This window comes from Catenulispora sp. GP43 (genome assembly GCF_041260665.1).
GTDB lineage: Bacteria > Actinomycetota > Actinomycetes > Streptomycetales > Catenulisporaceae > Catenulispora.
The window spans coordinates 281,125-338,192 of sequence record NZ_JBGCCT010000006.1 but is presented as its reverse complement, the minus strand read 5'-3'; the positions used below and the strand labels follow the sequence as shown (position 1 = coordinate 338,192).

Annotated in this window: 52 protein-coding genes (1 of these 52 running past the window's edge); 14 read left to right on the top strand and 38 right to left on the bottom strand. The window is 72.4% G+C overall.

Annotation, left to right across the window (positions count from 1 at the left end; translation table 11 throughout):
* Positions 1-75 precede the first annotated feature (75 nt).
* The 5 genes from ABH926_RS15640 to ABH926_RS15620 all read right to left on the bottom strand — a co-directional run bounded on the left by ABH926_RS15640 (position 76) and on the right by ABH926_RS15620 (position 5,181).
* Positions 76-1,152 (bottom strand): DUF3068 domain-containing protein, encoded by a 1,077-nt coding sequence (locus tag ABH926_RS15640; protein ID WP_370366275.1) that lies wholly within the window; start codon positions 1,150-1,152, stop codon positions 76-78.
* Between the two features lie 64 nt (positions 1,153-1,216).
* Entirely contained in the window at positions 1,217-1,873 is a 657-nt protein-coding gene (locus tag ABH926_RS15635; protein ID WP_370366274.1) for an ABC transporter ATP-binding protein, read from the bottom strand.
* A 19-nt stretch (positions 1,874-1,892) separates the two neighbouring features.
* Positions 1,893-2,645, bottom strand: coding sequence for an ABC transporter ATP-binding protein (locus ABH926_RS15630; protein ID WP_370366273.1), 753 nt, complete (start codon positions 2,643-2,645; stop codon positions 1,893-1,895).
* On the bottom strand, positions 2,642-4,699 hold the full coding sequence (locus ABH926_RS15625; RefSeq protein WP_370366272.1) for an ABC transporter permease: 2,058 nt from the start codon (positions 4,697-4,699) through the stop codon (positions 2,642-2,644). Before ABH926_RS15625 ends, ABH926_RS15630 begins: the two co-directional genes overlap by 4 nt.
* A complete protein-coding gene (locus ABH926_RS15620) occupies positions 4,699-5,181 on the bottom strand; it encodes a hypothetical protein (RefSeq protein WP_370366339.1) in 483 nt (160 codons plus the stop codon). The genes ABH926_RS15625 and ABH926_RS15620 overlap by 1 nt, the downstream gene beginning before the upstream one ends.
* 188 nt (positions 5,182-5,369) lie before the next feature.
* Here ABH926_RS15620 and ABH926_RS15615 point away from each other — a divergent pair, with 188 nt between their 5' ends.
* Positions 5,370-5,984 (top strand): hypothetical protein, encoded by a 615-nt coding sequence (locus ABH926_RS15615; RefSeq protein WP_370366270.1) that lies wholly within the window; start codon positions 5,370-5,372, stop codon positions 5,982-5,984.
* Positions 5,975-7,459, top strand: coding sequence for an ABC transporter substrate-binding protein (locus tag ABH926_RS15610; protein ID WP_370366269.1), 1,485 nt, complete (start codon positions 5,975-5,977; stop codon positions 7,457-7,459). The genes ABH926_RS15615 and ABH926_RS15610 overlap by 10 nt, the downstream gene beginning before the upstream one ends.
* 31 nt (positions 7,460-7,490) lie before the next feature.
* Here ABH926_RS15610 and ABH926_RS15605 read toward each other — a convergent pair whose 3' ends face one another.
* The 3 genes from ABH926_RS15605 to ABH926_RS15595 form a co-directional block, all read right to left on the bottom strand.
* A complete protein-coding gene (locus ABH926_RS15605; protein WP_370366267.1) occupies positions 7,491-7,922 on the bottom strand; it encodes a nucleoside deaminase in 432 nt (143 codons plus the stop codon).
* An 88-nt stretch (positions 7,923-8,010) separates the two neighbouring features.
* Positions 8,011-8,934, bottom strand: a complete 924-nt coding sequence (locus ABH926_RS15600) for a hypothetical protein (RefSeq protein ID WP_370366266.1) — start codon at positions 8,932-8,934, stop codon at positions 8,011-8,013.
* A 15-nt stretch (positions 8,935-8,949) separates the two neighbouring features.
* On the bottom strand, positions 8,950-9,456 hold the full coding sequence (locus ABH926_RS15595) for a SigE family RNA polymerase sigma factor (protein WP_370366265.1): 507 nt from the start codon (positions 9,454-9,456) through the stop codon (positions 8,950-8,952).
* 125 nt (positions 9,457-9,581) lie between these two features.
* On the opposite strand from ABH926_RS15595, the gene ABH926_RS15590 reads away from it, so the two are divergent.
* The 3 genes from ABH926_RS15590 to ABH926_RS15580 all read left to right on the top strand — a co-directional run bounded on the left by ABH926_RS15590 (position 9,582) and on the right by ABH926_RS15580 (position 14,008).
* Positions 9,582-11,096, top strand: coding sequence for an FAD-dependent monooxygenase (locus tag ABH926_RS15590; RefSeq protein WP_370366264.1), 1,515 nt, complete (start codon positions 9,582-9,584; stop codon positions 11,094-11,096).
* A gap of 72 nt (positions 11,097-11,168) precedes the next feature.
* Positions 11,169-13,547, top strand: coding sequence for a putative bifunctional diguanylate cyclase/phosphodiesterase (locus tag ABH926_RS15585; protein WP_370366263.1), 2,379 nt, complete (start codon positions 11,169-11,171; stop codon positions 13,545-13,547).
* A 59-nt stretch (positions 13,548-13,606) separates the two neighbouring features.
* Positions 13,607-14,008 (top strand): pyridoxamine 5'-phosphate oxidase family protein, encoded by a 402-nt coding sequence (locus ABH926_RS15580; RefSeq protein ID WP_370366262.1) that lies wholly within the window; start codon positions 13,607-13,609, stop codon positions 14,006-14,008.
* Positions 14,009-14,088: 80 nt separating this feature from the next.
* Here the strand turns inward: ABH926_RS15580 and ABH926_RS15575 are convergent, their stop codons facing one another.
* Both ABH926_RS15575 and ABH926_RS15570 read right to left on the bottom strand, forming a co-directional pair.
* Positions 14,089-15,585 carry an MFS transporter gene (locus tag ABH926_RS15575; protein WP_370366261.1) on the bottom strand — a complete coding sequence of 499 codons (1,497 nt, stop codon included), beginning with the start codon at positions 15,583-15,585 and terminating at the stop codon, positions 14,089-14,091.
* The gene (locus ABH926_RS15570; protein WP_370366260.1) at positions 15,582-15,881 is read right to left on the bottom strand and encodes a hypothetical protein; all 300 of its coding nucleotides are present in this window, start codon (positions 15,879-15,881) and stop codon (positions 15,582-15,584) included. The genes ABH926_RS15575 and ABH926_RS15570 overlap by 4 nt, the downstream gene beginning before the upstream one ends.
* Positions 15,882-16,059: 178 nt before the next feature.
* Here ABH926_RS15570 and ABH926_RS15565 point away from each other — a divergent pair, with 178 nt between their 5' ends.
* The 4 genes from ABH926_RS15565 (at position 16,060) to ABH926_RS15550 (ending at position 20,284) form a co-directional block, all read left to right on the top strand.
* Entirely contained in the window at positions 16,060-17,133 is a 1,074-nt protein-coding gene (locus ABH926_RS15565) for an RNA polymerase subunit sigma-70 (RefSeq protein WP_370366258.1), read from the top strand.
* 267 nt (positions 17,134-17,400) lie between these two features.
* Entirely contained in the window at positions 17,401-18,273 is an 873-nt protein-coding gene (locus ABH926_RS15560; RefSeq protein WP_370366257.1) for a hypothetical protein, read from the top strand.
* Between the two features lie 167 nt (positions 18,274-18,440).
* Positions 18,441-19,406: a prolipoprotein diacylglyceryl transferase gene (gene lgt, locus ABH926_RS15555; protein ID WP_370366256.1), complete on the top strand. Its 966-nt coding sequence runs from the start codon at positions 18,441-18,443 to the stop codon at positions 19,404-19,406.
* Positions 19,403-20,284, top strand: coding sequence for a phosphatase PAP2 family protein (locus tag ABH926_RS15550; RefSeq protein ID WP_370366255.1), 882 nt, complete (start codon positions 19,403-19,405; stop codon positions 20,282-20,284). Before lgt ends, ABH926_RS15550 begins: the two co-directional genes overlap by 4 nt.
* Here ABH926_RS15550 and ABH926_RS15545 read toward each other — a convergent pair.
* The 5 genes from ABH926_RS15545 to ABH926_RS15525 form a co-directional block, all read right to left on the bottom strand.
* On the bottom strand, positions 20,177-20,785 hold the full coding sequence (locus ABH926_RS15545; RefSeq protein ID WP_370366253.1) for a class I SAM-dependent methyltransferase: 609 nt from the start codon (positions 20,783-20,785) through the stop codon (positions 20,177-20,179). The two genes, ABH926_RS15550 and ABH926_RS15545, sit on opposite strands and share 108 nt — an antisense overlap.
* Positions 20,786-20,934: 149 nt before the next feature.
* Positions 20,935-21,978 (bottom strand): ABC transporter ATP-binding protein, encoded by a 1,044-nt coding sequence (locus ABH926_RS15540; RefSeq protein WP_370366252.1) that lies wholly within the window; start codon positions 21,976-21,978, stop codon positions 20,935-20,937.
* On the bottom strand, positions 21,975-22,835 hold the full coding sequence (locus ABH926_RS15535) for an ABC transporter permease (RefSeq protein WP_370366251.1): 861 nt from the start codon (positions 22,833-22,835) through the stop codon (positions 21,975-21,977). The genes ABH926_RS15540 and ABH926_RS15535 overlap by 4 nt, the downstream gene beginning before the upstream one ends.
* Positions 22,832-23,827: an ABC transporter permease gene (locus ABH926_RS15530; RefSeq protein WP_370366250.1), complete on the bottom strand. Its 996-nt coding sequence runs from the start codon at positions 23,825-23,827 to the stop codon at positions 22,832-22,834. Before ABH926_RS15530 ends, ABH926_RS15535 begins: the two co-directional genes overlap by 4 nt.
* Position 23,828: 1 nt before the next feature.
* Positions 23,829-24,986: an ABC transporter substrate-binding protein gene (locus tag ABH926_RS15525; RefSeq protein ID WP_370366249.1), complete on the bottom strand. Its 1,158-nt coding sequence runs from the start codon at positions 24,984-24,986 to the stop codon at positions 23,829-23,831.
* A 184-nt stretch (positions 24,987-25,170) separates the two neighbouring features.
* On the opposite strand from ABH926_RS15525, the gene ABH926_RS15520 reads away from it, so the two are divergent.
* On the top strand, positions 25,171-25,953 hold the full coding sequence (locus tag ABH926_RS15520) for a GntR family transcriptional regulator (protein ID WP_370366248.1): 783 nt from the start codon (positions 25,171-25,173) through the stop codon (positions 25,951-25,953).
* Between the two features lie 7 nt (positions 25,954-25,960).
* Here the strand turns inward: ABH926_RS15520 and ABH926_RS15515 are convergent, their stop codons facing one another.
* From ABH926_RS15515 to ABH926_RS15485, 7 genes are all read right to left on the bottom strand, one after another.
* Positions 25,961-27,565, bottom strand: a complete 1,605-nt coding sequence (locus ABH926_RS15515) for an FAD-dependent monooxygenase (protein WP_370366247.1) — start codon at positions 27,563-27,565, stop codon at positions 25,961-25,963.
* Between the two features lie 97 nt (positions 27,566-27,662).
* Complete coding sequence (locus ABH926_RS15510) at positions 27,663-28,367, bottom strand: PRC-barrel domain-containing protein (RefSeq protein ID WP_370366246.1); 705 nt, start codon at positions 28,365-28,367, stop codon at positions 27,663-27,665.
* Between the two features lie 103 nt (positions 28,368-28,470).
* Positions 28,471-28,899: an ATP-binding protein gene (locus tag ABH926_RS15505; RefSeq protein ID WP_370366245.1), complete on the bottom strand. Its 429-nt coding sequence runs from the start codon at positions 28,897-28,899 to the stop codon at positions 28,471-28,473.
* A gap of 149 nt (positions 28,900-29,048) precedes the next feature.
* Positions 29,049-31,430 carry a SpoIIE family protein phosphatase gene (locus ABH926_RS15500; protein ID WP_370366244.1) on the bottom strand — a complete coding sequence of 794 codons (2,382 nt, stop codon included), beginning with the start codon at positions 31,428-31,430 and terminating at the stop codon, positions 29,049-29,051.
* A gap of 215 nt (positions 31,431-31,645) precedes the next feature.
* A complete protein-coding gene (locus tag ABH926_RS15495) occupies positions 31,646-36,100 on the bottom strand; it encodes a HAMP domain-containing protein (RefSeq protein WP_370366243.1) in 4,455 nt (1,484 codons plus the stop codon).
* 128 nt (positions 36,101-36,228) lie between these two features.
* Complete coding sequence (locus ABH926_RS15490) at positions 36,229-36,885, bottom strand: hypothetical protein (RefSeq protein ID WP_370366242.1); 657 nt, start codon at positions 36,883-36,885, stop codon at positions 36,229-36,231.
* A gap of 86 nt (positions 36,886-36,971) precedes the next feature.
* Positions 36,972-37,520 carry a hemerythrin domain-containing protein gene (locus tag ABH926_RS15485; RefSeq protein ID WP_370366241.1) on the bottom strand — a complete coding sequence of 183 codons (549 nt, stop codon included), beginning with the start codon at positions 37,518-37,520 and terminating at the stop codon, positions 36,972-36,974.
* Between the two features lie 187 nt (positions 37,521-37,707).
* On the opposite strand from ABH926_RS15485, the gene ABH926_RS15480 reads away from it, so the two are divergent.
* Positions 37,708-38,007, top strand: coding sequence for an adhesin (locus ABH926_RS15480; protein ID WP_370366240.1), 300 nt, complete (start codon positions 37,708-37,710; stop codon positions 38,005-38,007).
* An 82-nt stretch (positions 38,008-38,089) separates the two neighbouring features.
* On the opposite strand, the gene ABH926_RS15475 is transcribed toward ABH926_RS15480, so the two are convergent.
* Positions 38,090-39,610, bottom strand: a complete 1,521-nt coding sequence (locus tag ABH926_RS15475; RefSeq protein WP_370366238.1) for a glycoside hydrolase family 130 protein — start codon at positions 39,608-39,610, stop codon at positions 38,090-38,092.
* Between the two features lie 479 nt (positions 39,611-40,089).
* On the opposite strand from ABH926_RS15475, the gene ABH926_RS15470 reads away from it, so the two are divergent.
* A complete protein-coding gene (locus ABH926_RS15470; RefSeq protein WP_370366237.1) occupies positions 40,090-41,202 on the top strand; it encodes an aldo/keto reductase in 1,113 nt (370 codons plus the stop codon).
* Between the two features lie 121 nt (positions 41,203-41,323).
* Here the strand turns inward: ABH926_RS15470 and ABH926_RS15465 are convergent, their stop codons facing one another.
* From ABH926_RS15465 to ABH926_RS15415, 11 genes are all read right to left on the bottom strand, one after another.
* Complete coding sequence (locus ABH926_RS15465; protein ID WP_370366236.1) at positions 41,324-42,076, bottom strand: ABC transporter ATP-binding protein; 753 nt, start codon at positions 42,074-42,076, stop codon at positions 41,324-41,326.
* Positions 42,076-43,041 carry an ATP-binding cassette domain-containing protein gene (locus ABH926_RS15460; protein WP_370366235.1) on the bottom strand — a complete coding sequence of 322 codons (966 nt, stop codon included), beginning with the start codon at positions 43,039-43,041 and terminating at the stop codon, positions 42,076-42,078. Before ABH926_RS15460 ends, ABH926_RS15465 begins: the two co-directional genes overlap by 1 nt.
* Positions 43,038-44,015 carry a branched-chain amino acid ABC transporter permease gene (locus ABH926_RS15455; protein ID WP_370366234.1) on the bottom strand — a complete coding sequence of 326 codons (978 nt, stop codon included), beginning with the start codon at positions 44,013-44,015 and terminating at the stop codon, positions 43,038-43,040. Before ABH926_RS15455 ends, ABH926_RS15460 begins: the two co-directional genes overlap by 4 nt.
* A 26-nt stretch (positions 44,016-44,041) precedes the next feature.
* Positions 44,042-44,926: a branched-chain amino acid ABC transporter permease gene (locus ABH926_RS15450; protein ID WP_370366233.1), complete on the bottom strand. Its 885-nt coding sequence runs from the start codon at positions 44,924-44,926 to the stop codon at positions 44,042-44,044.
* Positions 44,927-45,098: 172 nt separating this feature from the next.
* On the bottom strand, positions 45,099-46,304 hold the full coding sequence (locus ABH926_RS15445; RefSeq protein ID WP_370366231.1) for an ABC transporter substrate-binding protein: 1,206 nt from the start codon (positions 46,302-46,304) through the stop codon (positions 45,099-45,101).
* Between the two features lie 168 nt (positions 46,305-46,472).
* Entirely contained in the window at positions 46,473-47,060 is a 588-nt protein-coding gene (locus tag ABH926_RS15440; protein WP_370366230.1) for an ATP/GTP-binding protein, read from the bottom strand.
* Positions 47,057-47,494, bottom strand: a complete 438-nt coding sequence (locus ABH926_RS15435) for a roadblock/LC7 domain-containing protein (protein WP_370366229.1) — start codon at positions 47,492-47,494, stop codon at positions 47,057-47,059. The genes ABH926_RS15440 and ABH926_RS15435 overlap by 4 nt, the downstream gene beginning before the upstream one ends.
* Positions 47,495-50,452: a nitrate- and nitrite sensing domain-containing protein gene (locus ABH926_RS15430; RefSeq protein ID WP_370366228.1), complete on the bottom strand. Its 2,958-nt coding sequence runs from the start codon at positions 50,450-50,452 to the stop codon at positions 47,495-47,497.
* Between the two features lie 428 nt (positions 50,453-50,880).
* Positions 50,881-52,050: an oxygenase MpaB family protein gene (locus tag ABH926_RS15425; RefSeq protein ID WP_370366227.1), complete on the bottom strand. Its 1,170-nt coding sequence runs from the start codon at positions 52,048-52,050 to the stop codon at positions 50,881-50,883.
* Positions 52,051-52,076: 26 nt separating this feature from the next.
* Entirely contained in the window at positions 52,077-53,120 is a 1,044-nt protein-coding gene (locus ABH926_RS15420) for a polyprenyl synthetase family protein (protein ID WP_370366225.1), read from the bottom strand.
* A 1-nt stretch (position 53,121) separates the two neighbouring features.
* Positions 53,122-53,400: a hypothetical protein gene (locus ABH926_RS15415; protein WP_370366224.1), complete on the bottom strand. Its 279-nt coding sequence runs from the start codon at positions 53,398-53,400 to the stop codon at positions 53,122-53,124.
* 131 nt (positions 53,401-53,531) lie between these two features.
* On the opposite strand from ABH926_RS15415, the gene ABH926_RS15410 reads away from it, so the two are divergent.
* Positions 53,532-54,095 (top strand): hypothetical protein, encoded by a 564-nt coding sequence (locus ABH926_RS15410; protein WP_370366223.1) that lies wholly within the window; start codon positions 53,532-53,534, stop codon positions 54,093-54,095.
* Here the strand turns inward: ABH926_RS15410 and ABH926_RS15405 are convergent.
* The 4 genes from ABH926_RS15405 to ABH926_RS15390 form a co-directional block, all read right to left on the bottom strand.
* A complete protein-coding gene (locus tag ABH926_RS15405) occupies positions 54,079-54,492 on the bottom strand; it encodes a hypothetical protein (RefSeq protein WP_370366222.1) in 414 nt (137 codons plus the stop codon). The two genes, ABH926_RS15410 and ABH926_RS15405, sit on opposite strands and share 17 nt — an antisense overlap.
* 61 nt (positions 54,493-54,553) lie before the next feature.
* Positions 54,554-55,345 (bottom strand): alpha/beta fold hydrolase, encoded by a 792-nt coding sequence (locus ABH926_RS15400; RefSeq protein WP_370366221.1) that lies wholly within the window; start codon positions 55,343-55,345, stop codon positions 54,554-54,556.
* Entirely contained in the window at positions 55,342-55,761 is a 420-nt protein-coding gene (locus tag ABH926_RS15395; RefSeq protein ID WP_370366220.1) for a hypothetical protein, read from the bottom strand. The genes ABH926_RS15400 and ABH926_RS15395 overlap by 4 nt, the downstream gene beginning before the upstream one ends.
* A gap of 76 nt (positions 55,762-55,837) precedes the next feature.
* Positions 55,838-56,701 (bottom strand): LysR family transcriptional regulator, encoded by an 864-nt coding sequence (locus ABH926_RS15390; protein ID WP_370366337.1) that lies wholly within the window; start codon positions 56,699-56,701, stop codon positions 55,838-55,840.
* An 88-nt stretch (positions 56,702-56,789) separates the two neighbouring features.
* Here ABH926_RS15390 and ABH926_RS15385 point away from each other — a divergent pair, with 88 nt between their 5' ends.
* A protein-coding gene (locus ABH926_RS15385; RefSeq protein WP_370366219.1) for an MBL fold metallo-hydrolase crosses the window boundary here: on the top strand, positions 56,790-57,068 show its 5' portion. The gene runs 639 nt beyond the window's last position; the window shows 279 of its 918 coding nt (coding positions 1-279); its start codon is at positions 56,790-56,792; its stop codon lies beyond the right edge, outside the window.

Genomic DNA, 57,068 nt, shown 5'->3' with positions numbered 1-57,068 from the left:
GCGGAAGGCTCGCCGACCACGCAAAAGGGTGGCGGCCACCTGGCCGCCACCCTCATCCACCGAATCCCGGCACCCCTACGGGTGCGTCGCCTCCGGTCCCGGCCCCGGACCCGCGGGCGGCGCCGGCGGCACCGTCGGCCCGCGCCGGCGGCCGCGCAGGAACAGGAAGGCGGCCAGCGCCAGCAGCACCACGCCGAGGACCAGCAGGATGATCGGCAGGTACACGCCGAGCCAGCTGATGACGTTGCTGCCGTTGCTCGCGTCGTCGGCGGCCTGCTTCTGGCTGGCCGGGGTGGTCTCGTACGTGGCGGCGACCGCGGGGATCAGCGGGATCACCGTGCCGGTGGGCAGGGCGATCGCCGCCACCCGCTGCTGGTTGCGCTGCACGTCGATGACCAGGCCGGTGTCCGGGTCGACCCAGAACGTGGAGTCGTCCTGGAAGGTGTAGGCCATCGTGACCTCGGCCCCGAGCTGCGGCAGGATCTGGTTCAGCTGCGCGACCTGGGACGCCGGCAGGTTGCCGGCGGAGGCCAGGAGCTTGAGCAGGCTGGCGGGCAGCTGCTTGGGCAGCGTGGCCAGGATCTGCGGGTCCACGATCTTCGTCGGGGCGACCTTCGCCTCGTAGACGTAGGTCGTGATGCCCTGCTTCGACTCCGAGCGCAGATACGTCAGCGGGGTCGTGGTCTGCGTCTCCGGCGTCCAGCCCTCGTAGTTCTTCTTCTGGGCGCCGAAGGGCCAGCTGACGGTCAGCCCCTTGGCCGGGATCACGGTCCAGCTGCTGGGGTGGTTGCTCACCGCCTCCAGCGACTTGCGGTCCACCGCGTACTCCCACTTGGTCTGCTCGACCTTGGTCCCGTTCGCCTCGGTCGTGCGGGAGTCGCTGACCAGGGCCGTGTTTCCGGAGGTCGCCTCGACCTTCACGACCTGGGCGACGGTCAGCGGCACCTTCTGCTTGATCGCGCCGAGCAGGTTGCCGGTAGCCAGTGCCTGCGGATCGAGCAGGGTCTCGAACGTCCCGGCGTAGTTGCGGGAGATGGTCTTGTCCGAGGGGATCCGGGCGACGTAGCTCGGAGTGATCCACCAGGCCATCAGCGCGGCGGCGACGAGAGAGAGCACGCCCACAACGGCGCACGCGATGCGTGTCTTGGTCACAGCGTCAGTGTCCGAGCATGGACGGTCGAAGGCCAGCTGGGCGATGCTAACGAGTGACAGAAGTTCACTCGGACAGCGGCAGTTCCCCCGGTTCCCCGCTGAAGGCGACGCGGCCGCGATGCAGGACATGGACGACCCCCGCGGCGCGGAGCGTGGCGGGCAGCGTCTGCGCCGCCAGGACCACCGTCCGCCCCTCGGCCGCGATCTCCAGCAGTCGCCGGTGCAGGCGCGCGACCACCGCCGGGGCCAGGCCGAGATCGGGCTCGTCGAGCACCAGCAGCCGCGGCCGGCGCAGCATCGCCCGGCACAGCGCGACCAGTCGCTGCTGCCCGCCGGACAAGGTCTCGGCACGACGTTCGAACAGCGGCGGCAGCTCGGGGAACGTGTCAGCGACCTCTGCGTCGGTCCCCGCGTCCGGCCCCAGATTCTCCGCGACGGTCAGCGACCCGAACACCGCGTGCTCGGAGGGAACGAACGCCAGGCCCAGGCGTGCGCGGCGGTACGCGGGCAGAGTGCTGACATCGCGCCCCTGCCACAGGCACCGGCCGGCGGACAGCGGCACGGCCCCGGCCAGGGCCCGCAGCGCGGTGGTGCGCCCGGCGCCGTTGCGTCCGATCAGGACGCTGACGTATCCGGCGGGAAAGGCCAGGTCCACGCCGTGCAGCGCCTCCAACGGGCCGTAGCGGACCCGGGCGGCACTCAGTTCGGCCTCGACAGTCATACGAGTTCGGCCTCGACAGTCATACCTTCCCCCACAGCGCGCCCACCTCGGGATCGGCGAGCACGGCCGCCGCCGGGCCCCGCGCGACCACCCGCCCGGCGGCCATCACGCAGACCGTGTCGGCCAGCTCGGCGACCAGGTCGACATCGTGCTCGACCAGCAGCAGCGCCATGCCTTCGGCGCTGAGCGTGCGCAGCGTCGCGGCCAGGCGGGCGGCTTCGGCGGCGTCCAGTCCGGCCGCGGGCTCGTCCAGCAGCAGCACGCGCGGCGCGCCGGCCAGCGCGCGCGCCAACTCGACCATGCGCAGGGTGCCGGTCGGCAGGTCGGAGACCGGGTGGTCGCGCAGTGCCGACAGGCCCGCGAGGTACAGGGCCCGGTCGGTGGCCGGCGCCGTCGCCTCCCGGTCGGAATCGGGCAGGCCGACCAGGCCGCGCAGGGTCCCGCCGGGGCGTCCGTCGGCACCGACGAGGACGTTCTCGGCCACGGTCAGGCCGGGGAAGATCGAGAGCTGCTGGAAGGTGCGGCCCAGCCCGAGCCGGGCGCGGCGGTAGTCGGGAAGGCGGGTGATGTCGCGGCCGCCGAGCAGGACGCGGCCCGCGTCGGGGCGCAGCGTGCCGGACAGGCAGTCGAACAAGGTGCTCTTGCCGGCGCCGTTCGGCCCGACCAGCGCGGTGATCCGGCCGGGCGGGACGGACAGGTCCACGCCGGCCACGGCCACGACGCCGCCGAAGCGTCGGACGACGCCGCGCGCGGTCAGGCGCACCGTTCTCATGGCCGCACCTGGCCGGGGGCTTCGCGGCGGATGATGCGGGCACGGAGTCGGGCATGGACTCGGACGCCGAGCGGGCTGAGCCGAACTCTGGGCGGCGGCAGGGACGACGCTGGGGAGGCGCCGTGCATGCCAGGAGCCCCGGACATGCCAGAACCTCCGGATACACCAGAAGCTCCGGACGCTCCGGAGGCTGCGGCGCCGAGGCCCGCCACCCACCCCGCGAGCCCGCCCGGCAGCCGGCCGATCGCCACCGCCAGGGCGCCGACCACGACCGTCGACAACCCCGCCGTGGTGCCGGCGTCCAGCCCGACCAGCAGCGCCGCCGCCAGGACCGCGCCGAGCGCGCTGTCCGCGCCGGCCACGACCACCGCCGCGAACCACAGCAGGCCCTGCAAGGGGTCGAAGGTCGCGGCGTTGAACGCCCGGCCGCCCAGGCCCATCAGGCCGCCGCCGAGCGCGGCGAGTCCGGCGCCGGTGAGGAAGGCGAACACCTTGAGCCAGGGCACGTTCAGGCCGGCCGCCGACGCGCCGGCCTCGTGGTCGCGCAGCGCGGTCAGGGCCCGGCCGAGGCGCCGGCGGTGCAGGTTGCGCACGATCACCACACCGAGGGCGAGCAGCGCCAGTTCGGCGGCGTAGAAGGCGCGGTCGTCGGCGAGGAATCCGGGACGGTCCAGGGTCAGGCCGGTGGTGGCGTACGGCTGGTCGAACACGAAGCGGCTCATGGCGGTGCCGACGGCGAACGTCACCAGCGCCAGCGCCAGACCGCGGCGGCGGATCGCGGGCCAGCCGGTGAGCAGGCCCAGCGGGATCGTCACCAGCACCGCGCACAGCAGCGCCGGGATCGCGGGCATCGCCGGGACGCCGGGGACCTTGCCGGAGATGAACAGGCCGGTGCCGAGCGCGCCCATGCCGGCGTACCCGGCCTGCCCGAGCGAGACCTGGCCGCCGTACCCGGTCACCACCACGACCGAGAGCAGCACCAGCGCCAGCGCCGGGACCTGCAGCGCGTTGCGCAGATCGCCGCCGCGGAAGCCGAGCGGCATGAGCAGCAGCACGGTGCAGGCCATCGTGGCGACCGCGGCGCGCTCGGGCGCGCCCCGGCCCACGGCGGCGGCGCGCGCCGGCGGAGCCTGCGCCCCGGAGCCCAGGCGGCCCGGCAGCAGCGCCACGACCAGCAGCGCGATCACGAACAGGTTCGACTGCACGGCCTGGACCAGCGGCAGGACCTGGCCGCCGGGCCGCAGCCGGGTCAGCTCGCTGCCGATGACGCCCAGCCCCAGCCCGACCGCCACGGCCACCCCGACGCTGCGCAGGCGCCCCGCGACGGCCACCGCCATGGTCTCCATGACCAGCAGCGACAGGCCGTACGGGTCGAGCAGCAGGTTCGGCGCGAGCAGCACCCCGACCAGCCCGGCGACGACCGAGCCGAAAGCCCACCCGATCGCCGACACCCGCCCGGCGTTCACCCCGGACAAGCCGGCCAGCGCCCGATCGTCGACGACCGCGCGCAACCGCAGCCCGAAGCGTGTGAACCGGGTGACGACCGCGACCAGCACGCTGAGCGCGAGCACGACACCGAGCTGAACGGCGGTGTCGAGACGCACGGCATGACCGCCGGGCAGCGTGAAAGGCGTGCTGGGAACGAGCGAGGGCGCGTCGGCATAGGGACCGGTGCCCCAGATGAGAACGACGGCCCCGGTCAGCAAAATGAAGACACCGATGGTCGCGACCATGGTCTCGGCGGGCCCGGCCCCCCGCCGCTGAAGCGGACGGAAGATCCCGAGCTCGAGTACCACCCCGAGCGCCGGCGCCACCACCAGCAGGCACACCACGGCGGCCGGCCACACCGGCCAGTGCCACACCACGACCAGCTCGCGCAGCAGGTACGCGATGATCATCGCCTGCGCACCCTGCGCGAGGTTGAGCACGCCGGTGGCCCGGTAGGTGACGACCAGGCCGATGCCGCTGAGCGCGGCGGCGCTGCCGACGGCCAGGCCGGCGATGGCGAGGTCGATGGTGAGGCTGAGGGAGGCGGACTCGGCCAGGAGGGGCATCAGGGGCCTGGTGGGGTGGGGCCGGGGCCGGGATCGGGATCAGCGGCAGGCGGGCCGGCGCCGCCACCCGGCCGCTCCGGCCCCGAATCAGCGTTCGACACCCTCGGCGGCTCGCACACCGGACAAGGCGTCAGCGACCGCTCGGCGATAGCCGCCGCACCGACCACCTCAGCCGTGGGCTTGTCCGCGACCAGCGGGCAATCCCGCCGGTGATACAGCGTGCCGCCCGGGACGGCGAGCAGCGCCTCCGCCTCCGCGTGCGGCATCGTGCGGGTCGCGTCGTCGCCGGTCTCGGTGTCCGCGACCAGGAGTCCGTACAGCGTCTCGATCCGGTCGTCGGCGGTCCCGGCGCGGCGGGCGAGCAGGACCGCGCCGGCCACGATCAGTGCCGCGCCGGGGATCGTGGCCGAGGCCAGGTAGGGGAGCTGCTGTTCGATCACGCTCTCGCCGGAGATCCCGTACCAGCCCAGGACGCACAGCACCGCTCCGGCCGCCACCACGAACCAGCCGGACCATTCGCGGGCCGCGCGGAGCAGCGCGGGTGTCGCCGGCGGGTGTGGCATCCGAGCCATGGCGGGTTTCTACCGCTTATGTTGCGGTTTATACACAAAAGGACATGCTGAGGGTGGACGCGAGTCCTTTCGAGCGCAGCAGAGGCGGAGATAAGGCCATGTCGATGACGCGACGCGCCCCCGACGACGGCGCCACGGCGGTGCGGCGCCGGCATCGCGGGACCTCCCCATTCGGACGCACCCGAGGCCTCGCCGTCGCGGCCGCGGTGCTGATCGCCGCCTCGGCGTGCGGGGGCGGCAGCAGCAAACCGGCGCCGTCCTCGACGACGACCACGACCACCCCGCCGGCGACGAGCTCGCCCACGACGGGGCAGACCACCACCCCGCCCGCCACGTCCTCGGCGAACGGTCCGTCCGACCCGACGGGCGCCACGGCCGAGATCAAGAAGAACTGGGAACTGTTCTTCAACCCGCAGACCACGATCGCCGACAAGGAGAAGTACCTGCAGCACGGCAGCACTCTGGCCCCGCTGCTCCAGGGCTTCGCCACCGACCCGCGGGTCGGCCAGGTGTCCGCGACGGTGTCGGGCGTGTCCTTCACCTCCCCGACCACCGCCACCGTGACCTACTCGCTGTCCCTGCAGGGGACCGTCGTGGAGCCGAACGCCACCGGCACAGCGGTGTTGGAGGACGGGACATGGAAGGTCTCGGACTCGACCCTGTGCGGGCTGGTCGCGCTCACCGGGAACCCCAACGTGCCGGGATGCAGCTGACGCCGCGCATGTCGCCGCCGCACCGCACGGCCACAGCCGCCGCCAGAGCCACAGCCGGAACCGGAACCGGAACCGGAGCCAGCGTCAGCGCCAGCCGCCGGCGCCGGCTCCGCGCACCCCTCCTCCTCGCGCTCCTCACAGCGGCGGCGACGCTCGCAGCGGCCACCGGCTGCGGCACCCGCCTGCCCTCCAGCGCCTTCGCCCCCCGCCCCGGAACCGGCGCGTCCTCGGCCACCGGCCCGACCACCGCCAACCAGAACCCCGCCAGCGACGTCGGCGTCACCCCGGCCCAGATCCACATCGGCATCCTCGCCTCGCTGACCAGCCCGGTCGGCTCCGCGGCGTTCAGCGGCCCCGGCTACGGCGCCCAGGCCTTCTTCCGCGCCCTGAACGACAGCGGCGGCGTGCACGGCCGGACCGTGACCGTCACGGTCTGCGACGACGGCGGCAGCGGCATCGGCAACCAGGACTGCGTGCACCAGCTCATCGACCACGACCAGGTCTTCGCCCTGGACGCGACGGCGGCGCTGGACTACGCCGGAGCGCCCTACGTCAACCAGAAGGACGTCCCCGACATCGGCGGCCAGCCGATCACCACGGTCTACGACCAGTACCCGCACCTGTACGAGATCGGCGGCAGCAACGCACCCCGCGACGGCCGCACCGTCGGCTGGAACGGCACCCTGTACCAGAGCACGGAGATCTTCCGCTTCTTCAAGCAGCGCCTGGGCACGGTCCGGGCCGCGGTGGTCGCCTACAACCAGGCCGACTCCACGCGCTACGCCTCCCAGCTGACCGCCGGCCTGCACGCCGAGGGCTACCACGTCCTGTCCCAGACCGTGGACCTGGCGCTGCCGGACTTCCAGGCGGTGGCGGCGGCGATGAAGGCCGACGGCAGCCAGCTGCTGTTCGACGCCATGGACACCCGCGGCAACGCCGCACTGTGCAAGGCGATGGACACCGCCGGAGTGAGCGTGCTGGCGAAGGTCACCAACGTCGAGAACTGGAGTGAGTCGGTCCGCACCGACTACAGCTCCTCCCCCAACTGTCGCAACGTCCTGTGGGCGACCTCCTCCAGCCGCAACTACGAGGACGTCCAGTACCCGGCGGTCGCGCAGTTCCGCGCCGCGATGGCCAAGTACTTCCCGGACCAGCAGTCGCAGCTGTCCGCCTGGAACCTGGAGGGCTGGGCGGCCGCGCAGTGGCTCACCGACGCCGTCGCCTCCTGCGGCGCGAACGTGACGCGGGCCTGCGTCGAGCACTTCATGAACCGCACGCAGCCCTACGACGCCCACAACCTGATCCTGCCGGCGTCCTTCGTCCCCACTCCCCCGCCGACCGGCGACACGAACGCGTGCCTGAACGCAGCGCGGTGGCAGGACTCCGCCCAGGGCGGCAGGGGAGGGTGGGTGACGCAGGTGCCGAACATGGACACCAACTGCTACGTGGTGCCGCAGCTGCCGTACACCCCATGACGGCGCACCATGACCGGCGCGCCATCCCCGGCTACTTCTTGTAGTACTCCTCGATCGGCACCCGCGCCTGCTCGAACAGCGCCGGCCCCTCCTGCGGCACGACCGGCCACTGCGAGCCGGGGTTCACCTCGTAGAACTGGTCCGTCGACAGCGCGTACACCACCCGCCCGAGTCCGGAGCGCGCGATCCCGCCGGTGCACATCCCGCACGGCTGGCAGCTGGTGTACATGGTCGTCGTGGCGGCCGCCTCGGGGCTGAGCTCGCGCGCGGCCCAGCGCGCCAGCTTCAGCTCCGGGTGCGAGGCGATGTCGTCGTCGCGGCGCACCGTGTTGTGCTCCTCGATCAGGATGGTGCCCGCGGCGTCGGCCAGCAGCGAGCCGTACGGCGCGTCGCCGAGGGTGATGGCGTGCGCCGCGATCTCGATCGCGCGGCGCAGCAGGGTCTCGTCGGCCGGGGTGAGCACGGGTGTCCTCCGATGGTCGGGCAAAAGTAAGGACCGAACAGTTAAGGACATTGTGCCGGGACCGTCGGCTCAAGGAGAGGTCAGCCGCTCAACCGCCGACGGTCGCGGCGTACTGCTTCAGGTACTCGGCGAAGCGCTCCGATTTCACGAGGGTCAAGAACCCGTCGAGCGTCAGCGGCCGCGGCGCGCCCTTCTCGAAGCCGAACGAGAACCGGAACTGGCGGCCGCCGGGAAGGTCGACATCGAGCTCGTAGCCGCCCGGCTTGCCGTCGGCGGGTTCCCCGCCGAACTCGATTCCGCTCATGCCCTCGGCCAGGGTCACCGGCTGGCACTGCGTCTGGGGGTACCAGACGTTCGCGCAGTGCGCGGTGAAGTAGGGCTTGGTGCTGATGCCGGTACCCAGTGGGCTGGCCGGGGCCGCGGTGGACGCGTAGTCGTCCGCCAGGTAGGTGACCGCGCCACCGGGAGGAACGAACGGATCCTTGACCGGCGCCCAAGCGTGTCCGGGCAGCATGGCGGCGAAGGCCGTCAGGCCCTGCTCGCACAGCTTGCGGGCCACGGCTTGCGAGGGGATCGCAAGCGCGTTCGACGTCATCTTCTCGGCGAGGGTGAAGGTCTGGTCGCAGGGGCCGCCCGACGGCGAGGACGAGGCAGAGGACACTGTCGGCGCCGGTGAGGAGGTCGCCGGTGCCGGCGTGGACGGGGCGCCCGCCGGCGGCCGCAGCGGGCTCGACCGCACCGTCGGTGCCGCCGCACGGCCCGGCGAGGCCGTCGCGCCCGGGCCGCCGCCGGCGCCCAGCTGGGTCGCGACCAGCGCGGTGGCGGCCACCGCCGCGACCGCGCCGCCGACGCCGGCGGCCTGGCGGCGCCGGCGTCCGCGCTCGTACGCCGCGAGCGCGCGCGGCACCATGTCGACCAGGGGCGGCTCGTCGGCGAACCCGCCGGCGAAGGCCCCGCCCGGGGTGGGTCCGCGGTCGAAGTCGTCGTGGCCGGGGAACATGTCGTCAGTCATCGGTCTTCACCGTTTTCACTGGAGTCCGCTGTCGATGAGGGAGTCGCCGACGATCTCCCGCAGCCTGGCCAGGGCCCTGGACGTCTGGCTCTTGACGTTGCCGACGGAGCACTCGAGCGCGGCGGCCGTCGCCTCCACGCTCATGTCCTCCCAGAAGCGCAGCACCACCACGGCGCGGGCGCGCGGCGGCAGGAGTTGCAGCGCGGCCTGCAGGGACAGGCGCAGTTCGGTGGGCTCGGCGGGAGCCGTGTCCGGCAGGCCCGAGGAGTACGCCGCGACCCGTTCCACTTGCCGCTGGTACCTGCGCTTGTCGCGCAGGAAGCTGTTGACCAGGACTTTGTGGGCGTAGGCGTCCAGCGACTCGGCCTGGCGGGCCCGGCCCCAGCTGCGGCACAGGTGGACCAGTGCCGTCTGGGTCAGGTCCTCGGCCAGATGCCAGTCGCCGCACAGCAGGTAGGCGCTTCTGCGCAGGTGGCGCTGGCGCGCCCCCGCGTACTCCGCGAACCCTTCGAGCCGGTCCACCGAAACCTTCCCCCGCTCCGTCCGCCCTGTTCAGCTCCGTCATCAGGTTCCGAGCCGACTGGGTACGGAAAGGTTGCACCCCGCCGGTATCATCATTCGTACTCGCGCCCGACCGGGAGGATCGGATGTCGTCACCGCCGGATATCGAGGTGCTGGTCGTCGGAGCCGGGCCCGTCGGCTGTTGGGTGGCCGCGGAGCTGAGCGCGGCCGGGGTGCGGGTCATGGTGGTCGAGGCGCGGGAGAACCGCGCGGCCTTCTCGCGCGGGTTCGTCGTGCATCCCCGGACTCTGGAGATCTTCGATTCGCGCGGGGCCGCCGCGCCCATGCTGGCGGCCAGCCGGCAACTGCCGACCTGGCACTTCGCGATGGGGGCCGCGCGGCTGGACTTCGCCGTGCTGCCGACGACGTTCCCCTTCATCCTGCTCCAGCCGCAGGCGCAGACCGAGGAGATGTTGGAGGAGCACCTGCGGCGCTGCGGCGGCGAGGTGCTGCGCGGGCGGCGCGTCGTGAGCCTGCGGCAGGAGCCGGACCGTGTGGTGGCGCTGGTGCGGCACGACGGCGCCGAGCACGAGGTGGGCGCGCGGTTCGTCGTGGGCTGCGACGGGGCGCACAGCACGGTGCGCGAGGCCGCCGGGATCGGCTTCACCGGCACGCCGGACACCATGGTCAGCCCGGCGGCGCTGGTCGAGCTGGCCGATCCGCCGCCGCCGGAGGGCTACCTGCAGGGCAACGAGCGCGGGCTGCTGTTCGTGATCCCGCTGCCGGACGGCCGCTTCGTCGTCTCGACCATCGACCACGCGGTGATGGCCGAGGTGAACAAGCCGTGGACGGCGCGGATGGTGCGCGACTCGCTGATCCGGATCTCCGGGACCGACTACGGGCTCGGCGAGGTCGAGCGGGTCTCGACGATCGGCAACTCGGCGCTTCAGGCCGATCGCTACCGCGACGGCCGCATACTGCTGGCCGGGGACGCGGCGCACGTGCACTTCCCGATGGGCGGCCAGGGCATGAACCTGGGCGTCCAGGACGCGCACAACCTGGCGTGGCGCCTGATCGCGGCCGTGCACGCCGAGCGGGACGGGGACGCCGCCGGCGCGCGTGACGACATCGACGCCCTGCTCGACGGCTACGAGGCCGAGCGGCGCCCGGCCGGGGAACGCGTGCTGGAGGACGTGCACGCGCAGATGGGCCTGGTCGCCGCGACCGGCGCCGACGGGGCCGCCCTGCGGGGCCGCTTCGAGGCGCTGCTGGCCGAACACCCCTCGGTCAACGCGCAGTACGCGCGGCGGCTGTCCGGGATCGCCGTGCGGTACGGCGACGGCGACGGCGCCCCGGACGGCGACGAGGGCGGGGACGAGGGCGGGGACGACCGCCTCGGCGCACGCGTCCCCGACCTGCTGCTGGAGCAGGACGGCGGCGAGCCGGTCCCGCTCTACGAGCTGCTGCGGGGGATCGGGCCGGGGCGTTTCGTGCGGCTGACGGTCGGGGGCGGCCGGACGGGACCGGAAGCCGGTGTCGCGGCCGTCATCACGACGACGGCCGTCCTGGGCCCCGGATGGGCCGTCCGTGACGGATGGGACCGTCCCGGGTCGGTGCTGATCAGGCCCGACGGGCATGTCGCCGAGGTCATGACCTGGTGATTCGCCGGAGCAGGCGGCGCAGGACCGCTCGGATATCATGGAGATCACTGGACGCAGGGAGCAGACACATCGATGACGAGTGCGGCAGAACGCGGGACCGGAGCAGGTGCCCACGAGCCGTCGCGGCCAGACGGGGTCCCCGAACAGCCCGGCACACCTCACCCGCAGACCCACCCTCGGATACCCCCGTTCAGCCCTGACGCGCTCGACACCGCCGACCTGTCCGCCGGCCCGCCCGGACCGGAGGGTCCGGTGCGGCCGATCGACGAGGCCGAGCTGGACCGGATCTGCCTGCACAACCTGCTGTCGGCCTGCGCCGACATGATCTTCTTCAAGGACCGCGAGTCCCGCTTCCTGCGGGTCAGCGACAGCGCCGCGGAGTTCAGCGGCACCGCGCCGGCCGCGATGATCGGCAAGACGGTCCGCGACTACTTCACCCCCGAGCACGCCGCCGCGGCCTTCGCCACCGAGCAGTCGATCATGAGCACCGGCCGGGCGATCACCGACTTCGAGGAGCCCCACCTGCGCCCGGGCACCCCGGAGGAGGAGACGCTCAGCGCCAGCAAGCAGCCGCTGCGCGACTTCGACGGCCGGATCATCGGCACCTTCGGGATCAGCCGCGACATCACCGCGCGCAAGATCTCCGAACGCGAGCTCAAGGCCCGGACCGCCGAACTGGACCGGGTCGGGCGCGAGCTCAAGACCCTGCTGGACACCAGCCCGGACCTGATGGCCCGGTTCGACCGGGACCTGCGCTGCACCTACGCCAACCCGGCGGCCCGGGAGCTCACCGGGGTGGAGATGCTCGGGCGCACCACCCGGGAGCGCGGCTACTCCGAGGACTTCCTGGGGATCTGGGAGGAGTCGCTGCGGTACGTGCTGGAGACCGGGAAGGACACCGAGCGGGAGTTCAGCGTCACGGTGGTCGGCCAGTCCCGGTTCCTGCACACCCGCTTCGTGCCCGAACTCGACGGCGACGGGCAGGTGGCCAGCGTGCTGTCGGTCAGCCGGGACCTGACCGAGCGCCGCCGGATCGAGGAGGCGCTGGCCGAGCAGGCGGTGCGCGACCCGCTGACCGGCCTGGCCAACCGCACGCTGCTGGTCAGCCGGATCCGGGAGGCGATCGAGTTCGGCGGCGGCCAGGACGGCCGGCTCGCCGTGCTGTTCCTGGACCTGGACCGGTTCAAGCTGGTCAACGACAGCCTCGGGCACGCCGCCGGCGACGCCCTGCTGGCCGCGGTCGCCGACCGGCTGCGCAAGGCGGTGCGCCGCGGCGACCTGGTGGCCCGCTTCGGCGGGGACGAGTTCGTGGTGCTGTGCGAGAACGTGGCCGGGCACGCCGAGGCCGCGGTGATCGCCCAGCGCGTCATCGACTGCCTGATCCGGCCCTTCGACTGCGCCGGCAAGCCGATGCACGTGCGCACCAGCATCGGGATAGCCCTGGCGCACGGCCCGGACACCACCGTGGACGAGCTGCTGCGCGACGCGGACGCCGCGATGTACCAGGCCAAGGCCGACGGCGCGGTGGCCGGCGGCTACCGCTTCTTCGAGCCGGCCACGCACGAGCGCGCCGTGCACCGCATGAACCTGGAGCAGGACCTGCGCCAGGCGGTCGAGCGCGGCGAGTTCACGCTGGTCTACCAGCCGATCGTGGCGCTGGAGGACGGCCGGGTGACCGGCGCCGAGGCGCTGATCCGCTGGCGGCACCCCGAGCGCGGGCTGCTGGCCCCGGGGGCGTTCCTGGAGGTGGCCGAGGAGACGCAGCTGATCGTGCCGATCGGGCGGTGGGTGCTGGACGAGGCGTGCCGGCAGCTGGCGACGTGGAACGCGGAGCTGGCGGCGGACGGCGATGACGGCGATGACGACGACGGCGCACTTCAGCGCGCTGCAGAGACTGACGGCGGCGCGGACGCCCGCCTTCCCCTGCTGGCCGTGAACCTGTCCAGCCGCCAGCTGTCCCACGACTCCGACCTGGTCAGCCAGGTCACCAAGGCGATCGCGCGGAACAACGTGCCGGCCGACCGGATCTGCCTGGAGGTCACCGAGACCGCGGTCCACGAGGCCTCGCTGACCGCGCGCTCCGCCCTGGCCGCGTTCTCCGCCGCCGGCATCAAGATCGCGCTGGACGACTACGGCACCGGCTACTCCTCCCTCGGGCACCTGCGCGACAACCCGGTCGACACGCTGAAGATCGACCGCGTGTTCATCAGCGGCCTGACCCGCGACCGCGGCGACGACGCGATCGTGGTCGCGGTGATCACGCTGGCGCACGCGCTCGGCATGCGGGTGGTGGCCGAGGGCGTCGAGACGCCCGAGCAGGCCGACCGGCTGCGCGAGCTCGGCTGCGACTTCGCCCAGGGGTACCTGTTCGCGAAGCCGCTGGGCCCGGACGAGTTCGGGGAGCTGCTGCGCAACGGCGCGCCGGCCGTCGAGGCGATGTCCTGCAATTAAGGCAGACCCCGCAGACTCGGGGAACCACTTCCGCAGCACAGCACCTCGATGGAGGCCCGATGTCCGACCCCGACGGCATGGCGTTCTGGACCGAACGCCACATCTGCAGCCTGGCCTCGGTCCGCCCCGACGGCACCCCGCACCTGGTCCCGGTGGGCGTCGTCTACGACCCGGAAACCGGCCTGGCCCGCATCATCACCAGCGGCACCAGCGCCAAGGCCCGCCGCATCGCCGCCGCCGGCACCCTGCCGGTCGCGGTGACGCAGGCCGACCGCGGCCGCTGGACCACGCTGGAAGGCGTGGCCCGCGTGAACCCGGACCCCGAAGCGGTCGCCGACGCCGAGCGCCGCTACGCCGCGCGGTACGGGGAGCCGCGGCCGAACCCGCTGCGGGTGGTGATCGAGATCGAGGTGAAGCGGGTGCTGGGGACGGTGCGGGTGCCGGTGCCGGGGCTGGCGTAGAGCGCGAAGGGAATCCCGGGGTGGCCTGGAACGCCATCCCGGGATTCCGTCTCGGGGCCCTGTACGGGGCCTATACGGGCCTATACGGGGCCGTAGGAAGGTTCCAGAGTCTGCCGCCCCTCCCCCTCCAACGCGGCAACAGCCTCCCCGCGGGTGTTGGACGCCCGCAGCGCGATGACCCCGGCCGCCACCAGACACAGGGCACTGACGAGCAGGGCCCGTTGGAATCCGGCGGTGAGTGCCTGCGGGAGCGGGGTGTGCGCGGCCAGCAGCTGACTGGTGCGGCTGGTCGCGATCCCGCTGAACGCCGCCAGCCCGAGCGCCGACCCGAGCTGGAACGAGGCGGTGATCAGGGCGGCGGCCAGGCCGGCCTGGTCCTCCGGCACCCCGGCGTTCGCGGCCGTCTGCACCCCGGCGTACAGCAGCCCCAGCCCGAGCCCCATGATCACGAGCGGGGCGAGCAGGTTGCCGGCATAGCTCCCGTCCGCCGGGATGCGGGACAGCCACAGGATGCCGCCGGCGGCGAGCAGCGCGCCGGAGACGATGATCGGACGGGTGCCGGTCCGGACGAACATCTTCGTGGCCAGCGTCGAGCCGAACCCGATGCCGACGCTCACCGGCAGGTAGCAGAGCCCGGATTCCAGCTGGGAGAAGCCCAGGACGTTCTGCATGTACAGCGTGACAAAGAAGAACATCGAGTAGAAGCCGGCCCAGGCGATCACCTGGGTGGCGTCGGCCGCTCCCAGGCCCTTGATCCGGAAGATCGACAACGGGACCAGCGGATGGGCCCGCCGCTGCTCGTTGACCAGGAACGCGGCCATCAGCACCGCCGCGGCGGCCAGCCCGCCGACGGTGCGGCCCGCGCCCCAGCCCACGTCCGGCGCCTGCACCACCGTGAAGATCAGCAGCAGCATGGCGGCGGTGACCAGGACCGCGCCGAGGGCGTCGAAACCGCCCGGCGCGGGCCGGCCGTGGTCGGCCTTCAGGAGCCGGAACGTCCCGGCCAGCACCAGCGCGCACAGCGGGAGGCTGACGAAGAACACCCACCGCCAGCCGAAGTCCTCGGTGAGCAGCCCGCCGAAGAACAACCCGACCGCCGAGGCCATCCCGCTGATCCCGGCCCACGCGCCCAGCGCCTTGTGCCGGTCGGAGTCCTGGAACGTGGTGGTCAGGATGGACAGCGCGGCCGGGGACATCATCGCCGCCCCGAAGCCCTGGGCCAGCCGGGCCCCGACCAGGGGCCCCTGGCTGTCGGCGAGCCCGCAGGCCAGCGAGGCGGCCGCGAACAGCGTGGTCCCGGCGATCAGCAGCCGCCGGCGGCCGAGCAGGTCCGCGGCCCGGCCGCCGAGCAGCAGGAAGCCGCCGTAGGTGATCAGATAGCCGCTGACCACCCACTGCAGGTTCTGCACCGAGAAGCCCAGGTGCGTCCGGATGGTCGGCAGCGCGACGTTCACGATGGCGCCGTCCATCACGTCCAGGAACGTCACCAGGCACAGCAGCGCCAGCGTGGCCTTGCCGCGCCCGGTCGCCAGGAACGACGCCGGCGGCGCCGTCGAGGGGTTCATGACATCGCTCACGACTCGGGGACCTCCATCTCCGGGCCGATCTCGATGCCGCCGCCGACCCGCAGCACCGGGCAGTCCTCGGCCAGTGCCAGCGCGGAGTCCATGTCCTCGGCGGCCACCACCGAGTAGGCGACGAACCGGGAGCCGCCGCCGCCGACCTCGCCGAGCGAGGCGTAGGCGGTCACCGCCTTGCCGACGTCCACCAGGGCCGGGCCGAGCCCGCGGAACCAGGCCTGCCACTCGGCCGGGGTCCCGGCGTCGGGCTTGTAGTCGGCGGGGACGCGGAACGAGAGAACGTACTTAGCCATTTCTGCGGTCCTTTTCTCGGTGTCCGGGGCGCGCCCCGGACCGGGACCGCCTCCAATCGGGTGGACGCCGGCCCGGCCGCGAATTGGGCGCGCGGACACCGCCCAATTCGCGGGCCCGGCGGCGTCGGTATCGATAGGCAGCCGAACACCGGAGCGGAAAGAAGAAAAGCGAGGATGCATGGAGACCACGGACCTGATCGCCAAGGCCGCCGCGGGCGACCACGACGCGTTTCGCGAACTGGTCGAACCGCACTCCCACGAGTTGCAGGTGCACTGCTACCGCATCCTGGGATCCCTGCAGGACGCCGAGGACGCACTCCAGGAGACCCTCGTGTCCGCCTGGCGTAGCCTCGGCGAGTTCGGCCGGCGCTCCTCGATCCGGACCTGGCTGTATCAGATCGCGACCAACCGCTGCCTGAGCATGCTGCGCGCCGACAGCCGCCGCCCCCGCATCGCCACCCCGCACCCCGAGGCCACCCTGCCCGACGCGACCGGCACCGGCGACGCCCCGCCCTGGCTGGAGCCCTACCCCGACGTACTGCTCGACCACCTCGCCGACGAACACCCCGGACCCGAGGCCCGCTACGAGAGCAGCGAGGCCATCTCCCTGGCCTTCATCACGGCCCTGCAACTGCTGCCGCCACGCCAGCGCGCCGTGCTCGTCCTGCGCGACGTGCTGGGCTACCACGCCGCCGAGGTCGCGCGGATGCTGGACACGACGCAGGAGTCGGTGCAGAGCGCGCTGAAGCGGGCGCGCGCGACGGTCGACAGCCATCTCGCCGAGTCCAGCGGGGGTAGCGGTGGCCGTGGCGGCAGCGGTGGCGGCAGCGGGAGCAGTGGCGGCGGCAGGCCTTCACGCCACCTCGACACCGCCGCCGAACGCAGGCTCGTCGCCCGGCTCACCGACGCCCTGGAACGCACCGACCTGGACGCGCTGATCGACCTGCTCGTCACGGACGTGCGGCTGTCGATGCCGCCGGCCATGCTGGAGTACCGCGGCAGCGAGACGGCCCGGCGCATCCTCGGCGCCACGGCTTTCATCCCGGGCCGCTGCTACCGCGTGGTGCCCACGCACGCCAACGGCCAGCCTGCTGTCGGCTTGTACTTGGCGGATCCGCACTCCGGCGTCTACCACGCCTACTGTTTCCTGGTCATCACCACGGCCGGCGACCACATCAGCGCCATCACCAGCTTCACCACCGATGTCATGGCGCGCTTCGGGCTGCCGCGGACGCTGCCCGAGATGGATTGAGGGGCATCCCCGTCACCCCCGCCGTCCACCCCCGAGCCGCGCGAACCGCGCCATCGCGGTACCACCCACCGGTAGGCCTTGTCGGGTGTCGTCATGATCGACAGCACCTCGCCGGCCCAGTTCCTGGTCCTGTCCGTCGTCGACGCGCACCCCGGCCCTCGCGCCGGACGACCTGGCCGCGGCGATCCGCGTGCTCGCGGCGATGAACGGATCGCTAGAGAGAGAGTCATAGCGATACTCATAGAGAATCGCTATTGGGGGGACACCGTGGCTAAGTCCGACGCCAGAGACAGCTTCGGCCGCCGACCGCTTCTGACCGACCAGCAGAAGAACGCAGCACGCCGAACCGGCCTCACCGAGCACGAAGCCCGGCGCCAGTTCCGGTGGCGCACCATCGCAGAATGCGTCGTCTACGCACTGTGCTGGGCGATACTGGTCGCGGTCTCACTGCCGGCCGACCGCCAAGCGCTGCAATGGACCGGATACCCGCAGCGGACGACCACCGTCATCCAGGACCCCGCCAAGCCGGGCGCGCTGATGCTGCAGTGGATCGATCCGGCCGGCGGCCTGCACGACTACCAGCCCGACAGCGACACCCGCTACACACTCGGCGAGCACGTCCAGGTCGTCGACCCGCCGAATACGTGCGGATGGGACACGCCGTCGAGCGTGGACGGAGCAGTCGTGGGCATGATCGCGGTCATGGGCGTTCTGCCGTTGGCCGGCCTCGCCCTCCTGATCGTCCATCGCGTGCGGTTGTGGCGCCGGCTACTGCACGCCAGCACATACTCCAGATCCGTCGGCTACAGCATTTCGCTGTACAAGGCACCATGGCGCACGTTCATATCGATCCATGTTCTCGCCCAGCACTACTACGTTCCGCTGATGCGTGACCAGCGCGTGGAGTCGCTGGAACCGCTGAAGCTCCTGAAGCTCCTGGAGCCGCTGGTGACGCCGGCGCCCCGGGCCCAGGTCCCGTTCCGGGTCGCCGGCACGGACCGAGTCGTGTGGCCGGCCGGCGGCTGCCACACGTCGGTCTGGCCGATCGGGCAGATGGCCCTCACCGTCCTGCGCGTGTTCGGGCCGATGCTTCTCCTGCCGTTCGCACACTGGATGACGTCGACACTGCCGCCTTGTTAGATCCCAAAGCCGCCCTCCGCCCCGCGAAGTCGGTAGCGTCGAGCCATGTCACGATCGGCGCCCACAATACTTCGGCCACCGAACATCTTTGTCACCGATGTAGTCTGGCCAGACGCACCGCGGCGGACCGGCCGGCGCGGCCGGAACAAGCAGGGGTGGTCGCGGCGATGACGTTGGCGTATCTGCCGAGCCCGTCGCAGGGCGTGTGGCACCTGGGTCCGATCCCGATCCGGGCCTACGCGATGTGCATCCTGCTCGGCATCGTGGTCGCGGTGGTGTGGACCGGCCGGCGCTGGGAGGCCCGCGGCGGCCACCGCGAGGACGTGGTCGACATCGCGATCTGGGCGGTGCCGTTCGGGCTGGTCGGCGGTCGGCTCTACCACGTCATCACCGACCCGGAGCTCTACTTCAAGTCCGGCGAGGACCCGGTCAAGGCGTTCTACATCTGGGACGGCGGGCTCGGGATCTGGGGCGCGGTCGCGCTCGGCGCGGTCGGCGCGTGGATCGGCTGCCGCCGCAAGGGGATCGACCTCGCCGACTTCGCCGACGCGGCGGCGCCGGCGCTGGCACTGGCGCAGGCGATCGGCCGCTGGGGCAACTACTTCAACCAGGAGCTGTACGGCCGTCCCTCCGGGCTGCCGTGGGCGATCCGCATCGACCCCTCGCACCGTCCGCCGAACACCCCGGACGCCGTCTTCTACCAGCCGACCTTCCTGTACGAGTCGATCTGGGACGTCACGGTGGCGCTCGCGCTGGTCTGGATCGACCGCAAGTGGCACCCGAACCGCGGGCGGCTGTTCGCGATCTACGTCGCGGCCTACACCGCCGGCCGCGCGGTGGTCGAGGCCCTGCGCGACGACCACGCCAACCGGTTCTTCGGGCTGCGGGTCAACGACTGGGTCTCGCTCATCGTGTTCCTCGGCGCGCTGGCCTACCTGTGGATTCGCCGCGACCGGCCGGGGACCGGGTCCGGGACTGGGACCGGGGAGGATTCGGACACTGATCCCCAGCGGGATCCGGACACCGGAGCCGAAGCGACCACTGAATCCGACGCGGCGCCCGAAACCGAAGCGACCACTGAAGCCGAAGCGGCCCCCGAAGCCGACGCGACCACTGAAACCCCGGGCGAGTGAGCGCAACCAAGCCGGCCGGAACTCCGCTCCGGCGCGTCCTCTCCCCCGGCCGGCAAGGCCGTCCGCGCCTGTGGACCGAACTGGCGCTGATCGTCGTCGGCTACAGCCTGTACACCGTGACCCGCAACGCGGTCCCCGGCCAGAAGGCGACCGCCACTCGGCGGGCCGGGTCGGTCCTGCGCTTCGAGCACCGGCTGCACATCGACATCGAGCTCACGGTCAACCACGCGGTCGACAAGATCACACCGCTGATCGTCGGCATGAACTACTACTACGCGACCCTGCACTTCCTCATCACCATCGGCGTCCTGGTATGGCTTTACGTCCGCCATCCGCAGGCCTACCGCACCGAGCGGATCGTCCTGTTCACCGTCACGGTGTCCAGCCTGGTCGGCTTCTACTTCTTCGCCCTGGCCCCGCCCCGCTTCCTGCCCGGCGCCGGCTTCATCAACACCGTGGTCACGCACCACACCTGGGGTTCCTGGGGCAACTCCGGCATCGACTCGGTCTCCAACCAGTACGCCGCCATGCCCAGCGACCACATCGCCTGGTCCGGCTGGTGCGGGATCATGCTCTACCGCTACGCCGGACACCGCTGGATCCGCATCGCGGGCTTGCTCTATCCGCTGTTCACGTTCGTCGTCATCATGGCCACCGGCAATCACTTCGTGCTCGACGCCGTCGGCGGCGCGCTCAACCTGGGGCTGGCCTTCGCGATCCGCTACGCCGCGACCAGGCTGTGGCGCCGCCGCGCGGTCGCAGGGGCCTGGCTACCGCTTCCGCGCGCACAGCACGACGGTCGCGGGCATGAGGGGACACTCGGCGAACAGCGCGGCGTCAGCGATCCGGAAACCGCTGTCGAGCAGCGGGACGGCTAGCCCGGAGGAGATGCGCACGCCGCGCCGCCGGATCTGCCGGGCGCCCGGCGGGTCCCACGGCGCGACCCCCTGCAGATGCGCCAGCGCCAGCAGTCCGTCGGCGGCGGTGATCCGGCGCAGCTCGGCCAGCGCCGCCGTCGGCTCCTGCCAGTGGTGCGAGCAGGCGGTGCAGGTCACGACGCCGAAGGCGCCGTCGGCGAAGGGCAGCGCGGCGGAGTCGCCGCGCACGAAGGCGCCGCCCTCCCCCGGCCCGGTCATCGCCTGGGCCTGCTCCAGCATCCCGGCCGAGATGTCCACGCCGACCAGGTGCGCGTCCGGGAACGCGGCTGAGGCCGTGCGCAGCAGGCGGCCGGTGCCGCAGCCGACGTCCAGAATCCGGCGCGGCGCGTCCGGCGCCCCGGACGCGAACGCCAGGACCCTGCGGTGCAGGCGCGTGTAGAACACGTCCTGCAACGCGCTGGCCTCGTAGTCCGGGGCCCAAGCGTCGAACCGCCCGTCCACGGTTACAAGCTGCACGCCCCGCGAACAACTGACAAGGGTTCTTCGCGGATTCCGTGAGAAACCCGTGAGCAGACCGGCCCGGACCTGGACGAACCGGCCGGGCCTCGGACCGGGTTCAGACCGGGTTCAGACCGGGTTCACGGCCGGGTTCAGACCACCATCACCGGAGCGTCGTCCAGCACCACGGCGGCCCGGGCCCCCGGCACCAGGTCGGCGGCCGCGGCGCTGGGCACGTCGGAGAGCACCTCGGTCCCGTCCGGCAGCACCGCGGTGATCCGGGTGATCGGGCCGCGGAACCCGGCCTGGCGCACCGTGGCCGCGCCGTCCTCGGACGGCTCGAACCGGACCGCCTCGGGCCGGATGAGGACCGCGACCTCCCCTCCCGATCGCGGTCCCTCCGCCTCCCGGACGACCAGGCGGCGGCCGGCCACCTCGACGGTCTGGCCGTCGGCGGCCAGGGTGCCCGGCAGCCGGTTCATGGTGCCGATGAACTCCGCGACGAAGGGCGTCGCCGGCTCGGCGTAGACCTCGGCCGGCGCGGCACACTGCTCCAGGCGCCCGGCGCGCATCACCGCGACCTGGTCGGAGACGCTCAGCGCCTCCTCCTGGTCGTGCGTGACGAACACGGTCGTGATGCCCAGGCGGGTCTGCAGCGAGCGGATCTCCTCGCGCAGCTGGACCCGGACCACCGCGTCCAGCGCCGACAGCGGCTCGTCCAGCAGCAGCACCCGCGGCTCGATCGCCAGCGCCCGGGCCAGCGCCACGCGCTGCTGCTGGCCGCCGGACATCTGGTGCGTGTACTTGTCCGCGTGCGCCGACAGGCCCACCAGCTCCAGCAGTTCCCCGGCGCGCTCGCGGCGCTTGGCCGCGCCCATGCCACGCATGCGCAGGCCGAAGGCGACGTTGTCGCGGGCGTCCAGGTTCGGGAACAGGCTGTAGGACTGGAACACCATGCCCATGTCCCGCTTGTTCGCCGGAACGCGGGCGATGTCCTGGCCGCCGACCCGCACCTCGCCGCCGTCGCTGTGCTCGAGCCCGGCGATGATGCGCAGCGCCGTGGTCTTGCCGCAGCCCGAGGGGCCCAGCATGCAGGTCAGGGTTCCGGGCTCGACGGTCAGGTCCAGGCCGTCGAGCGCTGCGACGCCGCCGAAGGAGCGGCTGAGTTTGACGAGTTCGACGGACGGGGCACTCACTTGCTTCTCCGCAACTTCGGGGACTTCTTCGTACGGCCGCGGCCCAGATGCGACACCAGCATCAGCAGCAGCCAGGACAGGAACAGGATCAGCATCGAGGCGGTGGTCGCGACCTCGCCGTCCTGCTGGCCGGCCTGGTCGGTCCAGACCGGGAAGGTGTTGAGCAGCAACAGGTTCGCGATGGTGAACTCGCCCAGGGCCAGCGCCGCGCCGAGGATGCCGGCCGAGGCGATGGCGGTGCGGATGTTCGGCACCACGACCCGCCACAGCGTCGTCGGCCAGCTCGCGCCGAGGCTGCGCGCCGCCTCCACCATGGTGGTCAGCGGGATCGCCGACAGGCCGGCGTCCAGCGAGCGGTAGGTGAACGGCAGCGCCAGGATCACGTACTCCAGGATCAGGATCCAGGAGGAGCCGGTGATCGACTGCGGCCAGGACTTGAACGCCCCGAGGATGCCGTTGGCGATGACCACGGCCGGGATCGCCATCGGCAGCAGGCAGACGCCCTCGACCACGCGGCGCAGGTGCGGCAGGCGCAGGTGCAGCCAGGCCATCGTCGGCACCATGAGGACCAGCAGCAGCACCACGGTCAGGCCGGCGATCTTCAGCGAGGTCATCAGGTTGGTGGTGAAACCCTCCTGGTGGACCAGGCCGGTCCAGACCGACAGCGTGTGCCCCATGTTGCGGCGGCTGCCGCCGAGGGTGAAGTCGATCGCCGCGTAGAGCGGGACGAAGAAGTAGGCCGCGAACAGCAGCAGAAGCACCGCGCGGCCGATCTTCGGCCGGCGGCGCGGCGTCCGGCCGGGGCGCACCGTCGCCGGGCTCTGCAGGCCCGCCGGGTCGGAAATGAGAGCGGTCACCGCAGCCACCTCGCCGTCCGGCGCTGGAGCAGCGTGTAGGCGACCACGACCAGGCCGACCACCACGATCATCCACAGACCCAGCGCGTTGCCGATGTTCTCCTGTCCGGCCAGCACGTTGCCGGACATCACCGAGCCGATCTGGATCGGCACCAGCGGGACGCTGCCCGTGCTCAGCGCGTACGCGGTCGCATAGGCGGCGAAGGCGTTGGCGAACAGCAGCAGCAGCGCGCCCAGGAAGGGCGGCGCGAGCAGCGGGCCGCCGACGCGGAGCCAGTACTGCAGGCGCGAGGCGCCCAGGCTGCGCGCGGCCTCCTCCCACTGCGGCCGCAGGCCGTCCAGCGCCGGGAAGATCACCAGCAGCATCAGCGGGATCTGGAAGTAGAGGTAGACCAGCACCAGGCCGGCCATGTTCCACAGCACGAAGCCGTGCTGGGTGAGGTTGTAGCCGGCGCTGTTCAGCCACTTGGTGACCAGGCCCTGGGGACCCAGCGTGGCCAGGAAGACGAACGCCAGCGGCAGGCCGCCGAAGTAGGCCAGCACGCCGGAGCCGGTGGTGACCGCGCGGTGCACGAAGCCGTCACGGCGCGCGCCGGAGACCGCCACCGCGAGCGCGAGCCCCAGGACCGCGCCGAGGACGGCGCTGAACACGGACAGCTCGATGCTGACGGTGAAGGCGTGCCGGTAAGGGTCCTTCAACGTCGTGGTGACGTTCGACAGCGTGGGGTTGCCAGAGTCGTCCTTGAAGGCGGCGGTGATCACCGCGTAGGCCGGGGCGCCGAGGAACACGGCCACGTATGCCGCGAACGGCAGCAGGCCCAGCAGGTCCACGGGGCGGGAGCGGCGGGCGCGGCGCGGGCGGCCGGCGCGGCCGGCGCGGCCGGCCAGGGCGCCGAGGCCGCGCGGGCCCGCGGCTGGGAGCGGGGACGCCGCAGCGGCCGGCGTGGGTTCTCCCACGCCGGCCGGGACGTCCGCCGGGGCGGATGCGGTCACGTCAGCCGGTCGCCTTCGCCCAGCCGGCCACCACGAGCTTGGACGCGGCGGTCATCTGGTCCTGGGTCGCGAACTGCGGGGTGCCGGTGACGGCGGGCAGCGCGGCCAGCGCGGTGGCGTCGGCGGTGCCGGCCTTCTGCAGCGCCGGGAGCTCGGCCGGACGGGCCATGCCCTTGAGCCACAGGTTCTGGCCGTCGGCGGAGTACAGGAATTCCTCCCACAGGCGCGCGGCGGCCGGGTGCGGCGCGGTGGCGCTGATCGCCTGGTTGTAGAAGCCGCCGAACAGACCGTCGGAGGGCACGACGACCTTCCAGTTGACGCCCTTGGCCTTCAGGTCGGACGCGGCCGAGGCCTGCAGGTAGTCCCAGTCGATGGTGATCGGCGTGGTGCCGGACTGAATGGTGGCCTCGGTGGCCTTGACCGGGACGTAGACGCCGTCCTTCTTCAGCTTGGCGAAGAAGTCGATGCCGGGCTGGACGTTGTCCAGGCTGCCGCCGTTGGCCAGGGACGCGGCCAGGACGCCGGACAGCGCGGCGTTCGCCGTGGTCGGGTCGCCGTTGAGCCCCACCTGCGACTTGTACTGCGGGTCGTCCAGGGACTTCAGGCTGGTCGGCGGGTTCTTCACCTTGTCGGCGTCGTAGCCGATGGCGATGTAGCCTCCGTAGTCGTTGTACCAGAGGCCCTGGGAGTCCTTCTGCGCGTCAGCGATCTGCGACCAGGTGGCGACCTGGTAGGGCGCGAACTGGCCCGCCGCGGCGCCGGCGGTGGCGGCGGCCTGGCCGACGTCCACCACATCCGGGGCGCTGCTCTTGCCGGCCAGCTGCTTGATCGCGTTCAGCTCGTCCTGGCTGGAGCCGTCCGGGTTGGTGTCGTTGATCTTGATGCCGTACTTGGCGGTGAAGGCGTCCATGATGGCGCCGTAGTTGGCCCAGGTCTTCGGCAGCGCTATGACGTTGAGCGTGCCTTCCTTCTTCGCGGCGGCCACGAGGGCGTCCATGCCGCCCAGGTCGGCGGCGCTGGTGGCCTTCGCGGCGCTCTTGCCCGCGGCACCCCCCGCCGCGGCGGCGCTGCCGCTGGAGCTCTTGCTCGACGAGCAGGCGGTCGCGCTCAGGGCGAGCACGACCGCGGTGGCGGCGATGCCCGTCAGACGTCGATTCACAGTTTCCTCCCGGTCGGGGCGGCACCGAGTCGGCCGCGATCACCCGCGGCAAGGACTATGCGGATGCCAGGTGGACGGAAACCCGGTATCAGGTGAACAAATCGAAGTTGTATGGCCAACACCTTGTTGTCTGGCCAACTATTAAGATCACGAAACACCACGACTGAGGAAGCGGGGACTCCTGGTGACCCAGGAACCGAGATACCGGCGCATCGCCGAAGAACTGCGACATGCCATCACAGAGCACGCATACGGCCCGGGTGGCAAGCTCCCCAGCGAGGGGGCGCTGGCCGAGCAGTTCGAGGTCTCACGCGGCACCATCCGCCAGGCGCTGATGCTGCTGCGGCAGGACGGCCTGGTCACCTCCCGGCGCGGGACCCGCCGCGTGGTGCTGGACGACGCGCCGGTGCAGGACTTCGCGCAGATGCAGAGCTTCGCGCGCTGGGCCCGCTCCATCGGCGAGACGCCCGAGGGCCGCGTGGTCCGCCAGGGCTGGCACCCCGCCGACCCCGACGAGCAGCGCCACATGCGCGTCGACGATCATGCCAGGGTGCTGCGAGTGGTGCGCCTCAGGCTGCTGTCGGGCCGCCCGGCGATGCTGGAGCGCACGGCGTACCCTGAGGCGGTGGGAACGATCGTGGAGACGCTGCCGACGGACACGGTGTCCGTCACCGAGTACCTGGAGCGCGCCGGCGTCTTCGTCGCGGACGCCGAGCACACCATCGACCTGGCGCACGCCGACCCCGAGGACGCCGCCCTGCTGGGCTGCGCCGCCGGCGACCCGCTGTTGCGGGAGCGGCGGCGCACGACGGATCCGGCGGGGATGCCGCTGGAGTGGTCGGAGGACCGGTACGTGCCCGGCAGCGTGGCGTTCGTGGTGCACAACTCGCTGGCCTCGACGCCTATGACGCGGCAGCACATGGTGCCGGGGATGGGGGCAGCGGGGGCAACTGGGGCAGCGGGGTGAGGCTGGGCTACGCGGGACCGAACCAGGCGGCCAGCGCGTCGGCGAGGCCTGCGTCGGCAGGGCCGCCGGCCCAGGCGACGTAGCCGTCGGGGCGGATGAGGACGGCCTGCGGCGCGGGGACGGGGCCGAGGACGGGGAGTTCCCAGGTGGCGGCGGCAGCGGTTTCGGCTTCGGCCAGGCGGACCCGATCTGACCAGCCGGTCAGGTCGAACGCGCCGGGCTCCGCGAAGCTGAGAAGCACGGGGCGGGCGGCGTGGAGCAGGGTGAAGACCCGCTGGTCGCCGGCCGAAGTGCGCAGGTCCAGGTCGGGCATGCGGCGGCCGATCAGCGGGTGGAGTTCGGCGGCGGCATCGCTTTCGGCGGCGCCGGTGTCGGCATCGGCAGCTGTGCCGGTGCTGACTTGCGTGCTGGTGCCGGTGCTGACTTGCGTGCTGGTTCCGGTGCTGATTTTCGTACCGGTGCCGGCGTAGTGGATATCGAGCCCTGTCATCATCCCCGCGATCCGCCGCCTCGGCTCGTCCATCCCCAGCAGCTCCGTCACGATGTCCCGCAGCGCCTCGGCGCGCGCGCCGGTCCTGGTGAGCGCCACCTGTGCCAGGGTGTTGTGCAGGACCCGTGCGGCGACCGGGTGGCGCTCGGCGTGGTAGGTGTCGAGCAGGGTTTCCGGGGCGGTGCCCTTGACCACCTGGGCCAGCTTCCAGCCCAGGTTCACCGCGTCCTGGACGCCGACGCCGAGGCCCTGGCCGCCCATCGGGGAGTGCACGTGCGCCGCGTCGCCGGCCAGCAGGACGCGGCGGTCGCGGTAGGTCCCGGCCTGGCGGGCCATGTCGCTGAAGCGGGAGATCCAGGCGGCCGAGTACAGGCCGTAGTCCGTGCCGAAGGCCGCGGTCAGGGCCTGGCTCAGGTCGCGCAGGCTCGGGCGTTCGGCGCCGCCGAGCCGGGGTTCGGTGACCATGACGCGGGTGAGGCCATGCTCGTCCGGAGCGGCGAAGGAATGCAGGCCGCCGTCGTCACGGTGCACGCCGTAGGGCGGTTCCTCGGCGAACTCGGCCTCGCCGATCAGGCTGGTGAAGGAGGCCTCCCAGCCGGGGAAGGCGATGCCGGCGCTCTTGCGGACCAGGCTGCCGCCGCCGTCGCAGCCGACCAGATAGCGCGTTCGCAAGGTGCTGCCGTCGGACAGCGAGACGGTGACGCCGGACTCGTCCTGGCTGAAGGCGGTCATCTCGGTGCCGTACCGGATCGGCACGCCGAGTTCGGCCACCCAGTCGGCCAGGACCCGCTCGATGTGCCGCTGGGCCAGGCCGACGCCGTAGTTGTGGCGGGTGGGGAAGTCGCTGATGTCCAGGCGCACCCAGCCGAAGCCGCCGAACTGGCCGGTCTTGGCCCGCTCCAGGAAGCGCTCGGCGATGCCGCGCTGGTCGAACACCTCGATGGTGCGGGCGAAGAAGCCCAGCGCCCGCTGCCCGACGAGCTCCTGATCGGGACGGCGTTCCAGCAGGGCCGCCTGCACGCCGGCCAGCGCCAGCTCGGCGGCCAGCATCAGCCCGGTCGGGCCGGCGCCGGCGATGACGACCGCCGGCTCCGCCGACCCCTGATATTCGACCCTTGTCATGTATTGATCATCTCCCGTCGCCGCAGCTCAAAGCTCCGGGCGATGATTGTGCGCGATCCACCCGCCCTTGCCGCAAGAGCGGGGGTCGGGTATAGCTTTAAAGTGGAGGGGTGAGCTCAGGGGTGAGCTCCACGATCTCGCAGGGACTCAGTTCCTTCACTTCCCGCCGCGTCATCAGCACCCGGACACCGTCCACGCCGACGCCGCCGACCAGCTCCATCGGGATCGCGACGCGCTTGTGCCCGCGCAGCAGCCCCTCGTCGACCAGGATGTGCGTCACCATGTCGCCCTCCGGAGCCACCACGACGCCGCGCACGTGGCCGATCGTGCCGTCGCTGGCGTGGACGTGGTCGCCCGGGTAGATGCGCGACTCGCCGACCGGGACGTGGTCGTCGTAGGCGATGCGGGGCATGAGCACCGGTTCGGGGGCGGCCAGGCCCAGCGCGGGCTCGCTGGGGCCGAGGTCGAAGAACGGCCAGGCCGAGTTCTCCTCCTCCGGGACGTGCCGGGGCGGGCGGGCCGGGTCCATCGGCGTGATGTGCACGTCCACCGCCGGTTCCATGGCGTTGAAGTCGTCGAGCGTGCAGCCCAGGCGGACGGCTCGGCCCTCGCAGTGCGCGGTGGCGAACGGGACCAGGCGCGAGTCGATGCCGTGGTCCGGCGTCACGATCAGGTGTTCCAGACGGCCGGTCGCGGGGTCCACGACCGCCGAGGTCAGGTATCCGCAGGGGCACTCCGCACAGTAGACGCGGCTGCCGATCACGTACTGGTGTCCGATCACACGGTTCACGGTGGCGGTCATCAGGACCGGCCTCCTCTCCCTTTCGCGCGTCACCCCCCACTTCCAGTTTGCGGCATATCGCCGATTCTGCTCACCGGGAGTATCAGGAGTTTCCCCGAAGGAATCAGATGTCCTGGTCAGCGTGCCTTTTCTTGAGGACGACGCGCGCCGTGACCCCGTCCTGGGCCCAGGACACCGCGTCCACCAGGGCGCCCATCATGGTCCAGCCCAGGCCGCCGACGTCCGGGACGTCGAAGGCCCCGGCCGGGGCGGCCAGCGTGACCCGCAGCGTGCCGTCGCGGACCTCGGCGCGGCACTCGATGGTGCCGTCGGCGCAGGTCCGGCCGACGACCAGCAGCGCACAGGCCTCGTTCACGGCCAGCCGCAGATCGGAGATCTCCCGCACCGTGTAGCCGAAGCACGCCCCGAGCTGCGCCACCGCCGAACGGATGATGACCACGTATTCCTTGTCCGCCGGGACCGTCAGGACCACGGACGCGCCCCGCGGCGTCCTGATCCGGCTGGTCAGCTGTGCCACCTCGACGCCCCGCACGATGCATCCTCTCCTTCGACCGTCCCCCACGGCCCAGGCTTCCCGCTCTGTCCGCTCCTGGCGCCCGACCTCCTCCGGTTGACCGGTCCACGGCGGATCAAACGTTCGGACCGCGTTCGGAATCGCGTCGGTGCCGCGATCCACCGCGGTCATTCGAAGCGGACGGCCAGCACGCACACGTCGTCGTCGGTGTCCGAGCGCGCGCTTTCGAGGAGGCGGTCGGCGTAACGGTCCAGGTCGGTGTCGGGGTTCCTGGTCTGTTGCAGCAGGTGCGCGAAGGTCTCGTCGTCGCCGGCCCGGCGGCGCTCCACCAGGCCGTCGGTGTACAGCAGCAGGACGTCGCCGCTGGCCACGTCGGCTTCGCAGTCCTCGTACACCGCGCGCGGGTCGGCGCCCAGCATCGGCCCGACCGCGTCGTACAACGGCTCGGCCACCCCGGCGCGGATCCGCAGCGGCGCCGGATGCCCGGCGTTGCCCCAGGTCAGACGGCGGGTCGCGGGATCCCAGAGCAGGGCGCAGGCGCTGGCGATGGTGAACTGCGGCATGGTCTCGACCAGCTCGTTGAGCAGGGTGAGCAGCCGGCCCGGGCGGGTCTCGGCCAGCGCCATGCCGCGCAGGCCGTGGTGCAGGTCGGCCATCGCCGAGGCGGCGGGCAGGCCGTGCCCGGCGACGTCGCCGATGGCCAGCAGCAGCTTGTCGTCGCGCAGCGGGAACACCGAGTACCAGTCCCCGCCGACGCCGGCCGAGGCGCTGGCCGGGCGATAGCGCGCGGCGATCTGCACCCCGCTGCGCGGCGGCTGGTTGCGGGCCGCGCTGGGCACGACGGCCTGCTGGAGCGCGGAGGCCAGCTGGCGCTCGGCGTCGGCGCGGGAGCGCTGGGCGGCCAGCTGCACCCGGGCCACCTCCAGGCCGGTCTCGGCGCGGCGCCACTCGGTGACGTCCTGGACCACGCCGACGACCGTGTGGTCGGCGCCGTCCTCGCCGGCCGGCTCGGCGGTCACCCGCACCCGCGTCGGCTCCCCGCCGTAGTGCAGGATCCGGAACTCGGCCTCGGCGGGCCGGCGCTCCACGGTCAGCGTCTTGACGAACCGCCGCTCGGCCTCGGCGTCGTCGGGGTGCACGGTGTAGGGCGGCCGGTCGATCCCGGCCGAGTCGCCCAGGCCCGGCGCGTCGACGATCCGCAGCGCCTCGGCCGACCAGGCCACCCGGTCCCCGTCGACGTCCCAGCGCCACGTACCGAAGCGCGCCAGCCGCTCCAGCGTCCCCTCGGCGGCGGTCGGGTCCAGCGACGCACGCTCGCAGACCACGACCAGCGTGCCGGCCCCGACCCGCACCACGGTGAGCGCGTCGACCCCGAGCGGCCCGGTCTGCACCCGGAGCCGGTAGGGCGCCCCGGTGTTCAGCACGGCGGCCAGGCGCTCGGGCAGGTCGCCGGCGAGCAGCCAGGGAGCGGCCGCGGCCAGGGTGCCGTCGGTGGGGGCCGGGCTCATCAGTTCGGCAGCCGGCTGGTTGGCGCCGATGACGCGGAAGCGGCCGAGGGCGCCGGGGGCCACCGGGTCCTCGAGCAGGGCGAGGGCGGGCTGCTCCATCAGGTCCAGCAGGTCCTGCCAGGCGGAGTCCTCGGCGGCGGAGCCGGCCGGGACGAGGGCGAAGTCGGGGTCGGGCGAGCTCGGCGATCCAGCCGAGTCCGCCTGCGCCGCCGCTCCGGCCGCGGCGCCCGAGCTCGCCGAGCCAGCCGGTCCCGCACCCCCATCCGTCCCCAACGTCCGCAGCAGGCTCGGCCCCACCGACCGCACCACCGCCTCGGCGTGCCGCCGGGCCCGCTCGTCCAGCTCCGCGGACGCCGGCCAGGCCAGCTCCACCACGCCGATCACCGCGCGGCCGAAGCGCACCGGCACGGCCACCCGGGTGCGGGCGCGGTCGGCGCCGGCCGGCTCGCCGAGCGGCGGGGGCGGGTCGGCGGTCGTGGCGTCGGTCCAGACCGGGAGGCCGGCGCGCAGGGCGCGGTTGATCAGGCAGTCCACGGCCGGGGGGATGCGGCGCCAGCGCCGGATGCCGCGGGCCGGGAAGCCGTGCGAGCCGACGACGGCCACCGTCCCCTCGTCGTCGAGCAGGCCGATGGCGGCGGCCCCGGGGTGGGAGAAGCCCAGGGCCTCGGTGATCAGGACGCGCGCCAGGTCGTCGCCGTCGGCGGCGCGGTCCAGGCCGGCGATCTCCGGGCGCAGGCGCAGGATGTCCGAGCGCTCCGCGGGCTCCACCGCCCGCCCGGAGGCCTCGGCCACCACGTCGGCGGCGACGTCGGCCAGCGGGCGCCGGGTGCGTTCGGCGATCGCCGCCAGCTGCGCGACCGCCTCCGCCGAGCCGCACGCCGAGCGCGCCATGACCACGCCGACCGCCTGGTCGACCAGGGCGTCGCGGCGGTGCGCGCGCTGGTCGTGGAGCAGCTGCCGGCGCTCGGCGGCGAAGGCGGCAGCCGCCGGGCGCACCGGGGTCCGCTCGTTGCGGTCGTCCGACGCAAAGTCCTGAGTCATACGGTCAGCCCTTTACGTTCTCGCCCCTGATGCCTGTGCCGCCATGAGATTGGACGGATCAGCGGCCAGGCCGGTTCCCGGCCCGCCCGAATCCGACCCGCCACCGATCCGTCCACGACATGGCGCGCCACCCCCATGGTCCCACGCAGCGCGGCTCCCGCACCCGCGGAACCCGCCGTGGCTGAGCCGTGGCTGAGCCGAATCTCACATACCGCTCAGGCGTTGATCAGATCCTTGATCAGCCGCAGCAGCAGGTCCATGTCCACCGGCTTGGTGACGTGCTCGTTCGCCCCGGCGGCCAGGCTCTTCTCCCGGTCCCCCTTCATCGCCTTGGCGCTGACCGCGACGATCGGCAGATCGCGGAAGCCGTCCAGCGCGCGGATCCGGGCCGTGGTGGCGTAGCCGTCCATCCCCGGCATCATGATGTCCATCAGGGCCAGCGCCACGTCCTCGTTCTGCTTGAGCAGCTCGATGCCCTCCCGGCCGTTGCCGGCGTAGACCACGGTGAGGCCCTGCAGCTCCAGCGCGCTGGTCAGCGCGAAGACGTTCCGGATGTCGTCGTCGATGACCAGGACCTTCTGGCCGTCGAAGCGCGGCAGCTCCCGGCCCGGGCGGTCCGGCTCGGCACCGGGGCCGTTCAGCCGCGGCGCGCCGGTCAGGACGTGCAGCGTCACCCGCTCGGCGACCTGCGGGACCGAGTGCGCGACCTCCCAGCGGGCGGCGTCGCGGACCGAGCGGCGCAGGGCCTCGGCGGCGCCGTCGTCGGCCACCGACTCGTAGAGCATGACCGGGGTGCCGGAGGTGCCGCTGCCGACGGCGTCCAGGACGGCACGCACCTCCGGCTCCGGGCAGCCGACATCCACCACGGCGCAGACCGGACGCGTCCCGCCGGCCAGCGCGCCGTTCAGATCCGCCGCCGCCGACAGCCGGGTCACCGCGACCCGGCCCTTCATCCCGGTGAGCTCCTCCAGCACCGACTCGACCGCGTCGGCCAGCGTGCTGGTCCCGGCCGGTTCCATCACCAGGACCACGGCCGGGGCCTGGGCGTCGCCGGCCTCGGCGGCGGCCGGGCGCTCCGGGGCGGCCGGCTCGGCCTTGGCGTCCGCGGCCGACGGCTCGATCGGCAGCTGCAGGGTGAACGTGCTCCCCCGGCCCGGCGCGCTGGACACCCGCAGTTCCGCGCCGAGCAGCCGGGTCAGCTCGCGGCTGATGGACAGGCCCAGCCCGGTGCCGCCGTACTGCCGGCTGGTGGTGCCGTCGGCCTGCTGGAAGGCCTCGAAGATGAGTTCCAGCTTGTCCTCGGCGATCCCGATCCCGGTGTCCACCACCGCGAAGGCCACCGCCGGCTCGCCGTGCGCGCCGCGCGCCGCGGTGACCCGCAGCGTCACCTCGCCGGTGTCGGTGAACTTCACCGCGTTGGACAGCAGGTTGCGCAGGATCTGCTGGACCCGCTGGCTGTCGGCGGTGACGGTGGCCGGGGCGTTGGCGGTGACGTCCACGCGCAGCCGCAGCCCCTTCTCCGCGGCCAGCGGCTGGAACGTGGCGGCCAGCCCCTCGGCCAGGTCGGCGATCGGCCAGGACTCGTTCTGCACCTCCATCCGGCCGGCCTCGATCTTGGACAGGTCCAGGATGTCGTTGATCAGCTCCAGCAGGTCCGAGCCGGCCGAGTGGATGGTCTGGGCGAAGTCCACCTGGCGCGCGGTCAGGTTGGCGTCGACGTTGTCGGCCAGCAGCCGGGCCAGGATCAGCATGCTGTTCAGCGGGGTGCGCAGCTCGTGCGACATGTTGGCCATGAACTCGGACTTGACCTTGGAGGCCAGGGCGAGCTGCTGCGCGCGGTCCTCCAGGGTCAGGCGCGCCTGCTCGATCTCCGTGTTCTTGATCTCGATGTCCTTGTTCTGCCGGGCCAGCTGCGCCGCCTTGTCCTCGAGCTCGTTGTTCGACTCCTGCAGGTCGCTCTGGCGCTTCTGCAGCTCGGTGGTCAGGCGCTGGGACTCGCGCAGCAGCGCGTCGGTGCGGACGTTGGTGGTGATGGTGTTGACCGCGGTGCCGATCGTCTCCTTGAGGGTCTCCAGGAAGTCGCGGTGGGTCTGGGTGAACTCGTTGACCGAGGCCAGCTCGATCACGCCGAGCGTCTGCCGCTCGAAGAGCACCGGGAGCACTATGACGTTGGTGGCGTCGGTCTGCCCCAGCCCGGAGCGGATCGGCACGTACCCGGCCGGCGCGCCGGTCAGTGCGACCGTCTTCTTGCTCACCGCGACCTGCCCGACCAGCCCCTGCCCCGGGGCGAAGACCGGGCCCTCGCCGGGGGCGGCGGCGTAGCCGAACCCGGCGATCATCCGCAGCCGGACGTCGGCGGCCTCCTCGGCGAAGCCCAGCGGCCCGTCCTCGGACTCGGCCAGGAAGAACGCGGCGCTGTGCGCGGAGACCAGCGGCGCCAGCTCCTCCAGCACCATGGCCGCGACGCTGGCCAGGTCGCGCCGGCCCGGCAGCAGGCCGGCGATGCGCGCCAGGTTGGTGTTCAGCCAGTCCTGCTCCTGGTTGGCGTTGGTGGTCGCGCGCAGGTTGGCGATCATCTGGTTGATGTTGTCCTTGAGGTCGGCGACCTCCCCGGAGGCGTCGACGGTGATCGCCCGGGTCAGGTCGCCCTCGGTCACCGCGGTGGCGACCTCGGCGATGGCGCGGACCTGCGTGGTCAGGTTCGAGGCCAGCTGGTTCACCGACTCGGTGAGGCGCTGCCAGGTGCCCGAGACGTCCTCGACCGTGGCCTGGCCGCCGAGCTTGCCCTCGGTGCCGACCTCCCGGGCCACCCGGGTGACCTCGGAGGCGAACGCGGACAGCCGGTCGACCATGGTGTTCAGGGTGGTCTTCAGCTCCAGGATCTCGCCCCGGGCGTCCACGTCGATCCGGCGGGTCAGGTCGCCGTTGGCCACCGCGGTGGTCACCTGCGCGATGTTGCGCACCTGGCTGGTCAGGTTGTCCGCCATCACGTTCACCCGGTCGGTGAGCTCCTTCCAGGTGCCGGCCACGCCGGGCACCCGGGCCTGGCCGCCGAGCATGCCCTCGGTGCCCACCTCGCCGGCCACCCGGGTCACCTCGTCGGCGAACGCCGAGAGCGTGTCGACCATGCCGTTGAAGGTCTCGGCCAGCGCCGCCACCTCGCCCTTGGCCTCCACGGTGATCTTCTTGGTCAGGTCGCCGGAGGCCACCGCGGTGGCCACCCGGGCGATGCTGCGCACCTGGCCGGTCAGGTTGTTCGCCATGACGTTGACGTTGTCGGTCAGGTCCTTCCAGGTGCCCGAGGCGCCGCGCACCCGGGCCTGGCCGCCCAGGTTGCCCTCGGTGCCCACCTCGCGGGCCACCCGGGTGACCTCGTCGGCGAAGCCGGAGAGCTGGTCGACCATGGTGTTGATGGTGGTCTTCAGCTCCAGGATCTCCCCGCGGGCGTCCACGTCGATCTTCTTGCCCAGGTCGCCCTGGGCCACGGCGGTGGTCACCTGCGCGATGTTGCGCACCTGGTTGGTCAGGTTGTTGGCCATCGAGTTCACCGCGTCGGTGAGGTCGCGCCACAGGCCGGCGACCCCGGGCACCTGGGCCTGCCCGCCCAGGCGGCCCTCGGTGCCGACCTCGCGGGCCACCCGGATCACCTCCGAGGCGAACCCGGACAGCTGCTCGACCATGGTGTTCAGGGTGTCCTTGAGCTCCAGGATCTCCCCGCGCACGTCCACGTCGATGGTCTGGGTCAGGTCCCCGGAGGCGACCGCGGTGGCCACCCGCGCGATGCTGCGCACCTGGGTGGTGAGGTTGCCGGCCATCAGGTTCACCGAGTCGGTGAGGTCCTTCCAGGTGCCGGCCACGCCGGGCACCCGGGCCTGGCCGCCCAGGATGCCGTCGCTGCCCACCTCGCGGGCCACCCGGGTGACCTCGTCGGCGAACCCGGACAGCTGGTTCACCATGGTGTTCAGGGTGGTCTTCAGCTCCAGCAGCTCCCCGCGCACGTCCACGGTGATCTGCCGGGTCAGATCGCCCCGGGCCACCGCGGTGGCCACCTGGGCGATGTCGCGGACCTGGCCGGTGAGGTTGCCGGCCATCAGGTTCACCGAGTCGGTCAGGTCCTTCCAGGTGCCCGCGGCCCCGGGCACCTCGGCCTGTCCGCCCAGCCGGCCGTCGCTGCCGATCTCGCCGGCCACCCTGGTGACCTCCGAGGCCAGGGTGCGCAGCGTCAGGCGCATGTCGTCCAGGGTCCGGCCGACGTCGGCCAGGTCGCCGCGGCCGTCCACGACCACCTGCTGGGACAGGTCGCCCTGGGCGATCGCGGCCAGCACCCGGCCGGTGTCCAGCAGCGGCCGGGCCAGATCGTCCAGCAGGACGTTGACGGTCTCGCGCTGCCGCTCCCAGTCCCCGGCCCCGGCGCCGGGGGCCAGGCGCTGCCCGAGCGCCCCGTCCCGGCCCACCGCGGCCCCGACCCGCTCCAGCTCGGCCAGGTAGCCCTGGTTGGCCTCGGCGATCTCGTTGCACAGGACGCAGATCTCCGCCACCACGTCGTCCCCGCTGACGACGATGCGCCGGCGGAAGTCGCCGTCGCGCACGGCGCGCAGCGCGCCGAGGATCCGCTCCAGGCGCGGGTCGGTGGAGGCCGGCCGGTCCGGCCGGGTCTCAGGGGCTTCCATGCAGTCCGCCGTTCATATACGGGGCGCGGGCCACGCCCGATACCCCCCATCCTGTACCAGTGCCGCGCACCGGCGGAAGACAGCCGGGCGCGGGCGGTTCGTGCTCTGTTTCTCTTCCCGCACAGCGATCAGTCCAGCCCGGCGACCTCCACCGATGGCAGGTCCTTGATCTGGTGTTTGGTCAGCCGGACGGTGACGCCCGCGGCGTCGATGCCGGAGACCTCGCCCACCGGGATCGCCACCCGCTTGTGGCCCCACAGGTGGCCCTCGTCGAGCAGCACGTGGGTGACCGCCTCGTCGCCGGGGTCCACCACCAGGCCGCGGACGTGCCCGATGTGCCCGTCGCTGGCCGCGACCCGCTCCCCGCGCCGGATCCGCACCTGTCCGGCCGGGACCCGGTCCTCGAGCTCGATGCGCGAGGAGCCCATCGTCTCGGCGCCGGCGATGTCCGTGCCCGGCACCAGGCCGTAGTGCGGCCAGTAGACGACCTCTCCCTCCTGGAAGCCGTACCGCCGCTCGGCGTCCGGCGCCGTGAGGAAGTGGGTCGCGACCGAGGGCTCCAGCGCGGCGAACTCGTCCCGGGTGCAGCTCAGACGCACCCCCTGGGCGTCGGCGCGCGCCAGCTCCGCCGGGACCAGGCGTCCGGCGGTTCCGCCCGGGGTCACCACGATCAGGTGGGTGAGCCGCTCGGCGACCGGGTCGACGACGATGCAGACCACGTGACCGCAGCGCTCGCCCTGGCAGCGGACGACGCTGCCGATGTCGTATTCCTCGAAGGCGTTCATCGCTACCTCCTTCCACCCCCAGTCTTCTCCCCCGCAGGCTCCCCGGCACGGGCAGTCCGGCTCAGGTCCGGTACGCCCGGGCGTGCTCAGGTGTCGAAGAGCACCGCGCGCACCCGGTCGACGACGCTGCCGGCCGCGTTGTCGGCCGCGGTATCGGCCCCGACCTGGGCCGGCACGGCCGCGCTGTCCGCCCGCCGCCGAGCCGCGGCCATCTGCTGCCCGGCGGCCAGCAGCTCACTCTGGTCGCACTCCCGGGTGAGCTCGACGAAGGTGATCCGCTCCTCGTGCTCGATGTGCCCGCGCGCCGCCGCCACCAGCTGCGCCAGCAGCGGCTCGAACCGGGCGTCGGAGGGGTCCTTGTCCTCCAGGTCGCGCACCATGTGCTCGACGGTGAGGTGCTCGGCGGCGTGCCGGTCGGCCAGCTCCTCGCCGTCGGCCAGCGTGCGGCGCGCCAGCGGGAGCAGGTAGCGCTGCGCGGCGGCGGCGTGCCAGGCCAGCTCCAGCGCCAGGGCGTCCACCAGCGGCTTGCGCGCGCCCTCGGGGCCCCCGGCCTCCAGGCGCTCGAAGAGCTGCTCGACCGCACGGTGCTCGCCGGACAGGACCTCGATCACGTCACGGCGGTCGGTCACGCTCATCCGGTGGCTCCTCGATCCCGGCCGACCAGGCTGGTCGGCATCGCTATCCGGTAACCCGTGAAGCCGTCCGTAAACACACCCGATCGGGTGACAGGTGACCCGGCTCGACCTCCACCTGATGTTTAGGACTCAGGGACCGGGTAACCGCCTCGAGTACCCATCCGACGACAAGCACCGGGAGGAAGTCTTGCTGACTCTCACCGACCGGGCCGCCGAGGCCGTCCGTAACCTGACCACGCAATCCGATCTGCCCGACGAAAGTGCCGGGCTGCGCATCGTCTCGCACGGCGCGGCCCAGAACAGCGGGCAGGGGCAACTTTCTCTGTCGCTCAGCCAGGGTCCGCACTCCGGCGACGCCGTCGTGGAGACCGGGCCGGCCCGCGTCTTCCTCGAGGCCGAGGCCGCGCAGGCCCTGAACGACCAGCAGCTGGACGCGACGGTCGCCGACGACGGCGGGGTCCGTTTCCTGCTCGCGCCGCAGCAGTAGCGTGGCGGGCCGGGCCGGCCGCGGTGTACGCCGCGGCCGGCCCGGTTTTTTGTATGTACTTGCTAAGTGCCTGGTCAGCCGGTCAGCCGGTCAGCCGGTCGACCAGCCCGGACACCGGCACCGTCGCGAACTCGATCCCCATGTCCCCGAAGCCGTAGGGGATCACCAGCAGGTCCTCGTGCCTGAGCCCGCCGCACGAGTACACGACGTTCGGCACGTACCCGTCCCGCTCGTCGGGCGCCGCGATCAGCAGCGGGTCCCGCAGGGTGCCCACGACGCGCGCCGGGTCCCGCAGGTCCAGCAGCATCGCGCCGAGGGCGTAGGTCCGCATCGGACCGACGCCGTGGGTGAGGACCAGCCAGCCGGCGTCGGTCTCGATCGGCGATCCGCAGTTGCCCACCAGGGTGAGCTCCCAGGGGCGCAGCGGGGCCTCCAGGCTGTGCGAGCGGTGCCAGATCCGGCCGTCGTCCGACGTCGCGAGGGCGTTGCTCTCCCGGTCCCAGCGCGACAGCGCCAGATGGCGGCCCCCGAGCCGGCGCGGGAACAGGGCCAGGCCCTTGCTGCCCACGGCCGTGCCGAAGAGCTGCGCCATGTGGAACGTCCGGAAGTCGGCCGTCTCGACGAGCTGGGTCGCCGACTCCGTGCCGCTGTAGGCGGTGTACGTGCCGCGGTACACCACTGAGCCGTCCGGCTCCGTGCAGCGCACGAACCGCGCGTCCTCGATGCCGCGCCGCTCGGTCGGCGACTGCGGCCACAGGACGTGCTCGGACACGTCGGCCCCGGCGCCGAACTCCAGCTGGTACTGGCAGGCCAGGAACCAGTGGACGCGCGAGACCGTGCGGTAGGTGTTCTCCTGCACCAGCAGCTGCGGGGGCAGCTCCCCCAGCCGCGCCTCCAGCTCGGCGTCCGTGAACCGCTCGGGCAGGTGGTGCAGCAGGTAGGCGAGCACCTCGTCGTCTTCGCCGGCCATGGCGGCCGCCAGCATCGCGCGCTCGTAGTGCGTGGCGCGCACCTGGCCGATGGACGCGTGCGGCGAGGGCCGGTCCACCCGCAGGTCGCCGCGCGGCCCGATGACGCCGGTCCGGAACTCGACGCAGGACAGGTGGCCCTCGCCGATCGCGCGGGCGCTCATCAGGAAGCGGAGTTCGCCGGGCTGCAACCCGCTCTGGTCGGGATGCGGGACCATCGAGGGGTTGGTCAGCGCGGCGCCCTCGATCGCGTACTCGTGGGTGAAATGCGCGCCGATCAGCAGCTTGCGCCGCTCGGAGACGCGGGTGCCGTGGCCGACGCGGTGCTCGATGGTGCGGAAGTTCTCAGAGAACGTCCCCTCCAGGTCGCGGTGCCGCGAGCCGAAGGCCTCCAGGATGTGCGCGTAGGACTTCTCGACCTCCTCCTCCGACAGCGCCAGGACCCGGCGCACCACGCCCCCGGCCCGGGAGTTCATGTCCGGGGGCTGCGCTCCGGGGACGAAGAGCTTGGCGATGACGCGGCTGGGGTCGCGGTTGAGGCGCAGCCTTTTGCGGGTGACAAGCTCGTCTGTCTCTATGCCGCGGGACATCGTCAGGGTTTGTGCGGGCACGGATTCGGCGGTGAAGTCAGCCATAGAGTTGTCAGCCTCCGTCTCCGGCGGGGAAGGGTCACCGGTATCCGGGACTCAGCGGCCCAAAAGTGGTCAAGGTCATGGTAATGGCCTACCTATACCGCCACCCGGGAAGCGGGACGCATGAGTCCGCCGGGGCGCGGAGCGCCGCTGGGATGCCCGGCGGACCGGGCCCTGCGAAAAACGCGCACGGGCATGCTCGGATCGCCCGCCGCGATGCGCTCACGCACCCGTCGTCCGTTTTCGAACAGACTGTCGCGCGCAGCATATCAGCCTACTAATTTCTAGTCCTTACATAAGAATCCTAACTTTCCTATGCTGGGCGCGACCATCCTCGCCGGCGCCGCCACACCGCATCAGGAGGGTACATGCTTCATGCCATCGCCCCAGGTCAAGGGGTACATGAGCAGTCCGCCGAGCTCGGGCCGATACCGGTTCGACGGCTGGGCGCACTGAGCGTCCCGGCCCAGGGACTGGGCTGTATGGGGCTCAGCGAGTTCCGCGGACCGGTGGACCGCGGCGAGGCGCTGCGGGCCGTGCACCGCGCGCTCGACGCGGGCGTGCGGATGCTCGATACCGCGGACATCTACGGACTCGGCCACAACGAGCGCTTGGTCGGGCAGGCCGTCCGGGGAATGACCGTGCAGTACGAACCGCTGCTCCGCCGGTTCGGCGCGGAGCAGGTCATGGGGGTGTGCGGCCCGAGCGAACTGCACGCGCACGGCGACACCTTCACCGAGGTCTGCCGCAACCTGGGCTACGCGAGCATCAAGATGTGGCCGTACTCCCCGATGATCGGCTTCGAACGCGCCCTGCGCGTCATGCGCGAGCTGCCGGTGACCGGCCTGTTCTGCACCCCGGGCATGGCTGTGGCCCTGGCGAAGGCCGCGGTCCGCGCGGGCTCCGACCCGCGCCGGGACTTCGCGATGGACGTCCTGATGCTCACCGGCGAGACGGCGCCGCCGAGCCTGCTGGCGCACATCGGCGAACTCTGGGACGCCGAGGCCCACCTGGCACTGTACGGATCGCAGGAGTCATCGGTCCTGGCACTCGGCTCGGCCGACGGCGATCTGCGCCTGACCCCGCTGCTGAACCACTACGAGGTCGTGGACCCGGTGTCGCTGGAGCCCGCGGCCCCCGACGCGGACGGCGTCCTACGCGGCGAGATGGTGGCGACACACCTGTATCAGGGAGCGAAGCCACTGGTCCGCTACCGCACCGGCGACCTGGTGCGGCTGTATCCGGACGGCAGCGTCGAGGTGCTGGGACGCGCGGCGGCCCGATTGTCGGTGAACGGCGTCGAGACGACGGTCTACGACCTGGAGGACGTGCTGATCACGGGCATCAGCGGATATCTTGATCACAGGATCCTGATCGGCGAGCGCGACGGCCGCGACGCGCTGACCCTGGTACTGACGCCCGAGCACGACGGCGTGCTCCCGCAGCAGCTCGACGCGCCGATCGCCGCCTGCCGCGAGGCTTTCGGCACCGACCTCGACGTGGTCGTCGCCGACGCCGAGACGGTGCTGGACGCGACCGCGCCGGTCAGCTGGAAGACGCCGCGGATCCACGACCGGCGGACGGGGCGCGGTTGAGGCGGACGCGCGCCGGGCCGAATCGGGCGCTGAGCCAGATCTCCCGCGCGGAATCAGGCATCAGCGGCCCGGCCCGGCACCGCTCAGGCGTCGAAGCACCGCCGGCCCGACTCACCCAGGCTCATCCCCGGCTCAGGCCGCTGACACTCCCGCCCTCCGCCGTGGCGTGCCCCATCGCCTCGGCGGCCAGATCCGGCTGGTCCACCAGCTCCTTCGCGCTGAACTCGTCGGCGACCCGGCCGGCGACCAGGATCGTCACCCGTTCGGCGACCTCGACGGCGAAGGCCGGGCGGGGTGCGGCGACCAGGATCGTCAGGCCCTGCTCCGGCAGGGTCCTGATGAGCGCCGCTATGTCCTGCACGATCAGCGGGGCCAGGCCCTCGGTGGGCTCGTCGAGCAGCAGCAGGCGCGGTTGGCCCAGCAGCGCGCGGGCGATGGCCAGCATCTGCTGCTCGCCGCCGGACAGCTGGCGGCCTCGGTGCCCCGCGCGCTCGGCCAGGCGGGGCAGCAGTTCCTTGACGCCCTCCGGTGTCCAGCGCGCGGCGGCGCGCTCGCGCCGGGTACGGCGGCCGAAGGCCAGGGTCAGGTGCTCCTGGACGGTCAGCCCCGGGAACACTCTGCGGCCCTGCGGGACCAGGCCGACGCCGGAGCGGGCCCGGCGGTGCGCGGGCTGCCGGGTGACGTCGGCGCCGGCCAGCGAGACCTGGCCCGAGGAGGCCGGGACCAGGCCGGAGACGGTGTGGATCAGGGTGGTCTTGCCGGCGCCGTTGTGGCCGACCACCGCGTGCACCGAGCCCTCGGGGATCTCCAGGTCCAGGCCGTGCAGCACGGTGCCGCCGTCGTAGCCGGCGGTCAGGGCGGTCAGGCTCAGCATCAGACGGCCTCCTCGACCACGTCGGTGCCCAGCCCGGGCTCCGGCTCCGAGCCGAGGCCCGACTCAGGCCCCGAGCCGCGGCTCGACTCCGGGTCCGACTCCGGCTCCAGACCCGCACCCAGGCCCGACTCCGGCTCCAGCTCCGACTCCGGCCCCGCGCCCAATCCCGACTCCAGCTCCGACCCCAGCCCCGACTCCCCCAGATACGCCTGCCGCACCGCGGCGTCCGCGGCGATCTGCCCCGGCGTCCCGGTGGCCAGCAGCCGGCCGTCCTGCAGCACGGTGACCGTGTCCGCGACCGCCGACACGAACGCGAAGTCGTGCTCGACCACCACCACCGTCACCTCCCGCGGCAGCGCCCGCATCGCCGTCAGCAGCCGGTCCACGCCCTGGTCGGTCAGGCCGGCCGCGGGCTCGTCGAGCAGCAGCACCCGGGGGTCGGCGGCCAGCGCCATGCCGATGTCCAGCATCCGGCGCTCGCCGTGGGCCAGGGCGCCGGCCGGGCGGTCGGCCAGGGCGGTGATGCCGGCGGTCTCCAGGTAGCGCTCGCAGGACTCGGACAGGCTGCGGTAGCGGCGCCGGCGCCACTTGCCGCGCACGTCGGAGTGCGGCCACGCGGCCAGCGCGATGTTGTCGGCGACCGACAGTGTGCTCCACACGGTCGGCTGCTGGAAGGTGCGCGCGATGCCCAGGCGCGAGCGCTTGGCGCGGGTGGTGCGCGTGACGTCGCGGCCGTCGTAGCGGATCCGGCCGGAGGTCGGGGGCAGCTCGCCGGAGATGAGGTTCAGCAGCGTGGTCTTGCCGGCGCCGTTGGGTCCGATCACCGCGTGCCGCAGCCCCGCCTCGAAGCCCAGGTCCAGGCCGCCGACGGCCAGGGTGCCGCCGGCGAAGGCCTTCGTCAGACCGCTGACCTCGATCATCGCCGGGCCGGTCGGGGGCCGGCTCGCCGAACCCGTGCCCGTCATGCCGGCTCCCCTCGTCGTTTCGGCATCCGGAACCGGATCCCGGCCACGCCGTCGGGCAGTGCGTAGACGGCGATGATGAACATCAGCCCGAGCAGCAGCGGCCCGTGCCCCGGGAAGGGCCCGGCCAGCCAGTCGTTGGTGGCCACGATCAGCCCGGCGCCGAACAGCGCGCCCAGCGGCGAGGTCGCCCCGCCCAGCACCACGGCCAGCAGGACCAGCGCCGAGTTGGAGAAGCTGCCGTCGTCCGGCGACACGTACTGGTTGACCGAGCACATCAGGACCCCGCCGAAGCCGGCCAGCCCGCCGGCCGCCACATAGGCCAGCCACTGGTAGCGCGACACCGGGTGGCCGGCCGAGCGCATCCGCGCCTCGTGGTCGCGGCAGGCCAGCAGCAGCTTGCCGACCGGCGAGCGCAGCACCCACCACACGAGCGCGACGATCACCGTCGTGGAGGCGAGCACGAACCAGTACACGGACCGGTCGGAATCCAGCGCCGCCATCCCGGGCAGCGGGTTCAGCGGCGGGATGCCGTACATCCCGTCGGTGCCGCCGGTCAGCGAGCGCCACTCCCCGGCGGCGGTGACCGTGAGCTCGCCGAGCGCCAGCGTGGTCATCAGGAACGCGACCCCGCGCGTGCGCACGGCGACCAGCCCGGTGGCCGCGGCGAAGCCGGCGGCGGTGAGCGTCCCGCACAGCAGCTGCACGACGCCGATGGTATGCCCGTGGGTGCCCAGGATCCCGGCGGTGTAGGCGCCGACCAGGAACGGCGCGGCCTGGCCCATCGTCGGCAGGCCCGTGAAGCCGGCCAGGATGCTGACGCTGACCGCCAGCACCCCCAGGGCCAGCGCCTTGGACAGCAGGCTGATGCCGTAGCCGTCGAAGCTGGAGGGCGCGATGAGCAGGAAGGCGGCCAGGGCCGCGAGCGGCACGCCGACCCGCACCCGCGGCGAGTTCAGGAGCGCTGGGAGGTTCATGCGCGCGGGGTTCATGCGTACGGGGTTCACGCGTGCGCCCCCGCCGCCGCGCCGACCGGGGCCGCCGAGCCCCGGAAGGTCCGGGCCACCAGCGCCAGGGCCATCAGCCCGAACAGCAGGTAGGGGGCCCAGTTGGAGGAGATCGACACGCCGAGCGTCTCGATCTCCCCGACCGCGATCGCCGCCACGAACGCCCCGACCACCGAGCCGGGCTTGCCGAGCACGATGACCACCATCGAGAGCATCAGGACCTTGTCGGCGGTGTCCGGGCCCGGGCCGATGATCGGCGCGCCCAGACCGCCGGCCAGCCCGGCCAGCGCCCCGGCGGCGCCGCACAGCGCCGCGTGCACCCGCCACGGCGCGTAGCCCATGGCGCCGACCATGTCCCGGTCGTCGGCCGCGGCCCGCAGCAGCGCCCCGGCCCGGGTGCGTCCCAGGACGTAGGTGCCGGCCAGCGCCAGCACCGAGGCGACCACGATGAACATCAGGCGGTAGGTCGGGTAGACGTGCCCGAGGATGTGCACCGTGCCGTTCACCGAGTTCGGGATCACGACCGGGTGCGGGTCCCCGCCGTAGACGGTGCTCAGGATGTCGCCGCCGACCAGGGCCAGGCCGAAGGTCAGCAGCGCCTGGGGCAGATGGCCGCGTTCGGCCAGCGGCAGCGTCCCGGCGGCCAGCACCGCGCCGCCGAGCGTGCCGCCGACCGTGGCCGCGGCCAGCCCCAGGAAGGCCGACGACCAGGAGCCGTCGGACACCGTGGCGGCCAGGTAGCCGCCGAGCGCGAACAGGGTCCCGTGGGCGATGTTCAGCACACCGCCGATCCCGAACAGCAATGTCAGGCCCGCGGCCGCGACGAACAGCAGCAGCCCGTAGGCCACCCCGTCCAGCGCGGGCACGAAGTGCGTGCCCATGGAACCCCTTTCGCAGTGCTCTTGCTGGTTGTGCGCGTCGTGCTGGTGGTGCAGGTTACGCCGATCGCGCCGGGAACGTCGTCGGTTCCCGGCGCTCGGTGTTCAACTGTCAGTGTTCGATGATCAGCGTTCAATGACCAATGTTCGATGATCAGTGTTCGAGGATCAGCGCTCAGCTGCCGATGGTGGCCAGGTCGCCGATCTTCACGTTGGCCAGCGCGGTGCCGTCCATCTCGACCTTGCGCAGGTACCACTTCTGGACCGGGACGTGGGTGTCGGCCGACAGCTGCCAGGTGCCGCGCGGGCTGTCGATCTGGCCCATCGCCTTGATCGCGGAGTTGACCGCGTCCGGCGTCAGGTTCGAGCCGGCCTTGGCGATCGCCTGGTCCAGCACCGAGGCCGCGTCCCAGCTGTACATCGCGGTCGCCGGCGGCGCCTCGCCGCTGTACTTCTGGCCCCAGGCCGAGACGAACTCGCGGTTGGCGGCGCTGGAGATGTCCGGCGAGTAGTTCATCGAGGTGATGATGCCGCCGGCCGCCGGGCCCTCGGCCTTGAGCGTGGCGCCCTCGGTGATGAAGCCGGCCGCGTACAGCGGGATGTCCTTGGCGTCGGACTGCGACCACTGCTTCACGAAGTCGATCGCGTTCTGGCCGGTGTAGAAGCAGTAGATGGCCTTGGCGCCGGAGGCCTTGACCTTGGCCAGGTAGGGCGTGAAGTCCTGGGTGGTCGGGAACGGCGTGAAGGTGGGCTTGCCGCCGTCGTTGGCGAGCTTGCCGCCGGCCTTGGTGTAGGAGTCGGTGAAGCCGCGCAGCTGGTCGTAGCCGCCCTGGTAGTCCGGGCCGAAGGCGTAGACCGAGCCCTGGATGTTCTGCGCCATGTACGGGCCCATCGCGCCACCGGGGTCGGTGGACATGAAGCTCATGGTCCACAGGTGCGAGACGTCCTTCATCGTCGGCCGGCCGCCGGTGTTGACCACCGGCACCCCCGCGGCGCTGGCGATCGGCACCACGGCCTGGATCGTCGGCGTCGCCACGATGCCGGCGATGGCCAGCACGTGGTCCTGCTCGATCATCTTCTTGGCCACCGGCACCGCCGCCGCGCCGCCGTTGGCCTCGTCGCCCACGTCCAGCTTGACGGTGTGGCCGCCGAGCTTGTCGCCGTGGGTGTCCAGGTAGAGCTGGAACCCGTTGAGGTGGTCCGGGCCCAGCGCCTTGTTGCTGCCGGTCAGCGCGGTGATCAGGCCGATGGTGATGGGCGAGTCGCCCTTGGCGGCACTCTTGCTCGACGTGCTGCTGCTGCAGCCGGCCACGGCGAGCACGGTCACCGCGCCCACGGCCACGACGGCGCGCAGGCGCGCCGGAACTCGGGACGAGAACAACGCTGTCTCCTTAAACGATTGATATCAGGGTTCACACGGAACTGGCCCGCCGGCCGGAGCGGCCGGCGGCCCCACATCTGGCGGGAGCCACCGGGGGTTCGGTGGTCCCGCAGTGCGCTGGTGCAGTGCGCTGGTGCTGTACGGCTGTGCTGTCCGGCCCGCCGGACGTCACTGTCCGGCGTAGGCCGCGTCCGGGTTCATCCGGAGCTGGGTCACCGCGTGCTCCACCAGGGTGACCAGCACGCGCTTGCTCGACTCGCGCCGGCGCGCGTCGCACATCAGCAGCGGGACCGAGTCCCGGACCGAGAGCGCGTCGCGGATCTCCTCGTGGCCGTGCATCGGGGCGCCGTCGAACTGGTTGATCGCCACGACGTGCGGGATCGAGCGGTGCTCGAAGAAGTCGATGGCCGCGAAGGCGTCGTCCAGCCGGCGCACGTCGGCCAGCACGACGGCGCCGATCGCACCGCGCGAGAGCTCGTCCCAGAAGAACCAGAAGCGCTCCTGCCCCGGCGCGCCGAACAGGTACAGGATCAGGTCCTGGGCCAGGGTGATGCGGCCGAAGTCCATCGCCACCGTGGTCGCGGTCTTGCCCGGGATGCCGCGGACGTCGTCGATGCCCGCCCCCGCGACGGTCATCTCCGCCTCGGTGGTCAGCGGCTGGATCTCGGAGACCGAGCCGACCAGCGTGGTCTTGCCGACCCCGAAGCCCCCGGCCACGACGATCTTCGCCGCGGTGGCCTGGTTCGCGCGGTTCACCGCATCCTCGCCGAGGCCTCGCGGGCCAGCATCCGGGACCGGGCCATCGGCGTCAGCGCGGCACCGACCTGGTTGATCAGCTCGGCCATGGTGTAGGAGACCTGGCCGATGTCGCACTCGCGGCGGGCGAAGACCAGCAGCGAGGCGCCGTCGCTGACCGCCATGGAGAACAGGAAGCCGCCGAACAGCTCGGTCAGGTTGCTCTGCACCGGGGCCGCGTGCAGCAGCCGGGCGGCGCCGGCCAGCAGGCCGACCAGCCCGGAGGCCACCGCCGCCAGGTTCTCGGCCTGCTCGTCGGTCAGGTCGGCGCTGGCCGCCACCACCAGGCCGTCCGCCGAGACGGCCAGGGCGTGCACGACGCCGGGCACGCGCAGTGCGAAATCGTTGAGTAGCCAGTCCAGATTGTCGGGGGGACTGCTGGGCATGAGCGACATTTAGAAGGTCCCTGTGCTTGAAGGCGGCGTGTAGGGGGTCTGGGGGGCACTGCCGGGGGCGCCGCGGCCGCCGATCCCGCGGGCGTAGGCCACCATCGAGGCCGAGACCCGGGACGGGTCGCGCTCGGCCGGGCTGGTCGCCTCCGGTGCCTCGTCCATGGCCTCGGCAGGGAGCCGGGCCAGCGGCACCCGCTTGGGCAGGCCGTGCGTCGTCTTGACCCTGACCTGCTCGGCGGGCGCCGGCGCCGGTGCCGGCTGCTGGGCCGGTACCGGTGCCTGGGCGGCGATCGGCAGAGCGGGCTGGGTCTGGAACGACGGCTGGACCGGCACCGGGGGCCGGGACTGGAACGAGGGCTGGCCCTGGTAGGACGGCTGGCTCCCGGGGGTGGGCGCAGCCGGGTACGCAGGATGGGACTGGAATGAAGGCTGACCCTGGTAGGACGGCGCCGGGGGTTCGAACGCCGCCCTGACCTGGTACTCGGGCTGTGCCTGCGGCTGGTACGAGGGCTGGCCGGCGGCCCGGGCGGCCGCCGCGTGCGCGGCCTGGACCGCCTGGGCCTGCGCGGCTTGCGCGGCCTGCGCCTGCGCGGCCTGGGCCGCCTCGGCCGCCGCCCGGCCGCGCAGCGCGCTGGCCAGCCACGGGCTCACCGGGCCGTCGGCCGCCGTCGCGGCGCCGGCCGGGGACATCGGAGCCGCGGGACCTGCCGGCCGGCTCAGTGGCCTGACACGGATGGGGGCCGGCGGGAAACCGTTGACGCCTTCTGTGATTCCCGCCTGCGTCGTGCCATAAGGGCCGGTGTCCATGGCCTGCGCGGACGTCGGCTGATGCGGGAACGGCGCGGGCCGGTGCTGCGGATCGGGGCCGACCGGCGCGCCGACCTGCTCGGCGCCGTCCTCCTGCGCCCCGCCCCGGCGGCGCCGGCCGCCGTTGACCGCGCCGGTCTGGTTGGCGCCGACGCTCTGCGCCCCGGCGTTCGGACCGCGCACGCCGGGCTGTCCCATCCCGGAGGCCAGCGAGTTGATCGCGGCCGTCGGCAGCGACTGGAAGGAGGTGTCCGGCGATCCCGGCGCCCAGTACAGCGTGGGCGGCAGGACCAGCTCGGCGATCGTCCCGCCCTGCGGGTTCTGCCGCAGCTCCACGGCTATGCCGTACCAGGACGCCAGCTGGCCGGCCACGGTCAGGCCCATCGCCTTGACCGAGGCGGCGTCCAGGTGGGTCGGGGTGGTCAGCCGGGCGTTGAGCTCCGAGCGGCGCCGCGGCGTCATCCCGATGCCGCGGTCGGTGATCTGCACGATGATCCGGTCGGCCAGCACGCGCATGTCGACCAGCACCCGGCTGTCCGGGGAGGAGAACGCGGTCGCGTTGTCCAGCAGTTCGGCACACAGGTGCACCAGGTGGTCGACCACCGGCGGGGCCACGACCACGCCCATGTCGACGTTCACCAGGTCCACGCGCGAGTAGCGCTCGATGCGGCCGGCCGCGCCGCGGATCACGTCGATCAGCGGCACGCCCTCGTCGCGCACCCGCACCGTGCCCTCGCCGCCGAGCACCAGCAGGCTCTCGTTGTTGCGGGTCATGCGGGCGGCCAGGTGGTCCAGCACGAACAGCCGGGCCAGGCGGTCCGGGTCCTGCTCGTCGCGCTCGGCCTTGTCCAGCTCCAGGGTGAGCGCGCCGGTCAGGCGCTCGCCGCGGCGGGCCAGGGCGACGAAGGCGGCGCCGACGCCGGCGCGCAGCAGCACCTGTTCGGCGGCGGTCCGGATGGCCTCGCGCCGGACCGCGTTGAAGGCCCGGGCCACGGCGGCGATCTCGTCGTCGCCCTTCACCGGCAGACCGCCGGCCGCCTCGTCGGCGAACTCCTCGGGGGTCTGGCCGGTCAGCGAGCCGGTGCCGCGCAGCGCCTGCACCGCGGCCGGCAGGTCCTCGAAGGCGACCGCGTGCGCGCCGTCGCGCAGGCCTCGCAGACCCTTGATGATCGGCCGGCCCAGCCGCAGGCTCACCATCAGCGCCAGCAGCACCGTGCCGGCGATCGCCGCGGCCTCGACCCCGGCCAGCTCGCGCTGGCGGGTGCGCTCCTCGGCGATCAGGTCCAGGGTCGCCAGGTCCATGTCGTGGCGCACCCCGTCCAGCGCGGTGAGCCGGGCATCCAGCGGGGGTGTCCACTGCGCCGACGTCACGGACACCGGCGCGCCCGCCGGCGTCTGCGCGACCTGGTCCTCCAGCTGGCCGGCGCCGGCCATGCCGGCCCCGCCGAGTACCTGGTTCGGGACGTCCTTCCAACTCGCCGGGGCCAGCGCGCCGAAGGACTCCATCGCGCTGGCGTAGCTGGAGCGGCTGCCGATCAGGTCCTGGGCGGCCGAGGCGGTCTGCGCCTTCTCGCCCATGGTGCGCAGGACGTCCGACTCCTCGCCGGACAGCGCTTCCCGAGCGTCGCTGAGCGCCGAGGTCGCCCGCAGCATGGTCGCCACCTGGTTGGAGGCGCCGGAGTTCTGCACCAGGTCGTGGTAGGACAGCAGGTCGGAGATGACGATGTGGTACTGGAAGTCGGCCGACGAGAGCGTTTTCGGCGAGTTGCCGCGGATCAGGTCGCGCAGCGTCTCGATGGAGCGCAGTTCGCCGTCGATCCGGGACAGCAGGGCCTTGCCGTCCGAGGACAGCCACGGCATGTTCCGCAGCTTGTCCTCGTAGGCCGCGGTGGCCGCCTGCGTCTTGGTGATCTGGTTGTTCAACGCCGTCTGGTCCGCCCCGGCACCGGCCGTCAGGAACAGGGCGACCTGGGTGCGCTCGGCCTGCAGTTCGGCGACCAGGTCGCCGGCCGCCGAGGCGGAGTTCATCAGGGTGTACAGATGCCCGGCGCTGATCGCCCCCGATGTCGAGGTGACCAAGGCCAGCGCCCCGAAACCGGAGACGGCACACAGTGGGACAGCGACCAGTATGCCGAGCTTCTTGGTGATTCTCACGGGGGTGGCCTTTGCGATCCGCGCTGGTCGGCGCATCGGGTGTGAACGACGTCGGTGGCTTTGCGTGGTTCAGCGCTCAATCAAAGTTCTGTCAAAGGCCGACCCGACGGCCACGAAACAGACCACTGCTTTGTTCGAGCGAATGCATGCTAGCGGAAACGGGTTGGCTTGACACAGCCTGGGTGGTGAAACGAACACGGAACGCGTAAAACAGGCGGTGAACAGGCGGTTCGGGGCTTACACGGCGCCGGAGATGTCCGATTCGAGGCATGCCGGGCCGGTGCGTCCGCCAGCGGCGGCTACCGTGTGTTGCCAAAGCCCGAAGAAACATGTGGCTACCCGCACCGAATCCTGGACAGAACGCCATGGGCAATCAGCACCCGAGTATTCGTCCAGGAATTTACGAATACGTAACCTCGGGCGCCGTCTCACGATCCGGTCAGAAGCCGAGAGACCGGAGGCGGCGTCCAGCGTTCATCTTTCGGCCGGTGAACGCCATATTCGTCTTTGAGGTGATCAGGGATCGCATAGTGCATGATCCGGCCGCGCGTCAGTGAGCTGAGTTCGAAGCGGGTGGTGAGCGCGCCGAGCCGGTCGATGACCATCGCGGCGATCGGCGAGCGTTCCTTGAGGTGTTCGGTGACGGCCAGCAGCAGCGGCGCCGCGGGCACCAAGCGGTCGAACACCGCCGAGCGCGGCACCGCCAGCCAGTCCGCGGCGGTGTCGCCGATCAGATAGCGAATCAGGGCTGGAACAACGGGGTCCAGCAGCGTTCCGGGGACCACGTCCTCGTACAGCTCGATGAGCTGACGGGTGAGCTGAACGCCCTGTTCGGAGGGGCCCATGAACTCGGACATGTAGAGGTCTGAGAAATCCCGCGCCTCGGCCAGATCGGCCGGCGCCGCCTCGGTGTCGATGCCGAGCATCGCCCCGACGACCTGCCAGGCGTACAGATACGCCCGCGCACCGGCCTGGGTGACGTGCACGCCCAAGCGGTGCAGCGCGTCCAGCACTTGGATCGAGAACATCATCTGGCCGCCGATCATGTCCTGCTGGCAGATCGGCACACCCCAGGTCGCCTGGTCCCACGCGCCTTCCCGGCGCAGGTGGTGGCGGATGGAGGCGTGCAGGAGCCGGACCTTCTGGGCGGCCGGGACGAACGAGCCGCCGGCCTCGAAGGCGTCCGGGCGCATCAGGTAAACGGTGAACTGCCCGGTCGCGGCCATCCGGTTGGACGGGTAGTCCAGCGCGTGCGTGGCGGCCAGCAGCTTGGCGACGTGCGGCAGCATGTAGCAGGCCGGCATCGAGGCGAAGGACAGCGCCGTGGAGATGTGGACGTTGTTGTCGATGAAGAACATCCGCGCGGTCTCCATCAGGTCCCAGTCGACCCAGTCCGGCGGGGCCGCGGTGGCCGCGAGGTAGTCGTGGGCCGCCGGCGGCAGGCCCTCGGGCAGCGGATCGCCGGAGCGCTCGAACCAGCGCATCAGGGTATTGAAATGGCCGATCCCGCCGCCGGCGAACAGCGCCTCGACGGTGGCGTCGGCGAGCTCGTCGCCGCGCAGCCGCAGCGCGGCCATGGCTTCGGGGGTCACGGGCATGGGGGTCTCCTCGGCGGTGCGGGATGTCAGGACTTGCGGGTGGCGACGGCCTCGGCCAGCTGGTGCAGCGCCTCGGCGGCCGAGCGCGGCAGCGCGGCGCCGGCCAGCGCGGCCCGGGCCCGGCGCACGCGCTGCGCGATCAGCTGCTCGACCCGGCCGCGCGCGCCGCTGCGCTGCAGGATCGCGCGCGTCTCGGCCAGGTCGGCCGGGCCCAGGTCGTCGCGGCCGAGCAGCCGGTCCAGCACCGCGCGGTCGCCGGGCGCGGCGCCCTGCCGGGCGAAGGCCACCAGCGCGGTGGGCCGGGCCGCGACCAGGTCGTCGAGGTTCGACTTGCCGGTGAGCGCCGGGTCGCCGAACACCGCGAGCAGGTCGTCGCGCAGCTGGAAGGCCTCGCCCAGCGGCAGCCCGTAGTCGCTGAAGACGCCGAGCGTGCGCTCGCGGGCGCCGCCGAGCCGGCCGCCGATCTGCAGCGGATGCTCGACGGTGTACTTGGCGGTCTTGTAGCGCACGATCGCCAGCGACTCGGCCGGATCGGTCTCGGTGCCGGTGCGCAGCACCTCCAGGCACTCCCCGGCGATGAGCTCGCGGGCCAGGACGGACCACATCGGCCTGGCGCGCGACAAATACAGCGCGGGCAGCCCGCATCCGGTGAACAGCTGTCCGGCGTAGGCCATCAGCAGGTCGCCGACGAGCAGCGCCAGCGAGCGCGCGGCCCCGTCGGGATCGGGCGCCTTGGCGGTGGCCTCGCGCAGGGCGACATGCGGGGCCGGCAGACCCCGTCGCAGAGGGCTGTCATCGATGAGGTCGTCGTGGACCAGCGCCGCGGCGTGCACCAGTTCCATCGCGGCGGCGGCCCGCACCATCGCCGGGGTGTCCCCCTGTCCGGCCGCGCGCCACCCCCAGTAGCAGAAGGCCGCGCGGATGCGCTTGCCGTCGGCGACCGCGGCCCGCAGCTGGGCCCCGACCGGCGCGAGCAGCGGATCGACGGCTTCGAGCAGATCGGCCTCGGCCCCGACGAAGGCCCGCAGTTCGGTGTCGATCCGGGCTTTCAGATCGGCCTGGGACAGCACCTCAGCCCCCGGTGGCCGGGTCCTGCGCCGCGGCGGCCCGCCGCGCCAGCGCCTCCATGTGCGCCTCCGCCGGCGGCGCGACCCGGTCGAGCACCACGTCGCCGTGCGCCTTCACCTCGCGGTGCAGGTCGGCGGCCATCTCGGGAAGATCGGAGCGCCCCAGCACGCCGCGGGCCCGCCGCACCGCCCCCTCGGCGACCTCCAGTCCGAGGTCGGCCAGCCCCGCCGCCAACCGCACCGCGTCCCGTACCACCGACCCGACCCTGTCCTGCTCAGCCATGGTTGCGCCCCTCCCCCACCCGCGTCCCGCTCCGACGCCCGGCCCCTTCCCGGGCCCGGGCGTCGCCACGCCCCGATTCGCTCGAGCGGGTGATGTGGCTTGACATGCGGATCGGTGAGTAATGTGGCTGCGTGCACTCTCCGCTCAAGACGTTGATAGTGGGCGCCGCCACCGCGCTGCTGGCCGCCGCGTGCACGTCCACGGGGACGACCGGCACCAGTCCCACGGCCGGCACCGGCACCGGCACCGACGCCGACCCCGGTGCGGCGGGGACGAGCGCGGCCACCGCCACCGCGCCGCCGTCGCTCGACGTCACCGGCACCGCACTCGGCGACGGCAGCCCGACGAGCTCAACGCATCCGGCGACGGCGGGCAAAGCCACCGTCTACGGCTGCGACCGCCAGCCGGTGGCGCAGCCGAAGACGTACATCCTGGCCTGCGGCGACGGCGGAACCCTGCTGAACCAGCTGGCCTGGACCGGCTGGGGCAAGGCGAAGGCCACCGCGACCGGGGTGCAGATCCAGAACAGCTGTCAGCCCAGCTGCGCGGCCGGCGCGCCGGTCTCGGCCAAGGCGACGGTGAGCCTCAGCGGCCTGACATCAGGGCACTACACCAAGCTGAGTGTGGTGACCGCCAAGGGCACGACCGCTTACACGATCGACGCCCAGGGTCCGCTCATCACGGGTGGCCGCTGACCGGGACACCGTTGATGTAGCACTGCCCGCCGCTGTAGCAGAAGGTTCGACCGGTGGTCTGTGTGCTCGGCGTGCTCTGTACAGGTGTCGGCTGAGCCGGTGCGGGCTGGACGATGCTCGGCTGCCAGGGCGAGGCCGCCCCGCCGGCCGAACTCGTCATCCCGACCCCGGCCACAACCGCCAGAACCGCCAGAGCCCCCTGCAGCCATCCCTCGGCAGGCCAGCTGCTGCGAAACAGATAGACCGTGTGAACGACCAGGGCGGCGCCGATGACGAGCACCGCCCAGCTGCGAAAGTGCGAAGGCACAGCGAACATCGCTGCCAACCCCACCAGGCAGTCGCCGGCCGCCACCGCCGCCAACCGCAGCGGCCCCGAAGCCTGCGAAGACGAAGACATTGGCCTAGCATGCCAGCACTCTTATACCGTCGGCATCCCAGGTGCCTTCAGGCCTTTCCGTTCACGCGAAGAACTTCGCCAGCACCGGGGCCACGACCTCCGCGCTCACCTCATGCGTCTGCTCGGGCAGGGTGATCCGCTCGGCGTCCGGGCCGGCGCCGGCGATGATCCCGGCCGGGTCGCGCAGGATGTCGGGGCTCGCGCCGCCGTCCATCGCCAGGAGCGGCACCGCGATGGTGGCGATCAGGCCGGTCGGCACCGCACCGCCGGCGGGGTAGCCCAAGGCCGCGTTGTCGTAGGTCAGGGTCTTGGCGACGGCCGTGAACATCGGCCACATCGGCGACTGCCGCATCCCGCCCAGCTGCTCGGCCGGCATGCCCACCAGGGTCATGAACAGGGCCGGCATGTCCTCCAGGCGGCCCTCGTCCAGCGCCTGGTGCAGGTCGGCGGTGTACTTCACGGCGAGTTCGCGGTGCCAGTCCTGGGTCACGTAGGGGACCTCGTAACAGGCCACCTTCGTCACGCCGATGTTCGCGGCGGCCGCCAGCAGCGCCAGGGCGCCGCCGGAGGAGAAGCCGACGACGCGCGCCTGCCCGCCGGCGGCCCGGATCAGCGCCGCGATGTCCTCGACCTCGCGCTGCGGCGAGTAGGCGTCCGCGTCGCCGCTCTCGCCGCGGCCGCGCCGGTCGTAGGTGTACACGGTGTACTCGGAGGCCAGCTGCTCGGCGACGCCGCCGCTGGGCCCGAACGACCGGTGGCACAGCGCGCCGTCGACGATGATCACGGCGGGGCCGTCGCCGGTGGCGGTGTACGCGATGGTGGTGCCGTCGGCCGAGGTCACGGTGCTGTTCATGGGTGGTTCCTTCCAGGAGGGCTTGTCCGTCGCCTGTTCAGACGACGGTCGGCCCCGGAACTCATCGGTGCCTCAGGAAGTGCGGCGCCCTGGCCCCCGGTCGGCGTGGCCGACAGCCGCACCACGTGGTCCGCACCGCCGATGACCGAGGTCTGCGGGTTGGACAGCAGGTTCGCCCAGGGCTGGTTCGTCATGTAGTCCTGGCCGCTGCCGACCGCTTCGGCGAACCCGGACGCGAACGCCTGCGCGCCGGCGGCGTCCGGCGCGGCGGCGCAGATCTCCATGCGGACGTCGGAGGCGCTGGTCGCGGTGACGCCGAGGGCGACCGCCGGCAGTCCGGCACTGTTGATCATCTTCGGATCGGTGATCACGAACGCCTCGAGCGGCGATCCGAGGCAGTCGGCCAGCGGGCCCACCACCGGATCGTCCGATTCTCCGCACGATCCCGCTGCTCGTCATCGATCCCCCTCGACAGCCTTCGGACGAGCTCGGTCACCCACCATAAGTCTGTGCGGCGATCCCGACGAACGACCGGACGAGCGGATCGTCCCGGGCGTCGGCCCAGGCGACGACCAGCGCGCTCGGCGGCGCGTCGGCCACCGGGACGAAGGCGAGCCCGTCCGGAAGCACCTCGGCCCGCGGCGCCAGTCCGATCGTGCCGTTCCAGAGCACGGCTTGCAGGCATTCGTGCACGGTGCGCACCAGCGGGCCCTCGCGCAGCGGGCCCTGCGGCGTCGTGGCGTTCCAGAACGCGCGCCAGACCGGATCGGCACTGTCCGGGAAGCGGAACCAGCGGCGGTCGGCGAGCTCTTCCAGGCGCAGCACCTCGCGGTCGGCCAGCGGGTCGTCGGCCCGCAGCACCGCCCCGACCGGATCCAGGCGGAGTCGCCGAACACTGATACCGGTCTGGTCGAACGGCGCGTAGGTCAGCGCGACGTCCACCAGCCCGGCGCGCAGCCCGGCGGTCGGATCGGTGAAGTCGGCCTCGCGGATCTGGACGTCCACCCGCGGATGGCGGTCGCGGAAGGCCTTCACCAGGTGGGCAGCCGCGGGATCGGCACTGTCGGCCAGCATGCCGACGGTCAGCGTCGCGGCCCCGGCCGACGCCGCCACCTTGGCCCGCAGCCGGTCGGCCTGGTCGAGCAGCGCACGGGCGTCGCGCAGGAACCAGACGCCGACCTCGGTGAGCGCGACCCCGGACGGCGAGCGCTCGAACAGCGCGACGCCGAGATCGGCCTCCAGCTGCCGGATGGCGCGGCTCAGCGGCGGCTGCGTCATGTGCAGCCGACCGGCCGCCCGCCCGAAGTTCAGCTCCTCGGCGACGGCGACGAAGTAGCGCAGGGGGCGCAGTTCCATGTCCACCACAGGCGACGATACCCGCACGGTATCGCCCGTGCCCGATCGGACTTGGACGGCGCCGCGGGCCCGGTGCTGCACTCGAGGCATGGCTGAAGAGCGCGAACACCCCGCATACCCGTACCCCGACCCGGTCGTCGAGACCTCCGGCGCCCAGGAGATAGCCCCCGACCTGGTGGTCGTCCCGAACAGGGACGTGGACCTGGTCCCGAACATCGGCGTGATCGGCGGCACCCACTCGGTCCTGGTGGTGGACACCGGCCTCGGCCCCCGCAACGCCCACCAGGTCCTCACCTTCGCCACCGAGTACGCCAAAGGCCGCCGCCTGTACCTGACCACCACGCACTTCCACCCCGAACACGCCTTC

Coding starts and splice junctions, on each gene's coding strand:
- ABH926_RS15635 (WP_370366274.1), bottom strand. CDS start 1,873: ATGACTGTCGAGGCCGAACTGAGTGCCGCCCGGGTCCGCTACGGCCCG.
- ABH926_RS15630 (WP_370366273.1), bottom strand. CDS start 2,645: ATGAGAACGGTGCGCCTGACCGCGCGCGGCGTCGTCCGACGCTTCGGC.
- ABH926_RS15625 (WP_370366272.1), bottom strand. CDS start 4,699: ATGCCCCTCCTGGCCGAGTCCGCCTCCCTCAGCCTCACCATCGACCTC.
- ABH926_RS15615 (WP_370366270.1), top strand. CDS start 5,370: ATGTCGATGACGCGACGCGCCCCCGACGACGGCGCCACGGCGGTGCGG.
- ABH926_RS15610 (WP_370366269.1), top strand. CDS start 5,975: ATGCAGCTGACGCCGCGCATGTCGCCGCCGCACCGCACGGCCACAGCC.
- ABH926_RS15600 (WP_370366266.1), bottom strand. CDS start 8,934: ATGACTGACGACATGTTCCCCGGCCACGACGACTTCGACCGCGGACCC.
- ABH926_RS15590 (WP_370366264.1), top strand. CDS start 9,582: ATGTCGTCACCGCCGGATATCGAGGTGCTGGTCGTCGGAGCCGGGCCC.
- ABH926_RS15585 (WP_370366263.1), top strand. CDS start 11,169: ATGACGAGTGCGGCAGAACGCGGGACCGGAGCAGGTGCCCACGAGCCG.
- ABH926_RS15580 (WP_370366262.1), top strand. CDS start 13,607: ATGTCCGACCCCGACGGCATGGCGTTCTGGACCGAACGCCACATCTGC.
- ABH926_RS15570 (WP_370366260.1), bottom strand. CDS start 15,881: ATGGCTAAGTACGTTCTCTCGTTCCGCGTCCCCGCCGACTACAAGCCC.
- ABH926_RS15565 (WP_370366258.1), top strand. CDS start 16,060: ATGGAGACCACGGACCTGATCGCCAAGGCCGCCGCGGGCGACCACGAC.
- lgt (WP_370366256.1), top strand. CDS start 18,441: ATGACGTTGGCGTATCTGCCGAGCCCGTCGCAGGGCGTGTGGCACCTG.
- ABH926_RS15515 (WP_370366247.1), bottom strand. CDS start 27,565: ATGACAAGGGTCGAATATCAGGGGTCGGCGGAGCCGGCGGTCGTCATC.
- ABH926_RS15510 (WP_370366246.1), bottom strand. CDS start 28,367: ATGACCGCCACCGTGAACCGTGTGATCGGACACCAGTACGTGATCGGC.
- ABH926_RS15500 (WP_370366244.1), bottom strand. CDS start 31,430: ATGACTCAGGACTTTGCGTCGGACGACCGCAACGAGCGGACCCCGGTG.
- ABH926_RS15495 (WP_370366243.1), bottom strand. CDS start 36,100: ATGGAAGCCCCTGAGACCCGGCCGGACCGGCCGGCCTCCACCGACCCG.
- ABH926_RS15490 (WP_370366242.1), bottom strand. CDS start 36,885: ATGAACGCCTTCGAGGAATACGACATCGGCAGCGTCGTCCGCTGCCAG.
- ABH926_RS15485 (WP_370366241.1), bottom strand. CDS start 37,520: ATGAGCGTGACCGACCGCCGTGACGTGATCGAGGTCCTGTCCGGCGAG.
- ABH926_RS15475 (WP_370366238.1), bottom strand. CDS start 39,610: ATGGCTGACTTCACCGCCGAATCCGTGCCCGCACAAACCCTGACGATG.
- ABH926_RS15470 (WP_370366237.1), top strand. CDS start 40,090: ATGGGGCTCAGCGAGTTCCGCGGACCGGTGGACCGCGGCGAGGCGCTG.
- ABH926_RS15465 (WP_370366236.1), bottom strand. CDS start 42,076: ATGCTGAGCCTGACCGCCCTGACCGCCGGCTACGACGGCGGCACCGTG.
- ABH926_RS15460 (WP_370366235.1), bottom strand. CDS start 43,041: ATGACGGGCACGGGTTCGGCGAGCCGGCCCCCGACCGGCCCGGCGATG.
- ABH926_RS15455 (WP_370366234.1), bottom strand. CDS start 44,015: ATGAACCTCCCAGCGCTCCTGAACTCGCCGCGGGTGCGGGTCGGCGTG.
- ABH926_RS15450 (WP_370366233.1), bottom strand. CDS start 44,926: ATGGGCACGCACTTCGTGCCCGCGCTGGACGGGGTGGCCTACGGGCTG.
- ABH926_RS15435 (WP_370366229.1), bottom strand. CDS start 47,494: ATGTCGCTCATGCCCAGCAGTCCCCCCGACAATCTGGACTGGCTACTC.
- ABH926_RS15425 (WP_370366227.1), bottom strand. CDS start 52,050: ATGCCCGTGACCCCCGAAGCCATGGCCGCGCTGCGGCTGCGCGGCGAC.
- ABH926_RS15415 (WP_370366224.1), bottom strand. CDS start 53,400: ATGGCTGAGCAGGACAGGGTCGGGTCGGTGGTACGGGACGCGGTGCGG.
- ABH926_RS15405 (WP_370366222.1), bottom strand. CDS start 54,492: ATGTCTTCGTCTTCGCAGGCTTCGGGGCCGCTGCGGTTGGCGGCGGTG.
- ABH926_RS15400 (WP_370366221.1), bottom strand. CDS start 55,345: ATGAACAGCACCGTGACCTCGGCCGACGGCACCACCATCGCGTACACC.
- ABH926_RS15390 (WP_370366337.1), bottom strand. CDS start 56,701: ATGGAACTGCGCCCCCTGCGCTACTTCGTCGCCGTCGCCGAGGAGCTG.